This is a genomic window from Sphingobacterium sp. 18053 (assembly GCF_902706145.1).
GTDB classification, from domain to species: Bacteria; Bacteroidota; Bacteroidia; order Sphingobacteriales; family Sphingobacteriaceae; genus Sphingobacterium; species Sphingobacterium paramultivorum.
This window is the reverse complement of sequence record NZ_CACSJW010000006.1, coordinates 1-57,671: the sequence shown is the minus strand read 5'-3', so window position 1 is coordinate 57,671 and position 57,671 is coordinate 1. Positions and strand designations below refer to the sequence as shown.

The 57,671-nt window shown below is 39.0% G+C and carries 48 protein-coding genes and 1 tRNA gene (1 of these 49 running past the window's edge); 29 read left to right on the top strand and 20 right to left on the bottom strand.

Annotation, left to right across the window (positions count from 1 at the left end):
* The 13 genes from GVK91_RS15355 to GVK91_RS15300 form a co-directional block, all read left to right on the top strand.
* On the top strand, positions 1–1,504 hold the 3' portion of the coding sequence (locus GVK91_RS15355; protein ID WP_159729918.1) for a SusC/RagA family TonB-linked outer membrane protein. Its footprint begins 1,685 nt before the window's first position; the window shows 1,504 of its 3,189 coding nt (coding positions 1,686–3,189); its start codon lies off the left edge, out of view; it ends in the stop codon at positions 1,502–1,504.
* 10 nt (positions 1,505–1,514) lie between these two features.
* Complete coding sequence (locus tag GVK91_RS15350) at positions 1,515–3,020, top strand: RagB/SusD family nutrient uptake outer membrane protein (RefSeq protein WP_159729917.1); 1,506 nt, start codon at positions 1,515–1,517, stop codon at positions 3,018–3,020.
* Positions 3,021–3,272: 252 nt separating this feature from the next.
* Complete coding sequence (locus GVK91_RS15345) at positions 3,273–4,082, top strand: hypothetical protein (RefSeq protein ID WP_159729916.1); 810 nt, start codon at positions 3,273–3,275, stop codon at positions 4,080–4,082.
* A 266-nt stretch (positions 4,083–4,348) separates the two neighbouring features.
* Positions 4,349–5,500 carry a sensor histidine kinase gene (locus GVK91_RS15340; protein WP_200845642.1) on the top strand — a complete coding sequence of 384 codons (1,152 nt, stop codon included), beginning with the start codon at positions 4,349–4,351 and terminating at the stop codon, positions 5,498–5,500.
* Entirely contained in the window at positions 5,497–6,213 is a 717-nt protein-coding gene (locus GVK91_RS15335) for a LytTR family DNA-binding domain-containing protein (protein WP_159729915.1), read from the top strand. Before GVK91_RS15340 ends, GVK91_RS15335 begins: the two co-directional genes overlap by 4 nt.
* Before the next feature lie 124 nt (positions 6,214–6,337).
* Positions 6,338–7,312 (top strand): c-type cytochrome, encoded by a 975-nt coding sequence (locus GVK91_RS15330; protein WP_159729914.1) that lies wholly within the window; start codon positions 6,338–6,340, stop codon positions 7,310–7,312.
* The gene (locus GVK91_RS15325) at positions 7,302–8,075 is read left to right on the top strand and encodes a hypothetical protein (protein ID WP_159729913.1); all 774 of its coding nucleotides are present in this window, start codon (positions 7,302–7,304) and stop codon (positions 8,073–8,075) included. Before GVK91_RS15330 ends, GVK91_RS15325 begins: the two co-directional genes overlap by 11 nt.
* Before the next feature lie 28 nt (positions 8,076–8,103).
* A complete protein-coding gene (locus GVK91_RS15320) occupies positions 8,104–8,274 on the top strand; it encodes a hypothetical protein (protein WP_159729912.1) in 171 nt (56 codons plus the stop codon).
* A gap of 465 nt (positions 8,275–8,739) precedes the next feature.
* Entirely contained in the window at positions 8,740–9,720 is a 981-nt protein-coding gene (locus GVK91_RS15315; protein WP_159729911.1) for a hypothetical protein, read from the top strand.
* A gap of 208 nt (positions 9,721–9,928) precedes the next feature.
* Positions 9,929–10,102: a hypothetical protein gene (locus GVK91_RS27515; protein ID WP_235032937.1), complete on the top strand. Its 174-nt coding sequence runs from the start codon at positions 9,929–9,931 to the stop codon at positions 10,100–10,102.
* 228 nt (positions 10,103–10,330) lie between these two features.
* Positions 10,331–11,599: an OmpA family protein gene (locus GVK91_RS15310; protein WP_159729910.1), complete on the top strand. Its 1,269-nt coding sequence runs from the start codon at positions 10,331–10,333 to the stop codon at positions 11,597–11,599.
* A 62-nt stretch (positions 11,600–11,661) separates the two neighbouring features.
* Positions 11,662–13,815 carry a M48 family metallopeptidase gene (locus tag GVK91_RS15305; protein WP_159729909.1) on the top strand — a complete coding sequence of 718 codons (2,154 nt, stop codon included), beginning with the start codon at positions 11,662–11,664 and terminating at the stop codon, positions 13,813–13,815.
* Between the two features lie 168 nt (positions 13,816–13,983).
* Positions 13,984–15,288: a S41 family peptidase gene (locus GVK91_RS15300; protein WP_159729908.1), complete on the top strand. Its 1,305-nt coding sequence runs from the start codon at positions 13,984–13,986 to the stop codon at positions 15,286–15,288.
* A 444-nt stretch (positions 15,289–15,732) separates the two neighbouring features.
* Here GVK91_RS15300 and GVK91_RS15295 read toward each other — a convergent pair whose 3' ends face one another.
* Entirely contained in the window at positions 15,733–16,152 is a 420-nt protein-coding gene (locus GVK91_RS15295; RefSeq protein WP_159729907.1) for an ester cyclase, read from the bottom strand.
* Positions 16,153–16,390: 238 nt separating this feature from the next.
* Complete coding sequence (locus GVK91_RS15290) at positions 16,391–17,509, bottom strand: S9 family peptidase (protein ID WP_159729905.1); 1,119 nt, start codon at positions 17,507–17,509, stop codon at positions 16,391–16,393.
* Between the two features lie 701 nt (positions 17,510–18,210).
* On the opposite strand from GVK91_RS15290, the gene GVK91_RS15285 reads away from it, so the two are divergent.
* From GVK91_RS15285 to GVK91_RS15265, 5 genes are all read left to right on the top strand, one after another.
* Entirely contained in the window at positions 18,211–19,071 is an 861-nt protein-coding gene (locus GVK91_RS15285; RefSeq protein ID WP_159729903.1) for an ATP-binding protein, read from the top strand.
* Positions 19,072–19,075: 4 nt separating this feature from the next.
* On the top strand, positions 19,076–19,423 hold the full coding sequence (locus GVK91_RS15280; RefSeq protein WP_159729901.1) for an STAS-like domain-containing protein: 348 nt from the start codon (positions 19,076–19,078) through the stop codon (positions 19,421–19,423).
* A 1-nt stretch (position 19,424) separates the two neighbouring features.
* The gene (locus GVK91_RS15275) at positions 19,425–19,949 is read left to right on the top strand and encodes a twitching motility protein PilT (protein ID WP_159729899.1); all 525 of its coding nucleotides are present in this window, start codon (positions 19,425–19,427) and stop codon (positions 19,947–19,949) included.
* Positions 19,950–20,065: 116 nt separating this feature from the next.
* Positions 20,066–20,136: transfer RNA gene (locus GVK91_RS15270), tRNA-Lys, on the top strand.
* Positions 20,137–20,384: 248 nt separating this feature from the next.
* Entirely contained in the window at positions 20,385–20,849 is a 465-nt protein-coding gene (locus GVK91_RS15265; RefSeq protein ID WP_046673283.1) for a response regulator, read from the top strand.
* 100 nt (positions 20,850–20,949) lie between these two features.
* Here GVK91_RS15265 and GVK91_RS15260 read toward each other — a convergent pair whose 3' ends face one another.
* The 5 genes from GVK91_RS15260 to GVK91_RS15240 all read right to left on the bottom strand — a co-directional run bounded on the left by GVK91_RS15260 (position 20,950) and on the right by GVK91_RS15240 (position 27,425).
* Positions 20,950–22,035, bottom strand: a complete 1,086-nt coding sequence (locus tag GVK91_RS15260) for a hybrid sensor histidine kinase/response regulator (protein WP_153847956.1) — start codon at positions 22,033–22,035, stop codon at positions 20,950–20,952.
* 82 nt (positions 22,036–22,117) lie between these two features.
* Complete coding sequence (locus GVK91_RS15255) at positions 22,118–24,268, bottom strand: 7TM diverse intracellular signaling domain-containing protein (RefSeq protein ID WP_153847957.1); 2,151 nt, start codon at positions 24,266–24,268, stop codon at positions 22,118–22,120.
* Positions 24,269–24,277: 9 nt separating this feature from the next.
* The gene (locus tag GVK91_RS15250; protein WP_153847958.1) at positions 24,278–25,042 is read right to left on the bottom strand and encodes a methyltransferase domain-containing protein; all 765 of its coding nucleotides are present in this window, start codon (positions 25,040–25,042) and stop codon (positions 24,278–24,280) included.
* Complete coding sequence (locus GVK91_RS15245) at positions 25,042–25,851, bottom strand: hypothetical protein (RefSeq protein ID WP_070562848.1); 810 nt, start codon at positions 25,849–25,851, stop codon at positions 25,042–25,044. The genes GVK91_RS15250 and GVK91_RS15245 overlap by 1 nt, the downstream gene beginning before the upstream one ends.
* A 239-nt stretch (positions 25,852–26,090) precedes the next feature.
* On the bottom strand, positions 26,091–27,425 hold the full coding sequence (locus tag GVK91_RS15240) for an amidohydrolase family protein (protein WP_159729897.1): 1,335 nt from the start codon (positions 27,423–27,425) through the stop codon (positions 26,091–26,093).
* 212 nt (positions 27,426–27,637) lie between these two features.
* On the opposite strand from GVK91_RS15240, the gene GVK91_RS15235 reads away from it, so the two are divergent.
* The 5 genes from GVK91_RS15235 (at position 27,638) to GVK91_RS15215 (ending at position 31,775) form a co-directional block, all read left to right on the top strand.
* Positions 27,638–28,501, top strand: coding sequence for a LytTR family DNA-binding domain-containing protein (locus tag GVK91_RS15235; RefSeq protein ID WP_159729895.1), 864 nt, complete (start codon positions 27,638–27,640; stop codon positions 28,499–28,501).
* Positions 28,502–28,587: 86 nt separating this feature from the next.
* Positions 28,588–29,370: a CPBP family intramembrane glutamic endopeptidase gene (locus GVK91_RS15230; protein ID WP_159729893.1), complete on the top strand. Its 783-nt coding sequence runs from the start codon at positions 28,588–28,590 to the stop codon at positions 29,368–29,370.
* A 190-nt stretch (positions 29,371–29,560) separates the two neighbouring features.
* The gene (locus GVK91_RS15225; protein ID WP_159729891.1) at positions 29,561–30,691 is read left to right on the top strand and encodes a hypothetical protein; all 1,131 of its coding nucleotides are present in this window, start codon (positions 29,561–29,563) and stop codon (positions 30,689–30,691) included.
* Between the two features lie 132 nt (positions 30,692–30,823).
* Complete coding sequence (locus tag GVK91_RS15220) at positions 30,824–31,300, top strand: hypothetical protein (RefSeq protein WP_088163365.1); 477 nt, start codon at positions 30,824–30,826, stop codon at positions 31,298–31,300.
* A 7-nt stretch (positions 31,301–31,307) separates the two neighbouring features.
* Positions 31,308–31,775 (top strand): hypothetical protein, encoded by a 468-nt coding sequence (locus GVK91_RS15215; protein ID WP_120335592.1) that lies wholly within the window; start codon positions 31,308–31,310, stop codon positions 31,773–31,775.
* Positions 31,776–31,902: 127 nt separating this feature from the next.
* Here the strand turns inward: GVK91_RS15215 and GVK91_RS15210 are convergent, their stop codons facing one another.
* From GVK91_RS15210 to GVK91_RS15195, 4 genes are all read right to left on the bottom strand, one after another.
* The gene (locus GVK91_RS15210) at positions 31,903–32,652 is read right to left on the bottom strand and encodes a LytTR family DNA-binding domain-containing protein (RefSeq protein ID WP_159729889.1); all 750 of its coding nucleotides are present in this window, start codon (positions 32,650–32,652) and stop codon (positions 31,903–31,905) included.
* A 127-nt stretch (positions 32,653–32,779) separates the two neighbouring features.
* Positions 32,780–33,847, bottom strand: a complete 1,068-nt coding sequence (locus GVK91_RS15205) for a sensor histidine kinase (RefSeq protein ID WP_159729887.1) — start codon at positions 33,845–33,847, stop codon at positions 32,780–32,782.
* A gap of 6 nt (positions 33,848–33,853) precedes the next feature.
* Positions 33,854–34,468 (bottom strand): M48 family metallopeptidase, encoded by a 615-nt coding sequence (locus tag GVK91_RS15200; RefSeq protein ID WP_159729885.1) that lies wholly within the window; start codon positions 34,466–34,468, stop codon positions 33,854–33,856.
* A gap of 116 nt (positions 34,469–34,584) precedes the next feature.
* Positions 34,585–36,732 (bottom strand): carboxypeptidase-like regulatory domain-containing protein, encoded by a 2,148-nt coding sequence (locus tag GVK91_RS15195; RefSeq protein WP_159729883.1) that lies wholly within the window; start codon positions 36,730–36,732, stop codon positions 34,585–34,587.
* A 272-nt stretch (positions 36,733–37,004) separates the two neighbouring features.
* On the opposite strand from GVK91_RS15195, the gene GVK91_RS15190 reads away from it, so the two are divergent.
* From GVK91_RS15190 to GVK91_RS15170, 5 genes are all read left to right on the top strand, one after another.
* Positions 37,005–37,973 (top strand): D-2-hydroxyacid dehydrogenase family protein, encoded by a 969-nt coding sequence (locus GVK91_RS15190; protein ID WP_159729881.1) that lies wholly within the window; start codon positions 37,005–37,007, stop codon positions 37,971–37,973.
* 23 nt (positions 37,974–37,996) lie between these two features.
* Positions 37,997–39,043 carry an 8-amino-7-oxononanoate synthase gene (locus GVK91_RS15185; RefSeq protein WP_159729879.1) on the top strand — a complete coding sequence of 349 codons (1,047 nt, stop codon included), beginning with the start codon at positions 37,997–37,999 and terminating at the stop codon, positions 39,041–39,043.
* A gap of 247 nt (positions 39,044–39,290) precedes the next feature.
* Positions 39,291–39,575 carry an HU family DNA-binding protein gene (locus GVK91_RS15180; protein ID WP_046673299.1) on the top strand — a complete coding sequence of 95 codons (285 nt, stop codon included), beginning with the start codon at positions 39,291–39,293 and terminating at the stop codon, positions 39,573–39,575.
* Between the two features lie 18 nt (positions 39,576–39,593).
* Complete coding sequence (locus GVK91_RS15175) at positions 39,594–40,430, top strand: tetratricopeptide repeat protein (protein WP_159729877.1); 837 nt, start codon at positions 39,594–39,596, stop codon at positions 40,428–40,430.
* A gap of 304 nt (positions 40,431–40,734) precedes the next feature.
* Positions 40,735–42,288, top strand: coding sequence for an Rne/Rng family ribonuclease (locus GVK91_RS15170; protein ID WP_046673301.1), 1,554 nt, complete (start codon positions 40,735–40,737; stop codon positions 42,286–42,288).
* Between the two features lie 69 nt (positions 42,289–42,357).
* On the opposite strand, the gene miaA is transcribed toward GVK91_RS15170, so the two are convergent.
* From miaA to GVK91_RS15155, 3 genes are all read right to left on the bottom strand, one after another.
* A complete protein-coding gene (miaA, locus tag GVK91_RS15165) occupies positions 42,358–43,257 on the bottom strand; it encodes a tRNA (adenosine(37)-N6)-dimethylallyltransferase MiaA (protein WP_159729875.1) in 900 nt (299 codons plus the stop codon).
* Positions 43,254–44,426: a Gfo/Idh/MocA family protein gene (locus GVK91_RS15160; protein WP_153847973.1), complete on the bottom strand. Its 1,173-nt coding sequence runs from the start codon at positions 44,424–44,426 to the stop codon at positions 43,254–43,256. Before GVK91_RS15160 ends, miaA begins: the two co-directional genes overlap by 4 nt.
* A 64-nt stretch (positions 44,427–44,490) precedes the next feature.
* Positions 44,491–45,270, bottom strand: coding sequence for a hypothetical protein (locus tag GVK91_RS15155; protein ID WP_153847974.1), 780 nt, complete (start codon positions 45,268–45,270; stop codon positions 44,491–44,493).
* Positions 45,271–45,537: 267 nt separating this feature from the next.
* Here GVK91_RS15155 and def point away from each other — a divergent pair, with 267 nt between their 5' ends.
* On the top strand, positions 45,538–46,119 hold the full coding sequence (def, locus tag GVK91_RS15150) for a peptide deformylase (protein WP_088163356.1): 582 nt from the start codon (positions 45,538–45,540) through the stop codon (positions 46,117–46,119).
* A 167-nt stretch (positions 46,120–46,286) separates the two neighbouring features.
* On the opposite strand, the gene GVK91_RS15145 is transcribed toward def, so the two are convergent.
* The 6 genes from GVK91_RS15145 to GVK91_RS15120 form a co-directional block, all read right to left on the bottom strand.
* A complete protein-coding gene (locus tag GVK91_RS15145) occupies positions 46,287–46,898 on the bottom strand; it encodes a trimeric intracellular cation channel family protein (protein WP_153847975.1) in 612 nt (203 codons plus the stop codon).
* 96 nt (positions 46,899–46,994) lie between these two features.
* Positions 46,995–49,358 carry a GAF domain-containing protein gene (locus GVK91_RS15140; protein WP_153847976.1) on the bottom strand — a complete coding sequence of 788 codons (2,364 nt, stop codon included), beginning with the start codon at positions 49,356–49,358 and terminating at the stop codon, positions 46,995–46,997.
* 12 nt (positions 49,359–49,370) lie between these two features.
* Positions 49,371–51,971 (bottom strand): hypothetical protein, encoded by a 2,601-nt coding sequence (locus GVK91_RS15135; protein WP_159729873.1) that lies wholly within the window; start codon positions 51,969–51,971, stop codon positions 49,371–49,373.
* A gap of 2 nt (positions 51,972–51,973) precedes the next feature.
* Complete coding sequence (locus GVK91_RS15130; protein WP_227550322.1) at positions 51,974–52,870, bottom strand: AvrE-family type 3 secretion system effector; 897 nt, start codon at positions 52,868–52,870, stop codon at positions 51,974–51,976.
* Positions 52,871–52,990: 120 nt separating this feature from the next.
* Positions 52,991–55,012, bottom strand: coding sequence for a polyphosphate kinase 1 (gene ppk1, locus GVK91_RS15125; RefSeq protein WP_159729871.1), 2,022 nt, complete (start codon positions 55,010–55,012; stop codon positions 52,991–52,993).
* Positions 55,013–55,174: 162 nt separating this feature from the next.
* On the bottom strand, positions 55,175–56,359 hold the full coding sequence (locus GVK91_RS15120; protein WP_220801567.1) for a Pycsar system effector family protein: 1,185 nt from the start codon (positions 56,357–56,359) through the stop codon (positions 55,175–55,177).
* Positions 56,360–57,671 lie beyond the last annotated feature (1,312 nt).

Sequence of the window (57,671 nt, the reverse complement as noted above, 5' to 3'; positions counted from 1 at the left end):
ACGTTCATTGGGCGAGCATAATCTAACTATTTTGGCCGGCCATGAAAATTATGATTTTTTATATAGAGACAGAAATGCCATAAAGACCGGCCAGATTGCGGAGGATATCCCGGAATTGATAAACTATGTATCCAATTATTTTATAGATGGCCGGAAAAATGTTAACCGTTTGGAATCCTATTTTGCTAAAGCTTCTTATAACTTGGATGAAAAATATTTTTTGGATGGATCTGTGCGTAAGGATGGATCCTCCATTTTTAATCCCGATCAGCGCTGGGGAACATTTTTTTCCATCGGAGGATCTTGGAAGCTATCTAAAGAAAACTTTATAGCAAAACATGGCTGGATAGATGATCTTAGATTTAGAACTTCCTATGGTCAGGTCGGAAATAGCCAATTGTTGGATAAAGCAGGCAATCAGATTTTTTTTGGTTTCCAAGGACTTTATGACTTAGGTTTTAGCAACGGTGCATTTCCGGGAACACTGCTCTATAGTTTGCCAAATCCCGACTTAACATGGGAAACATCTAAGTCTTTTAATCTGGGGCTTGATTTTTCGTTGTTTTCAAATAGGTTAAGAGGGACATTCGAATATTATCGACGCGGATCCGACCGTCTCCTAATGTCAGTACCTCGCCCATTGTCGTCAGCAGTGAGTTTTGAATACAAGAATGTCGGGTCGATGTATAACCGTGGTGTGGAAATTTCTCTTGCAGCTGATATTCTAAGGAATGAAACTTTTAGATGGACATTGACCAATAACTTATCGACATTTAAAAATGAGATAACTAAAATGCCCAAAGAAACACCAGTGATCACAACGGGAAGCAAACGGAGGGAAGTAGGAAAGGATTATTATGCTTTTTGGTTACGCCAATATGCAGGCGTTGATGCTTCTGATGGTGCTGCGCTCTATATCCCCGCCGAAGGTACAGCCGAAGATGCTATGCGAATCATTGATGGGAAAAAATATGTGACCAATTCGAACTTAGCAATGTTTGGATATTCGGGAACAGCGATTCCTAAGTGGACAGGCTCGCTCCAGAATGAATTTGAATATAAGGGACTAGGTCTTTCTTTTCTGATGACTTACCAAATCGGCGGTAACGTGTATGATAGTCAGTATGCCGGGCTGATGAATACAAGTTCATTTGGGAAATCTTATCACATCGATGCAGTAAATGCTTGGACCACTTCTAATAAAGGAAGTAACATGCCCAGGATAGATCAGGCTAATAGCGCGAATATCAATGCAGCATCAAGCCGGTGGCTTATCGATGCATCCTATATAAGTTTCCGAAATGTCAATTTATTCTATCGATTACCGGATTCGTGGACGACGAAGATAGGTATCTCGTCTGCGCGAATAACGGCAAGCGGAGAGAATCTGATGCTATTTTCAAAGCGCCAAGGACTGAATCCGACCGAACAGTTCGATGGAACGAACTCAACTACTTACCTTCCTACTCGCATATGGGGACTGGGACTACATGCATCATTTTAAGAAGTACATTATGAAAAAGTTTGTAAGATTTATTTTTATTGCAGCTCTGCCTGTGTTTGTTGGGGGCTGTGGAAAAGACTATTTGGATACGTTGCCAACAGATCGTGTTTCATCGGACAAAATATTTAGTTCATTGGAAAATGCAACTACCGCTGTGAACGGAATCTATCGATTTATGTTTGCGAGAACCACCTTAGTTACAGATAATACGCAAAATAAGCCCGGTGTGGGTGGAGTCATGCTTGCCTTGGACTTTATGGGAGAGGATTTAGGAATCAGTTCATCCAATTGGTATACCTCTACTGGCGAGGGAAATTGGGTAGGACATCGTAATGAGAGCCATGCGCTGATGGAATTTGACTATAGGACATTCTATAAGATTATTGGCGATGCCAATTTTATATTAGACAACGTGGGCCAGGTGAATGCGAGTGAAGACCAACGTAATGTGCTTCGTTCACAGGCACTTATTTTACGCGCCTATGCCTATTCTTTTCTTGTGCAGCTCTACGGCAAAAGGTATAGTGCCGTTAATGGTACCAATAGCCAATTGGGGGTACCATTAGTTTTAAAGTCGGGTGATGTTGCTCTCCCAAGGGCTACTGTGGAAGAAGTCTATGCAGCTATCATAAAAGATCTGGATAGTGCAATTTCCATGAAGGTTTCGAGCAGAGCAAATAAGTCCCAGGCCAATATCGATGTAGCGATAGGCCTTAGGGCACGGGTAGCATTGATTATGCAGGATTATGATAATGCAATCTTATATGCGAAACAATTGATTGCCCTACCTACATATAAGCTCATGACGCACTCCGAATATCTCAAGGGCTTTAATGACGCCAATGCGCTGAGTGAATTTATCTGGGCTTCAATGCCAACTGCGGATCAGGATGCTGTATTTGCTTCCTATTTTTCCCAGATTGGATATAATGCAAATACTTCTTTTATGCGGGCAAATCCAAAACGTATCAATTCGGCGCTGTATGATAGAATTTCTGCGACCGATGTTCGGAAGAATATTTGGGAACCCAATCCTACTGCTGCGAATTTTCCATTGCCTTTAACAACTTTTTCAAGACAACCTTATATGTCTCGAAAATTTTCTATAAAAGCTGCGGGTGGTACGCTTGGGGATGTTCCACTGATGCGTCTTGCAGAGATATACCTGATTGCCGCAGAAGCTTATGTTGAAAGAGATCAGGATCAGCTGGCCCGGGATATTCTGTACGAATTTATGAAGGCAAGAGATCCGGAGGCAGTTCGCTCCACAAAATCCGGACAGGCTTTGACAGAGGAGATCTGGATACAGCGTCGGATAGAGCTTTGGGGCGAGGGCTTCCGTTTTCTCGATCTCAAGCGCCTAAACCAGCCACTTAAGCGTACGATCGTACCAAATTATGTCAGTGGCTCAGTAAATGGATTAATGGAGGTACCTGCAGGTGATAAACGCTGGGAGTTTTTGTTTCCCCGAACCGAACTGGATGCTAATCCAAATATTGTGCAAAATGAAATATAGGTTATTACTACTCAAACCAGCGTGCTGGAAGGTTCTTTTTATTTGATGTTTTTATGATTTGGGGTGCCGAAATTGATTTACTATATCTTTCTGGTACCCTTTTTTTATTCATCAATCCATTTTGGATCGCTGACACTTGTCGACGATATAAATTATCTATCGACAGAATCAAGCTATCAATCGGACTTAATCCGTTCTGGCAAATCTATTATATATTTTTGATTATAGAGTTTACAAGAAAAGATAATTATTATGAAAAGCCTATTTTATTCATCTCTTATAGTGGGTACAGTGTTTTTTTCGTACCAGGTAATTGCGCAGACAGAAGGGACGGTAATGGCCAGTGAGCTGGCATTTGCCGAGACGGCGAAAAGGGAGGGTATAAAGAATGCTTTTGAAAAATATATGGCACCAACGGGGCAGATCCTGGTAGGAAACAAGTTCGTCAATGCATTGAGCTATTATCGGAACGTTTCTAATGATACCACCGATCTCTTGTGGTGGATTCCATTTTACGTATTTTCCAACCGTATAGGGGACTTTGGCTTTGCGACAGGACCATTTCGCTATTTCCGGGAGCGTAATGGCTCGTCTGTAAGTGCCGGTTTAACCTTCTCTATTTGGGAAAAAGATAGTGCCGGAGTTTTTAAGATACTGTTTGATGGAGGGGTAAATCTAAGGGATATTCCAAAGGAACCTATCCATTACTTGAAGCAACAGGAGAGAAAAGAATATATTTTGGCATCGGATGGAATGGTAGGTCAGGTAGTAATTCCCGCTCTTGCTATTTCAGGTGGGCAATACGTACATCCTGAGGCGATCTTTTTAAGGCCTAATAGCAATGCATTCTTCCGGCATGCAGAAACCCAAAGAGACCCTAATATGGTAATGCAACTTCGAGGCGAGGGGAGTGATTGTACGGGAACAGTTTATTATCGCTTTGGAAACTTAAGTAGGGATGAAGCGGATCGGTCCAACGGAAAATTCTGTGGTTATTTTGTTCAGGTCTGGTTTTTGAGTAAAGGCCAATGGGCGTTAATCGCCGATGTATTGCAGTACTGATGGTCAATCTCAGTTTTTAGGATAGTATCGTTATACTCTTTTCTTATTTTGTAATTGATTAAAACGTCTCTGTATTAAATCGTATGAGGCTAAGAAGATAACCTTACTTGGTCATATGTTTGGTCTGCAAACACAATATACCCTTGTTGAACAATCTGGCTAAGAGGTATATATATTGGAATGGAAAGGTTCTGCCGTTGGTCGACAAAGTACTGTCTTTCGTCTACGATCTGGCTGGCAGAAAAGAATATTAAGTATCTTTGTATATGGGAATAAGGATTGTCAATAGCCGATTGTATGCGCACCTGATTTTTTGGATATGTGTTATCGCTTTTCTGTCCGTGCTTTTTCAAGTTGGAGGGCCCGGTTATTGGGCGGTATTCAAAGTGCTAATGATGTTGATCCCGGTACATATATGCTATTTCTATACCCTGAGCTATATAGTCATCCCAAGATATCTCTATACTAGGAAATATTTGCAGCTCGCTTTGATGCTTTTGTTTTTGGCTTTCGTCGCTGCGCTGGCCTATCGGCTAATAGAAATCCTTTTTGCTGACCCGTACTTCCTCAAAGAAATGCGTAAGTTCAATCCCATGGCGAAATGGAAAAAACTAGATGGAACATTTTGGCACCAACTGTCCAACCCAGAGTATTTTATTCACGCCCTTGAACAGAGTAATTCTGTCGTTTGGATAGGACTTGTCATTAAATTTGTGCAGATGTGGCATGAAAGAAAGCAGGTGGCATTGCAGTCGGAACTGAACTTTTTAAAATCGCAGATCCATCCACATTTCCTGTTCAATACCCTCAATAATCTCTATGCGCTGACACTGAAGCAATCTACCAAATCACCTGAGGTCGTGTTGGGCCTGTCGGATATCCTGCGCTATATGCTCTATGAATGTGACTCAGATTATGTTGCCCTTCGAAGAGATGTGGCCATCATTCAGAATTACCTGACACTTGAGCGACTACGGTATGGAGACAGATTGGATCTCAACTTTAATCTAAAGGGTGAAATTGGAGAGCAGCTCGTGGCGCCGTTATTGATGATTCCTCTGATTGAAAATGCATTTAAGCATGGGGCAAGTGAAATGATGGAGGAGGCTTGGATCAATATTGATTTAGATGTGGACGACAGGAGACTTAAATTAAAAGTCTCAAATGGACGCCCTGATCCCGATCATATTGCTGGTTCCTCGTGTGGTAATATTGGATTGTTGAATTTAAGAAAAAGGCTCGAGCTGTTGTATCCACAAAGGCATGCTTTAACGATATTCGAAGAGGATGATATGTATCTTGTGATCTTGGAGATTCAATTCGGAGGGGATGTTTCTGCTGCAATTTTGCGGAAAGAGCATCCCAAAATATATCCGGTGCCGGAAGTGGAATTTGGAACCAGAACCAGTAGCTTATGAATATACGTACCCTTATCGTGGATGATGAGCCTCATGCCATTGAAGTCATTGAAAAGTATGTGAGCAATTTCAGTGAGATTGAACTCGTTGCAAAATGTAGTAATGCCATCCAGGCTTTTCAGATCCTGCAAAAAGATCATATTGATCTCCTATTTCTGGATATCAAAATGCCGGGGCTACTAGGTACGGAACTAGTCAGAACACTAAAAGCCCCGCCGAAGGTGATTTTTACAACTGCTTTTCAGGACTATGCCTTGGAGGGTTTTGACTTGAATGCAGTGGACTATTTACTTAAACCTATTTCCTTCGATCGTTTCCTACGGGCAATGGACAAGATTTTCAATGGTTATAAACCATTGATACAGCAATTTCATGCCGCAGTCCCCCAAATTGAAACTAAAACGGATAGTTTTATCTACCTCCGTGTTGAGCGGAAAACAGTCAAGATCAATATAAAGGACATCTATTGGATAGAAAGCCTAAAGGATTATATTAAAGTTGTGCTGGTTGACAAGACGTTAGTCAGTAAGCAGAAGATCAGTGTTGTGGCTGAACTTCTTCCAGAGGATATGTTTTTACGTATACACCGATCGTTTCTTGTTGCCATAGATAAAATAGAAAGCTATCATTCATATGCAATAGAAGTTCTCGGCAAGGAACTTCCAATAGGAAGAAACTATAAAGATGAATGTCGTAGGAGACTGCGACAGTGAATCTAATATAACCGTTGGTCAGTTCTGATCGTCTTTTGGTCGCTGCATATACTCCCTTTGTCGACAAAGCTATATGCTGGATTATTTTTTGGTGAATTTTGATTCTATCAAAAAATAGTATGGTATGAAAATAGTAAAGTATCTTGTCATTATCCTTGGGGTTGTATTATTGTTTGTTGTCCTTGCAGGCACCTATGTTCGTTTCACCAAACCGGACATAGGTCCTGCTCCGGTATTGCGTATAGAACAGACAGCAACCCGTATTGAACGGGGAAAATATCTGTCCAATCATGTTGCTGTTTGTATGGATTGCCATAGTAAACGGGACTGGTCTTCCTTTAGTGGCCCTATAGTTCCGGGAACACTCGGAGGTGGAGGTGAAAAATTCGGCAAAGAAGCCGGTTTTCCCGGTACTATCTATTCAACGAATCTGACTCCCTATCAATTATCTTCCTGGACTGACGGTGAGATTTATCGCGCTGTCACCAGTGGGGTAGGAAAAGATGGACGGGCTTTGTTTCCAGTGATGGGCTATCACCGCTTCGGCCAGATGGACAAAGAAGACATTTATAGTATAATAGCATATATCCGTACATTACCTGTTGTCAAAACTGAGGTTCCTCCAGGTGAGCTGGATTTTCCCATTAATTTATTGAATAGGTTATCACCTGTATTGGCAGCTCATCAACCGCTGCCATCCCCTAGGGATACGGTTAAATATGGCGCATATCTTATCAATGCGGCAGGTTGTGTGGACTGTCATAGCAAGCAGGATAAAGGTAAGATCGTGCCGGGAACTGAGTTTGCCGGGGGAATGGAATTTAAACAACCCAATGGCGTTGTCCGTGCACCTAATATCACGATGGATCCCAATACTGGGATCGGTAACTGGACAGAAGAACTGTTTGTCAGTAGGTTTAAGATCTACGCCGACAGTAACTACAGACTGCATCAACTGCTCCAGGATGAACTCAATTCGCCAATGCCTTGGAAAATGTATGCTGGCATGAGTCCCGAAGATGTCAAAGCGATCTACCGGTATTTGAAGAGTTTGCCACCAAAGGTTTCGCCGATACAAGTAAGGAGTTATGGTCATTAAACCGTTTTACAGCATGTATCAGCCTAATGGCTACATCACCATCTTCCTATTGTTATTATGTCTATTGACAATAAAGTCCTACGGTCAATCCCACAAGATGATTTCTTTGGAATCAATACAGCAAAGATATATAGGGAAATGGCCGAAGACAATAAGTTATGTAAAGAAGGTCGACACCAGGCAATATGGACGTGAGGATTCTTCCATTCAATATCACGCCTATTTATATCCTGGCATAGCGCGTATTGATCAAGGAAGTTTAGATGAAGGTAGGGCTACAATTATTCATGGGGAGATGAGCTATTGGTTCAAACGATTTAAGCATGTAAGTAATGGAGAGACAGTGAAGTATTTTACGGATTACATGCTGGGTGATATCTACTACGATGATCTTGCTGGATTTAAAAAAGTACTTGCCTATAGTCAAGTGGATAGTAGCCTAAAAGGGCACGGTATCTGGGAAGGAAGGCCAGTTATCGTTATTGGAGCTACTTCGCTGGAGGATCGATACAATGCCCAAGTTTGGTATGATACGGAGGGCTTATACCCAGTGCGGTTTATTGAAGGACGGAGTGGAAGAGTAAGGGATATTCAATACCAGATAAAAAAATATGGATCATTCTGGTTTCCTGAATCAGCAAAAGAATTTGTCGGTAAAAAGCAGGTTGGTACAGTACGATATCAGAATTTTTCATCGGATAGGAAACTCACCGAGGAAATTTTTGATCTGGAGCGTTTTGGTTCTTGTCACTGGGCAGAATAAGCATCGTAAATTAAATCAATGGATTGAAATGAATAACATAACTTTTCAGAAACTGAGGGCGGCTGATTTTGAATATTTCAGCCATATAGCAGGCGTTGTATCTGAAATTAGGAATGCGTTTGAAAAGACACCTGAAATGGAAGGAACATTAGCGTTGACTTGTGCATTATTGTACGACACATTAGAAGATACCCCGTAATACACTGTTTGAATTGATAGTACGTTTTGGACCGGAGGTTGCGAACGGTGTATCGGCATTATCTAAATATTCATTTCTGTCAAATGAGAGAGACAGGATGAGCGATAGTCTCACAAGGATCAAACGACAACCGAAGGAAATATGGGCAATCGGGCTCGCTGATCGAATATATAATCTATAGGTGGCCCCCTATTATTGGAGTTTGGAAAGGAGGGAATCTTATTGTGGTGAATCCCAGTGGATACCTAATGAACTAAAAGGCTGCAATGAATATCTGGAGGAATGGTTGAAAGTTAAGGTAGCCGCCTACCGACGTTTTTGCATATTATCGAATGTAGTACAGCTACGAATTTGTGTCGTTAGTCTACCAAAATTATTCTTATAACGCTATTAAAGGATTGTTTGGAGGTTCTTTTTTCATTAGTGACGTTCTGAAAAGATCTTTGTAAATAAAAATATTGTATTATGAAAATGAATTTATTGTTAGCAGCTTTGCTGTTATTTAGCTGTTCGAAAGCAACCGATGGCGGAGAACAGAACGCAAATTGGGTACCGCAGCCTGAACTGCCTGTTGTAGAGGGGCGCGCAACTTTCAGCTTGTCCGGTACACAATATTATGTCAATGTGATGGGCGCTACTATTCCACGTATGCCTATTTTTCCCGCGTTGTCTACCAAACCCGGAGTCGCTCGGGGCTATGTGGCTGATCTTAGCGGCAAACCATTAAAGGGAGCACATATTGCGGTGTCTTCATCTTTGACAGGAGGTTGGTATTCCAGTGGGTCTGCCTTGACTGACGAAAAAGGATATTATGAATTTAATATACCAATGGGAGCCGCATATTTTTTTGGGACGGCAACAACTATCACCTATCAAGAGACACCCGCTGTTTTAGCTCTGTATCCTGTCGGTGGCACAACATCTTTTCCTTCCGGACAAGGTATTGTAAGAAATTTTACTTTATTGTCTTACGGGCCGGCTGATCCGGATAACGTAGCACAACAGCCAAGCAATGAAAGTAACTACTATGGGGGCGCATTGTCGTTTAATTTTAATGTGAATTACAAAAATGATCCCTATCAACATGATGCGTATTTACCCGAAGACGGCACTATTGATATTGAACTGATCCCTATTGGAAAATGTCTCTACGGAGAGACTAAATCTTTTAGAATTACCAAGAAAATTGGTAATACCAGCATTTTCAGTATCCACAATATTCCGGTCGGTAAATATACCATCAATGCAAAGTTATCGGATGGTCGAAAATTAAAGATGAAGGCAACAGGCACCATGGCCAATGTCTATGAAAACCTTGGCCTAAAGCCTGATAATGCAACAGGTACATCGACCGTTGCCTTTACACCCAATTTTAAAAATACTCCAACGATGGTATCATCATTTAAAAGTAACTGGGATGCTTTGGAAATCGGTTTATCGTTATAGTTTGAGCATACGTTGTAAACGCTTTTCAGCCAGCTCATATCTATAAAAGGTATAGCTGATGAAGAATTTGGTAAAATATCCTCTACAGATGAGCGTAAAGCAATGACTAAAGATTCTATAGGCGAGTAAAGATTTTAAGCAGTCCACAGTTTTATCATGTGGCCCAAATAAATATCCTGACTTTCTATTAATAGTAAAATGCCCTGTTTTGATAATTAACCGTGACAAAGATATTACTGTAGCTGTAGACGTTAGTTATCGTAGCTCCCGTATGGCTGAATCGTTAAAGAAAAACTATAATCCGAAATCATCTATTCATGTGCTTAAGGGCATCAAGCATATGTTGAAAGGGTTTTGTTGTCTATTGGAGATTGGCTCATAAAAATTGATGATTGATTCGATAATCAAATTTACCTTTTTTCCATTCGGTGATATAATTAGATATACAGTAATGATTTGTAGACCAATAACATGTATTTATAAAAATGTCCTTAAATAAGTTTAATATGATAAACAATCAGCTTTCTATCTACAAAAGTTCATTGTTTATATGCAGTATTGCCGTTCATGTAATATTAGATATAACTTGTGACCTGTTAAAAATAAAAAAATGGTAAAAAAAATTCTATATATGATGCTTGCTGTTCAAGCAACATGCCTTGCCGCACATGGTCAAGGTTTTCTCAAAGGGTTAGGTGAAAAGGCTTCTCGTGCAGGCCAAGAACTCATTATTAGGAAGGGGGCCAAAAAAATAGAAAATGCAATTGATGGTCCAGTTCCGACAAAGAACAAATCTTCTGCAGGTGAAATGAGGGAAGTAAAGCTCGGAGAAGAAAAAAAAGTTACCGAAATTACCGCTTATTCCAAATTTGATTTTATCCCTGGCGAGAATACATTGTTGTTTGATAATTTTGAACAGGATGCAATGGGTGAATTCCCCCTGAAATGGTTTACTAACGGCTCTGGTGAGATTGTTTCGCTTGAAGGACAGCAAGGAAAATGGTTACAGATCAATTCCGGCAGTATGTTATCTCCTACCCTTAAGCTCCCTGAAAATTTCACAGTTGAATTTGACCTCTTTGTAAATTTGGATCTTAAATCTTCCGCTGTTTTTCCAGGCTTTCATTTTGAGCTTTTCGATAGGGGAGATAGGGCAAAACGCTTAGATGTCTATAACTACACGCTCAAAAATGCCCTATTTTTTAGTAACAGTTTTGACAGAGATAAAGTCGTGGCCGCTCTTGATTCCCGAGAAAATAACAATCAGAAATTGAAATCAGATAAAGTTTTTTTAGCTGGATTTCAAAGTAATTATCGTTCAGCGGTACATGTTGCGCTTTCAATACAAAAGGAACGTCTCAGGTTGTGGTATGGACAAATTAAAGTACTTGATCTACCTACAGCAGTGGCAAATCCCGCTAATTTTAACCAGATGTTGTTCAATGGCCCTAAAACTAGAGAGGGGTATCCAGCCTTTTACATCAGCAATCTCCGGATCGCATCAGGATCACCTGATATGCGCAGCAAATTGCTGGATAGTGGTCGCTTCGTCACAAATGGTATTCAGTTTGATGTCAATTCTGATAAGATTAAACCAGCATCATACGGTCTGATCAAAGAAATCGCAAATGCCATAAATGAATCTCCAACTATGAAGATAAAGATTGTCGGGCACACGGATAACGATGGTAATGTAGAATCGAATCTTTCCTTGTCATTCAAACGTGCCGAATCAGTAAAACGAATATTGGTAGACAGCTATAACGTAAAAGAAGCAATGTTATCGACAGATGGTAAAGGATCAAATGAACCTTTATCAAGTAATGCCACCGCAATAGGTAAAGCTGAAAATCGTCGGGTTGAATTTATCAAAATTTAGGATATCCTCTCAAGGGACCTGACCTTTTTCAAATCTGAACGCATAAGGATTATTTATTTACTATGAAAAATATCTTTAAAGCACTCACTATCAGTGTATTTATATTAATTATGGTTTTTCAATCATACGCTCAACGTAAAAGGGTGGCGACGGGCAAGCCAGGCGCAGAGACACTTAAACTTGAGATCGAAAAGATCATGCGTAATGGAAGTCTTCCAGACAAGGCCATGCTCGAAAGATTGAAGAAAGAATATCCAGTTCAGCATATTTCTACCAATACTGAGAAGGTGGGGCGGGGAACAGCAAAGACGAATGTGACACAAGTGTCCAAGGCAAGTTTTACAGGAAAGAAGTTAACCGAATACGTGGATAAGTTACTTGATCGTTTGGAAAAAAAAATGGATCCGGAAGTTGTTGACATTGTAAATAATATCGAAAAAAGAACGGATACCAATTCCAACATAATGAGCCAACTCTCCTATTATTTATATCTTATGGAATCTGAAGATGCCGCTCTCTTATTGGGGGGGCGAACAGTTTTAAAGGATCCGTTAAATGATCTCTCGACAAATAATTTTGGTGCGATGCTCACTAGCTGTGGTGCAGCACCACAAGCTATTCCCATTTTACGCGGACTGGTACCTCATTATAAAAAAAATGCTATGGTGCTCAACAATATGGGACAGGCATTTGCGTCCGTAGGGATGGGTGATAGTGCAATGTATTATTTTGCTCAATGCCTCATGCTTGAACCAAAGCATGCTATGGCCAACAAAACCGCTGCAAACCTGACCGCTGAAAAAGGTAATAAAACGGAAGCGGTGGAATATGCAAAAAACTCCATCGAAGGTGGAATGACTATTGAGGCGCTGGAACTTTTAGACCAGCTGGATCCTTCTTCTGAAAAATTCGACTTTCTAGCCCATAAAAAAAATATTCCGGACTATTTTAACATCTATAAATTTAAAAAACCAACTCTACAGCGTAAACATGGTCAAACCGAAATTGTCCGAGCAGAACAGCTGGCCTTCATGACAGAAATAGATCGTATGATCGAAAATTTAAGTGTATCCATCCAGGAAGAAGAACAGCGTTCTTTGGCCCAAACGAGGGAAACTGTGAAACGAGCTCAAGAAGAAGCGATGCGGTATGGTAAGATAAATAAGATGCTATTTTCCCCAATAAACCAGATCGCTACAAAAGTATACACGAACAGGTACATAAATACTGCTATTCCGCAAGAGATGCAAAAAATCGAAGAACAATACCGTTCAGAAATAGCATATCGAAAACAAACTTACGAAAATGATATCTTAAATATAACTACCCAATATGTCGAAAAGAAAAGCCCTTACGATTGCGGTGAAGGGAAGGGAAATGATTGTAAGATATTGGAACAGTTAACTCTGGAAGAATGTAAAGTCAAAAACGCACGGTTGGATGTATTTCTTGAAGCCTGTGCAACTGCAGCTGAACGTTATGATCAGCGGCAGCTCCAGTTGGCTAGGGAACGCTTTTTCTTCAACTCAAAATGGGGCTATCTGTTGGGCACAGACCCACACATGGCCAACGCACAATACTATCACGCGGCGAAGGATTATCTAATTAACATACGAAAAGTTGTCGGTTTTAAGCCAGAAGATCCTTTTTGCTTACAATTGGAAAAAATGCTCGAAACTTATCGTTTCGAGGATCTTGTAAAACCCTATTGTCCCATAAATAGTCAGCTCGACTTTGGAGCAATATCTCTCAAAATAAATTGTAAAGAAAGTATTATATCACTGAAACTCGATCACTTTATAAAGGCAGCAGAATTTGGGAAACTAAGCAAAAAAGTAGCTTTTTGGCTCGATGGAGTTAAGCTACAGCTGAAGAGCGACCATATCAAAAAAAGCAATACGATCAGTGTAATTAAAAGCTGGCTTGATGAGTCAATCGAAGTACCCTCGATGCTTACCCCGATTCGTTGGAAGGCGGGGGCAAAGGTAGAGGTATCTACGACGGCCTATATTACTTTCGATGGTAAGGGGCAAATCGGAGACGCGGGGCTCAAAGGAGCTGCAATGACCAGTGCTTGGTCTGGAGTAGACAGCGAAGTTGCCGGTTCATTAAGTCAGGTCGAAGCAGGTGTAGAACTGGGATGGGGCTTTAATTCGGGGTCTTATGTTACACCAAAAGGCATGTTAGCGGAGCTTTGGAGCGGGTTGGGTATGTAAAAAGCTCGGTTATCTGATTTCACGTATCAAAGGACAGGTAAAAAGCTATTGGAAAAGTATTATGAAAAACATGACGAATAATGAAAACGGAGTTAATTAAACTCGTTCATTATATTTGTTCCAGCATTTGCGCTAAGTTATTTATAATCATATTTTAAAACAAAAGTTATGTATTTGCGATATAGGTTAAAAACATACTTACTCATAGGCAGCCTCATGGCTTCCTTAAACGGATATGCTCAGCTCGACAGCGATAAAAAAAAACAGACCATCATTTCGACATTCAATCTTCTAAAAGCCAAATATGTGTCATCAGATATTTTACCGGAACTTGAAAGAACGATTTGGGAGAGTTATACAAAGGGCAAGTACGATACGATATCGACAGGCAATGAATTTGCATTCCAGTTAACTCAAGATCTTCAAAAGATTACAAAAGATCAGCATTTAAAGGTTTTGTATAGTGAAACAAACAAAATGGATGGTCAAAGAACCACAAAGCGGGAACTATCAGGAGATCAATGGTTGAAAAATCTGATGATTGAAAATAACTATGGCATAAAGGAGAAGGCTATCCTTAAGGGAAATATCGGCTATCTTAGTATCCCATTATTTGGCCCCTTGAGAGATTGTGCAGATACCTTAATAGCTGCAATGAATTACGTAAAAGATACAAAAGCATTGATTATAGATCTTCGGGATTGTAGGGGAAGTCTTGATGAAAACACAATACCTTTTGTTTTTAGCTATTTCTTTAAAAATCCAGTTCACATTGATAACTTTTATACTCGTGAGACTAATACCACAAAGCAATTTTGGACTTATGGTTATGTGCCTGGGAGTTTGTACTTGGATAAGCCGATCTATGTGTTAACCAGTGGAAAAACTTTTTCAGGGGGAGAGGCTTTCGCCTATAATCTTCAGCAACTGAAACGAGGAGTCATTATAGGGGAGGTGACCAGAGGGGGAGCAAATCCATCTGAAATGCAAAAGATAAGTTCTAATTTTTCTGTCACCGTTCCTTATGCAGCAAGCATAAGTCCTATTAGTAATACAAACTGGGAAAATGTTGGTGTTAAACCTGATAAAGAAGTAAAATCTATTCTTGCACTATATGAGGCTAACCTGTTAGCATTGAAGGAATTGCTTTTCTGTGCAGAAAATCAGTCGAGTAGAGGTGGATTAGAAGAAGCATTGCTTGAACTAAAGAAACCTATTTTAATGAAAGTTACTTTTCAATTGGAGGGCTTTGATGGAGCGAAAGAAGTAGCTGTAGCAGGGACTTTTAACTCATTCAGCCGAAAAAGTTTTTTATTGACCAAAGTTAACGAAAAATGGGTGGGTGAAACAGAAGTTGAGCCAGGTGATTTAAGTTATGTTTTTATAGTCGACAACAGAATAATAAAAGACCCAAAAAACCCTAAAACGGTTTTGACGAATGGAAATGAAAATTCATATATTTTCGTCAAATAGTTAGATAAAGTTTATTTAAAAAAATCAGCTAGATAGTGAAGCAGTTTAAGCTTCTGGAAGAAGTTTAAAAGGGTATTACATTCAGTGGCAATTTTACCTCAATTTTTTTAAACGCGACTTGATCACCAATTTTTTCAACATACGGCTAAAATGTGCTCCGGTATTTTTTAGGAGACTGACTTGCAATTCTAGAAGGGTAATTGAAAAGCATAGTGGTTCAATACTAGTTCTTTAAGTTATTAACTTCCTGTTTAAATTCTAATGTTCAAAAAAACGCAATGAGTATAGTGAATATAGTTGACATTTCTTTTTTGATATTTAGAGACAAAATGCATTTAATTTCCGACTCCTAAAAGAAGTTATACTCTTCAAAACTAAGTGAGGCATCCTAGAAACTTAGGATGCCTCACTTAGTTTTGAAGATGTAGGGAATAAAACTGGCCGCTAAACCTTACATCGATGTTCTGATCCTAAAATAGCAGTTTCAATCTTGCTACCGTCAATTGTTGCCCAATGTTCAGTGATCTGTCCATTGGAGATTCTAAATAGTCTATAGCCCTCTGTGGTTACTTCTGTGCCAGTGGGCTGATAGTTTCTCCATAGTCCAGTATGTCTAAGTTTCATTGAAATTCGCATGAACACTTTATCCCCTTCACTGATTATATCTTCAATAACTGTTAAGTGCTGAAATGATACACTTGTTGCCATTATCCATTTCTGTGTCCCTTCCCAGTTTTTGGGCATACCCGTAGGCAGTGAGTGGTCGACAAATTCATCCGTTAAATATCTTTGGATATTTGTTATCTTTTTCTCGTTCCAGATTTCATTTACGAAGTCTGTGACTATGTTTTTATTGCTTTTCATATTTTAGTATTGTTTTTATCTACATTATTTATCGATACTCATTGACAGTTTAGCTAAGCAGGTTTCTATTTCAGCTGCTTTCAAATATTATAATATTGGTCATATGAAGACTTAAATTCTTTTATTTTAATAATTAGAAACTAGTTTTAGCATGGAAGGAGCTAGCATTGAAGGAACTAAGGAAAATTCTATTATAAATAGGCCGATTTTACTTTGGGTGGATTTCTGTCAGAATTTATTAATTCTCAAGTAGACCTAGCCAAGCAGAGATAGAATCCAGGACCTTGACGCTAATAGTCTCAGAAATATCCTTGGCTTCATCGAAAAGGCCAGTTTTAGAACGTTGCATTAGATGACTGATCTCTGGAAGAATCACTAATCTTGATTTAGGATTAAAGTTTCGTTCTAATGATTCGAGCATATTAGGCCCATAGAAATTCGCGTCTACATTTAAGTCATTTCCACCTAGGATAATTAGCACCGGGCATTTCACTTTTAATAGTTGATCCTCTTGTTCTTGCTGTGCTGCAGTATAAAATTGCTCACTTGATAATATTTTCACCCTGGTTTCAAAAGATTTACGTAATTTATCTTGTTCAGAGGGTGTAAGTTTTTGAAGTTCCTCCTCTGCAACTCTATTGATTTCTTGCCGTCTCTTCTCATAGTTGGCCTCAGTTGTTGTATATTGAATACTTCTTGCGATGAATGAGCTATCTGCCAGTTGCATGGTTAAAGAATGACCACTGGCTTTTGCCATTAATTTGCTCTGTTGTGCAACGATCATATGGGGATAATTATTGACAGCCCCTGCGAGCATGATGGAAAACCATATATTGCTAGTTTTCTCCGTAGCTAAAATAAGACCTTGAGTTGCACCGGCACTATGTCCAATGACACCAATTCTATCCTTATCTATTTGGTCTTGATGTTTTAAAAATTCTATGCCCGCTCTGGCATCATCTAAGTAATCGCTTTCGGTCATTTGACTGAATTTCTTTGGCCCAGCTGTCGATTTTCCCGCCCCTCTATCATCGAATCGCAGCGTAGCAAATCCCATCTTAGTCAAAAAATCTGACAGCACAAACATCATTTGATGATTGTAAATTGGTTGATTCCGTGATGTTTGTCCCGATCCTCCGATAATTAAGATGGCCTTAAAAGGTCCTTTACCATTAGGTAAAGTGAGTGTCGCCGCAAGGTGGACAGAAGTATCCTCTCGGACCTGATAATTTACGTTAATAGATTGATATGGCAATGGCTCCTGAGGGGTTTGTGGCCGTTCTTGACTTCTTAACTTGTTGCTAGCTAATATGCTTATAATTAGTGTGGCAATTTTGAGGATTCGTAAATGGTTCATAATATTCTTTTACACAAATCTACTTACTACCAGCCTTTAAAAATCCGAACAAAACCTGAAAACATTTATCCGTCGACGAACTACTTGTTTTCGCAGTCGAAATACAGAGTAAAATGCGTTATTTTTTTAAAATCTTATTGATTTCAATATTTTTTGTGTTTAATCCGTAGAATATTGAAAAATTGTAATCTTGTTAAGATTAAGGGAAAATTGTCTATTCTGGTTATCTAATATTCTAAAAATATGTAATATTATTTGAAGATTGAAACACTATTTGATCAAAAGGGGACATCGTTTCTTTCCTTCCACAATTTTAGGTTAAATAAGACTATCTTTATCATTTATATGCTTTGACTAATGAAGTATTTCAAGGATATTTTGACAATTCTCGATGTACTTTACAAGTTAGAGAGATCTACAAGGTTGGTTATTGTTTGTAAATTCGTAGTTTATTTACGTATAAGCAATATATATTAAAAGTGATCTAATAGCTATCAATTCATTAATTCCGTATCTTTAATTTCGAAATGTTGAAAACATATTATTATCAATCAGATGAGAGGATAATATATTTTTTTATTTAAAACAAAGCATTAATTTTGCGGGATTTTATATATTGCTGGTATAGATTTTGAATATCGTAAATTACCAAAGCATTTATAAGAAATTAATTATGGACTATATATAAAATCCAATTTCCAATGACAACGGTATTACGTGGTATAAATGATAAATATGATAGCTATCACCAAATAATTGATTTTTATGAAAATAATAAAAGTCGTTATTTTGATGAAATATCGTTAACATTGACAGGTTTTTTTTCTGCAAATATGTCTGCTGCTCTTGGTGCAGTATTGGATTTGCTAGCCGCTAATATCAATGATATCGGTTTTGAGTGGGTTGATCCTGCGATTGAATCAATCCTTCAAAGAAATGATTTTTTATCTTATTACGGATGGAACAAATTGTCCGATACAAATCATACGACAATTAAATTTCAAAAGTTAAAACCTACAGATGGAAAATATTTTAAAACTTATGTCATTGAAGAATTAATTGGCCGAGATGAGCTACCGAATATGTCAGTGCAGGCCAAAGAAAAAATTGTAGAAGCCATTTACGAAATGTTTGTAAATGCACAAATACATAGTGAAACAAATTTTATATATACATGTGGACAATTTTTCCCCAATGTTCATAAAATATTATTCACGATTGTCGATACGGGAGTTGGGTTCAGGCATAAAGTTAATCAAAGATTTAATTCTAATCTTTCCTCAACCCAAGCTATCCAGTGGGCAATTCAAAATGAAAAGACAACAAAAGTTGATATTTCTGGAGGGTTGGGTTTAGCTGTTTTAAAAGAATTTGTAGGAATGAATAAGGGCATGATGCAAATCGTAAGTCGTGACGGTTTTTATCAATATGATACAAATGGGGAAACAATCCGTGAGTTTAAAAACGAATTTCCTGGCACGGTTGTAAATTTACAATTTAACACTAATGATAAGAGCAATTATGTGTTAAAATCAGAAATTGATATGGATGATATTTTATAAAAATATGGAAAGTACTAAGATAAATATAGTAAATGTAATAGGTGATACCTATGGTGTTGAGGCAGGTGACGGGCAAAAAGTCTATGAGTTAATTAAAAAGGCTTTTGATCAAAAGCATAAAGTCGTATTATCTTTCCAAAATATGAGTATGTTGACAACTGCTTTTTTAAATACTGCAGTTGGTCAGCTTTATAAAGATTATGAACAAACAACAATTAGAGGATTGCTACAGCTTGATGGGCTTTCTGACTCTGGAAAAGTTTCATTGAAAAGAGTCGTTGAGGCAGCTAAGAGATTTTATAATGATCCGGAGGCTTTACAAAAGAGTATTGATGATATTTTAGGTGAATAGAATGGCGGAAAGTTATAGAATTCAAGATATAGGGAAGCTTGTTGGAAGGGATATATTTTTTGATGCTAATATATTAATATATTTGTTTTGGCCCACTGGCAGCTATTCCCCGGAAGCTAAGTATGCCGAAGCTTTTCGAAAACTTTTAAAACAAGGAAATTCATTGAACGTTGATTTTAATATTATCTCAGAGATTGTTAATAGAATTATTAGGATTGAATATCAAAAAAAAGCTTCTACAATTTCATTTAAAGACTTTAGAGAGAGTGAAGAAGGAAAGGAAGCGCTAAGTGATTTATATACTATTATTGATCAGACTATTTTACCCAATTTTAATATAACTGAAAAGTTATATTCTAAAGATGAAGTTAGGACATTTCTTAAAGTTGATAGTTTAGATTTTGTAGATAAAGGAACTGTTTCAATTTGTTCTCAAAATTCATATGTGCTTTTGACTAATGATAAAGATTTTAAAGATTCTGGTGTTGATATTTTAACGGCTAACAGTAGAATTTTAAATTCTTAAAAGTGTGCACCGGACTGTACATCAAAAAAAACGTCACAAATACGTCACAGCCCTAAATTTTGAATATTGAAAAATTGTTCATAAATTGCCTTAGCAAGCAGGAAATAAAGATTTTTGACCTTGTTGACGAGCTGAAACCTATAGTCTCTTAATCTGTGGGTCCTGAGTTCGAGCCTCAGCGGGGTCACTTTCAAAAAGGCCGTTTTACAAATGTAGGATGGCTTTTTTGTGTCTAATGCAAGTTGGATTATTACCGTTGTTGAGATATTAACTTTAAATCGTTTTTCCGGCGTCGGCTGCTATAATTTTCGGATAACTAATCCATTATTTTATCAGAGGTCACGTATTATTTCTGCTAGGAAAACATAAAACTCTTTAATCTGTTATTAATTCAGCGAATTTATTACGTAAATTTGTATTTCAGACGATAAGCTTATGGAAGACAAGAAGATTTCGATATTGTACGTTGACGACGAAGAAAACAATCTGTTTTCTTTTAAAGCGACATTTCGACTAAAGTATAAAGTGTTTACGGCAATTAGTGGTGCCGATGCAATCGATATTGTCAAAAACAACCAAATACATATTATCATTACTGATCAACGGATGCCGGAAATGACCGGTGTAGAGTTTTTGGAAGAGATTATTAAGATCAATGCAGCCCCAATGCGTATCCTTTTGACAGGGTATACAGATATGGCAGCTGTCGTTGATGCTGTCAATAAAGGAAAGATCTTTCATTACCTCAATAAGCCGTGGAGTGAAGAGGAGCTCGATCAAACGATTCAACGCGCTTATGATGTCTATGCTGAGCGTCAAAAGATTGTGGAGACGAATTCTCAACTTGAGACTTCAAATGACCAGTTGGAGTTTCTGCTACGACAAAAGCTACTTTCCTAAAAGATTATAATTTTAGGAAAGTCAACTTTTATTTAAAATGTCTGTTTGCTTTGTGATACCCTTCGCTACAATCGCATAGGATTGCCGAAAGTGAGAAGCCTTATTTGCTCGGTATGATGACTGTAAAGGTTGTGCCCTGATTTGGCTGTGATTGCACTTCAATTTTTCCCTGTAGTTTTAAGAGTGCGTTCTGAACATTATACAGCCCAAATCCCATGCCCTTAGCTTGATCACTTGCTCTAAAGAATAATTTAAAGATATCTTCAACATACTCTGGAGATATGCCTATTCCGTTGTCACTCACAATAATTTTAGCTTTACGTTCTGATACGAATACGGAGAGTTTGACGAACTGGTTTTCCTGCCCTTTACGTTGGTATTTAAACGCATTAGAAAGAAGATTATGCAAAATTAGTTCTAGAAGTGCTTTATCGCCGCTAAAGATCTCTTTTTGATCCACTGAAATTTCAAAAGCAACATCTTTATTTTGCGTGTACATACTGTAAAACTGACGTATATTGTCAAAGAGCTCTTCGAAATTTATGGCTGACAACATAAGCTCGCCTCTTCGTAAGAGATAATAGTCTCGCAGACTGTCAATATAAGCATCTAAGCTGACCAATGAACTATCCATTAGTGATAACAACTCATGAATACGATCTATGCTGTCAAATTCTAACCCAAGTTTCACCGCAGAAAGAACCCCTGTCAATGGATCACGAAGATCATGACTAACACTATATGCGAATTTATCTAATTCATCATAAGCTTTTTGCAGCTCTTGATTCTTAACTTCTAGCATAGAGTTTGCAACATAAAATTTATTTGCTTCTTCTATAGCGGAAACGATTTCTTCATTCATCCAGGGTTTTCGGACAAACCTAAAAATATGGCCCTTGTTAACTGCATCAATTACAGTTTCCATATTGGCATAAGCCGTTAAAAGAATACGGATTGGTTTTGGAAAATCTTTTTTAATGCGGTGCAAAAAATCGATGCCCATCTCATCCGGCATACGTTGGTCACAGAAGATAATACGGATATCAGGATGAGCATGAAGGATCGTTTCGGCCTCACTCGTATTGGATGCTGTATGGATAGCGTAATCGTATCTAAAGTTCGCTTTAAAGCTAACCAAATTGTTTACTTCGTCATCGATATATAATATTTCAAGCTCCCTCTGCATAATTTTATTATATGGTTTTATTCCCTTACAAAAGATATGAAAAAATAATAGTTAATTGAACTATTTTCAGTTTATAGCGGTATTAATTGTTTTGTTGAATTGGAATGAGGAGTGTAAAACTTGTGCCCTGTCCCACTTCTGAATCTACAATAATCTTCCCATGATGTTTCGCAATGGTATTATAGGCAATGGACATTCCCAAACCAGTACCTTCGCCAACGTCTTTCGTTGTAAAAAATGGTTCAAATATCCGTTCATGGATTTCTTTTGGAATACCGATACCATTGTCTGCGATTTTGATAAACACAGCTGTATTATCCTCCTTAACTCCGGTCTCAATACATATTTTACCACCAACATCGTGATTAAACTTTTTATTTACGGCGTAAATAGCATTTGTCACGATATTCAAAAAGACTTGATTAAGTTTTCCTGCATGACATTCGACCTTTGGCATATCGCCATAGATCTTATCAACTTCAATCGTGTTATTTAATAAACTATTGAGGATAACCATTGTTGACTCCAGCCCCTCATTTAAATCGGCAAATTTTAATGTATCCTCGTCTACTCGCGAGAAGATCCGCAAACTCTTTACTATTTCGGCAGTCCGATGGGCCCCATCATGCATTCCCTTTAATAGAAAATCTACCTCTGTTTTCAGATAATCGATATCCTGATCATCTTTGAATTTTTTGATCTGAGATTGCTTTTCAGTATCGGATATCCCTTCTTTAAAAGCGATACGCTCTACTTCCTCCAGCGTTTCCCAGATCATCTTAATATCACGTTTTAACGGAGCGACATTAGACGTAACAAAGTTGATTGGGTTGTTGATCTCATGAGCAACCCCAGCAGTCAATTGACCAAGGGAGGCCATCTTCTCGGCTTCGACAAGTTGAGATTGCGTTTCCTTTAAGTGAGTAAGAGTGGTTTGTAGAGACTCATTAGATTCTGTTAATTCACGTGTCCGCTCATCTACTTTTTGTTCCAATACAATATTTTGTTCACGTATTAACTTCTCGTTTTCTAACGAGATTGCTAATTCCCTGATTTGTGATGCTTCTTTTTCTTCTTTTAAAATATTGATACTATAGGCTAGACCGAAGGACAATAAGGCCATCTCCACAACAGATGCAATTTGTACAGCATTGCTCGTAAAATCGTTATATTTTAAGATGCCATAGTCTTTCAGTAAAAACACGACAGAACCTAATAATAAAATTGTCCAACCGTAAACAAAATATTTAGCCGGTTTATAACCATTTATCATCACACGATAGGATAAGTAAAGGACAAATAAAGACCCAGCCCCTGTTGTTAGCTGCATAACCATGAACGCTGGTTGTGTCAGGTTGAGCAGTGTAAGAAGGCTGCCAATGACAAAAAGGATGATAAAAACAGTAATCACACGTCTTGACCGAGGAGCATTTTTCGGTAATTGAAGAAATGAATCTGCAAAAAGCAGGGCGCATAGGCCTGATAAACATCCAAAGATAATAGGACCCTTTGTTGCAAAATAAATCCAATTTGGCCACAAATATTGAAAACTGTAACCTTTAATACCCATTTGTGTTATTCCTGCACAAAGGACATAAAGGACATAGTACAGATAGCCCCTTTCACGAACAGAAAAAAACAGGAATAAATTGTATATCGCCATAATACCGACAATACCAATATAGATGCCGCTTAACAAACTGTCGTCATTCATCTCTTTTAAGAAACTGCGCTCGTTACTTAAATAGATCGGGAGAATAATCTGTTCCGTACTTTTTATGCGAAGAAAAAAGATGGTCTTCTCATTTCCAGGTAATTGGATATCGAATGCATAATTAGGGACCTTATATTTTCTAGCCGAAAAAGATTGATGCTCGCCCAACTTGATCGAGTTATAATGCCCGTTTGATGACGGTACAAAAAGTTCGACCTCATCCAAGAGAGGGTAGGCAATTTCGAGCAAGAGTTCAAGCTTTTCTTTGCCCTTGTTTGTCACGGGTAATCGAAACCAGATGTCAGCGGGTGATATGCCCAAATTGGGGACCTTGCTTTCTAACGATTGAAAGGAGGAAGCTGAAGTATCTGCAAAGTTAGGCTCTCCTTTCCCGGTATAACGCTCCAGGCCATATCCGATCAATACACGCTGTGTCGGTTTATCGATAATAACCTCTCCAAAACAAGTTGAACTGCACGTAAAAATAAATAAGAAGATCAAGTTAAGCCAGCATTTCATCACTATATGCTATTTTTTTGCTTCGGCAATAACTAAATTCATAGAAACAAGGAAACAACCCGCTTCATCAGCTTGATCCAATGTGTTTTGAAATTCCTCCATTTCAGCTGTACTTAACTTCTCTTTTTCGACCATTTCCAAAAGAATTTTATCTAAGAAAAGATAGCGGTTGGCCTCTTCTTTCGAACGGGCTACCATACAGAATGTTTGCAATTGTACTTGTTTAAAGCCTTGAGACAATAAGTCCGAAGTTAATTTATTCCCAGCCCAGCCATTGTTGACTTTTTCTTCGGTCAAATAATGGCATATCTTAGCCTCAATGTCAACATGCTTACTGTAAAACGTCAGGCTATTCCAAATCGTCTCAACGATCACTAAGGGTTGACCTTCACGCAAAACACGGTGAACCTCAGCAAACATTTTTGGTGCTTCCAGCAGATGTTGTACAACGCGTTCCATTCTAATGCCAGAAATGGAATTATCTGTAAAGCTAAGTTGATAAACTTCACCCTGAACAAAGTCGACGTTCTTTACCTCTGCACTGCTTGTTTTGGCATGCTCGATTAAGGCCTTATCATGATCCAATCCAACAACAAGTACATTATGGCCCAGCATATTAGCCAAATTGATGGCATCCATTCCAGTTCCACAGCCAAGATCGACGACAACCCCCTCTTTAATCGTATTAAAAGGAGTATATGAATGTATTTTTAATTGTTTAAGAAAATCACCGGTATCCATTAAATAGCCGGCACCATAATGTTTAGTGTCCATTATAAGATATTTAAATTACGATCATCTGGTTTATGATCTAATGATGTATGTTTCAGATTTTTAATAATTTCATTTAAATCCCATTGATTGAGATTTGGAATATCGATTTGATAATGAATTTCAATCTCCTTATTCCGTAAAGTTTCTATGCGGACAATATTGGAATTATTACGAAGCGACAAAATTGCATCTTTGTTTTCTTGGTCGGCTTCGGTCAAGGTGTCTAGATTGCGCATAATCATTACGGTAGCCAATAGATCCAGCTTCGGATAATAGAATGTGCCATTATTTCCAACACTTGTATCAATGCGGTAGCCAACACTTTCTGCTAATTTCACCGTGTAAGGAGCACATAAAGCAAAGAGTGATTTAATGCCAACCTGTGTACTGATGGCGGCACCAGCTCTCGTCAAAAATATGCTGCCAATGCCATATCCAGCAATCTCCCTGGAGTTCCAAAGGCCACAACCTTCACCTGTCCCCTGTTGCGCATAATCATAAACAAGGTCTAAGATTTTAGCATCCATCGCTCCCGTGGCCTGTTCAATGGGAAGTGGTTCGCTCCCTCCCGATACGTGTATACGTACTCCACCATAGACTTTATCGCCATCAAGGGATTCTACGATCAGTACGAATGATGCGGGATTGTACATCCAGTCATTTTTGGAAGAAGTTACTTTCTTTACGCCTATAGCAGTTAACACGTGCGCGTGTCCTTCTATGAAACGTTCACAGGTTTGGGGATCGTCGATAGCCCGAAATGCTCTTAGTCTTACTACAGGACGCCCGTCGTTGAATAATAATGCCACCGAATGCTTTGATTTATCGTTTAAACGCAAAACTAATCAATTAAATGCAAAGGTGTTTACTCTTCAAATAAATTATACCGTAATGCAACCGCCTGCACCTAGTGATGGTAAAAATTGTTTGATTCCTTTATCACCTTTAAGGGCCCAAATAGCCCCTTTTAACTGATGTCATCGAAAATACATTTTATCATCTTAATATGCTGTATTTTCGATATACAATAAATTTGACCTTGGAAATATTAACGTTTCTGGAGGCTATTTTTATGAATCTGACCGTCTTTCATGATCAACAGAAAGTTTTTTTCTGGATCTGCCAAGAGTTTTAAATTCTTAAGAGGATCTCCGTCTACAAGGATTAGATCTGCCAAAGCTCCTTCTTCTACTATTCCCAGCTTGCCAGGATAAGGACTTCTTAATCCCGAAAGCTGCAGAAGCTCGCCATTGTCTTGGGTAATCATTTTAATGATTTCGACATTTGTAAACCACTTTTGAAGTCGCAAAATAAAAGTATTCTGCAATTTATTCAGGTCCGGTTCAAAAAGGAAATCTGTACCCCAAGCTAGTTTTACCCCATATTTCTTAGCCATAGGCCATACTTTTTCCTGACCTTCAATGACAGGCTTACGCTTGATTCTTCGTTGCGGATCCATATCGGGTGTATCTTCCACAAGATTCTGTAAACTAAGCCAGATATTTTTTTTTGCAATTAGCTGTAAAGTTTCTTCATCGAGCAATTGTCCATGCTCTATACATTTTACGCCAGCTTCGATTGCTCTTCGAATTGCTCTTGGCGTATACGCATGTACAGTGACATAAGTTCCCCAATCTTCGGCTGCTTCTACTGCTGCTTTCATTTCGTCTAGCGTATATTGGGTGACGTCCACAGGATCATATGCTGAGGAAGTTCCTCCACCCGCCATGAGTTTAATTTGACTTGCCCCGAATCTTAGATTCTCTCTTACTGCAGTCAGGACCTCATCACGACCATCGGCGATGAAGGTTGCTCCATATCGCTCCGCACGAGAGACAACGCCGAAAAAACGACGCGATTTTTCCTCCGGTGTCCGAAAATCTCCATGCCCTGCAGTTTGGCTTACAACGGCACCAGAAGGCCAGATTCTAGGCCCTAAAATCTGGCCCTTGTCGATCGCTGCTTTTAATGGGAATATAGGACCACCAACATCTCGTACGCTTGTAAAACCCCGCATTAACATCTGTTGAGCCGATAGCCCCACCGTCTTGATCAAGAATTCCTCGGATAGGTCATTTGTCATCATTTGAGGCATTGTCAAAGCGCCAAATACCAAATGGACATGCACATCGATCAATCCAGGTATCAGTGTTTTGCCTTTAGCGTCAATTCTGACGATATTCTTTCCTTGTGCGTCAATAGGGGATGTACTGATGGTCTGAATTGTGTTTCCGTTTATTAAAACATGTTTTGGTGGAGTTAAGGTTTGAGTTGTATAGTCGAGCAGTTTGACATTTTCTATTAAAACTTGGCTTTCCTGTGCTTGGATAACATGTACAAAAGCCGAACAAAGAAATAAAGTAAGTAGTTGACCTAAACGCATAGCTTGGAGAATTACGTTAAAATATAATATGACAAATCAATTTTAATTCAAGCTAACTAATGTGCTTGAAAAAAATATCTTCTAAGTTAAATCATAAATTCAATATATTTCAATTTTTTCATTATAAATTTTGGCTCTGCCAGCCTTTTTTGAAGAAGTCTTTGTGTAATGTACGCTGTTAATCACAAGAAAAATGCTAAATTTATCCAATCATGATATATAAAAAATCTATTATAAATTATTTAAATATCGTAATTCCCAAGATTGTCTCCATAAGAGAGCTGCTCACCTATGCCCTCTTACTCGGCTTATCAGCTTATGTATTCCTACTGGTTTTTCAGCCATTTGGAACGTATAATTTTGAGAATGTCTATAAATTTAGCTTGTTATCCGGATACGGGGCGATTTTATCCATTGCATATGCCTTAATTTCTATCGTCTTGCGTAAAAAAAGGGGAACAGTTGCGATAGAACTATTTCGTATTTTTCTTGTGTTCCTATTATCAAGTTTTTTAAATTTCGTCTATCATGGTTGGTTCATCAATCAGGCGCCTTTGCAGTGGAATAACCTACCCTATATTGTATGTTATACGTTTTCACTTTACAGCCCTATTGCAGCGATTTATTTTTTGCTTCGAGTTGATAAGCGTCATTCGAATCATGAAAAGAATAACTCGTCGATGGAAAGTCTTTCAATAAAGCCAGCTATGATATTGAGCCAAGCGAATGACTGCCATTTGGCTCCGGTCGATATTCCTAATGGTAATCAACTGTTAAAGTTGCTGCCAAGCGATTTTATTTTTGCAAAATCAATGGATAATTATTGCATGATCTACTTTAGGAAGGATGGTATGGTAAAGAAGCAGATGGTACGAATTACGTTGAGCCGCTTATCTGAACTGTTGAATACAATGTCTATTCACCGATGTCATCGGTCCTTTCTTGTCAATTTTGAAAAAATCCTTGTAAGGGAAGGGAATGCCCAAGGTTTTTTGTTACGTTTTGCAGATACTGAAGATTGTGCTGTTATTTCGAGGTCTGCTATAGAATCAGTTAGACCCTATTTGTCGGACTGACCACCACGTTATCGTCCCTAAATCTTGCCATACGCCACATAACTTTGTATACTCGTCTTGGGTAGCATAATTTTGTTCAAAAAAAGATGAACACAAAAAGTTTAAACCTGCTGGTATTATTTCTCTTCTTCGGAATATATTTTATCCTCGATTATTTGTTTTTTGCGATCCTTCAATCCATGATAATCAAGTATGTCCAAAGTAGATTTTTGGGGCATGTGCTGACGTATTCAATTAGCCTTGTACCGTTGCTTTTTGGGGCAATGCTGCTTAAACCGAAAGGGCAGAATGAATTCTTGGAAAAATTTGGGTTGAAAGGTAATTTTTTACAGGGGCTTTCTTTTGGAATAATAGCTACCTTACCGATGTTCTTGGGTTATGCCTTTGTTTTTACCTTAAATCGGAAAATAGATCCAAACGCGCTATTAATAAATAGTGTGTCATCAGGATTCTTTGAAGAAATGATCTTTCGTGCCTATTTTTTTGGTTTAGTTTTTCGCTATACCCGACTAGGTTTTATTCCATCCATTTTAGCTACATCACTCCTGTTTGCTTTACTACATCTTTATCAGAGTCAGGATTTGGGAGAATTGGTCCTGATTTTCGGTATGACTTTCTTCGGCTCTATCCTATTTTCGTGGTTGTATGCTGAGTGGAAGTTTAACCTTTGGATACCAGTAACACTTCATGTTTTGATGAATTCGGCTTGGATGATTTTTGATGTTTCGGACAATGCTGCGGGAAATGGATGGAGCAATTTTTTCCGCTTCTTGACCATCATTGTAGCAATCATAATGACCATTGTCCATTCAAGGAAGTCAAATGGCGGTCTACAAATTGAAAGGAAAAATTTGTGGCTAAAAGATTAAAAATCCGGAGTTTTTTTAATGAACCTTCATAGCTGTAGATATGTTCTTCAAATGATCTCGTCCATATTTGGAATGAGCGTTAGATTTTAGGTTGCCAAAACTATGAACCTTTTGATAATAGCATTGGCTCTCGAAGAACCCCTGAAAACCAGTATTTTTTTTTGGCATGGGAATCGCTACCTTGACCTTTATGAATAGACAGCTATTTTCACTCCTATCTTTATTTCTAGGAACGACGTTATCCATGGGAATTTTGAGCTGTGGACACAATACAAAAGTCAAAGGTGCGGATTTAAAGGATTCTGCTGAACTTAAAACAGTCGCTGTGAAGGATACGATGGCTGCTGCTAAATTTCCTCCTTTACCAATTGACTTTGACAATACGAAGGTTTTAAAAAATACCTATGTTGTTGATCGAGCTGGAGCCGAGCTTAGACAAGGCGCGGATAAGGCTGCCCCGCTATTAGGAAGATATCCCTATGGTACCAAGCTCGATGTGATCGGTGAAGAAGGAGAATGGATTGCCGTAATGGATCGTATCCAGCGCGATTATAGCGGGAACAATGGCGAAAAAGGTGATGTAACGCGATGGGAAAAGGTCTATGTAGCGAAGTCCAAGCTGGGGAAACAAGATAAAATTACAATCTCTCCCAAAGATTTAAATTCAATCGTTTCACTGACGATAAATGGTAAAGAAATGCATTACGAAAATGGACATTCTTTAGATAAGTATCTCCAGCTAGAGTTGATTGATGAGCAAACGTTCTTAGCCGCTCGGAATACGGCTAAAAACTACTTGATTAAGGATACCCTGTCTTATCCGAAAAATGGAAAGATTTTGGAATTGCCGTTGACAAATGGGAAAAAGCTAACATTTAAGGATAAGGATATCGATAATGAATTAGAAGCCAGCTATTCTTATAAAGGGCATTACGATTTTTTAAATGCTTTTGCTGTTGATGGGAATTATTGGGAAAGTGCTGATGTGCGGCTTTTTGATAAACAGGATGGTCATCTTATTGTGGAATGTGGGGATTATCCATTCTTCTCTGCCGATAAAAATTACCTGATGACCTTGCACGCCGACCCCTATGAATCGACGGGCGACCTGCAGCTCTTCCACGTGAAACAAGGAAAGGTGACACCGATGCTTTTTATTAGTTTTAAAGAGTGGATGCCAACCTGGAAAGAAGAGTTAATGTTCTGGGGCAAGGACGGTTGTATCTATACTGCTGCCAACCATGTAGACGGTTACTGGGGTGAAGAAGGATCGCTGAACGAAAGATCACAATTTATCAGAATCAAGATATTACCCCATTAAACAGGCACAAACCATACTTTTATTGGTTTACTGCAGGCGTATATATTTATTGTTTTTCTGTTTTAAGTAAAACTATTCTGGCATGCACCTGTTGTATTCCATAAAATAGATTATAGTTTGTAATTTAGCTGGATGAAACTAAGAATATTATCGTTATTTACTATCCTTCTTCTCTTTTCCACGTTGTCTATGGCACAAGATAAGCCATGGAAACAGCATAATAAATGGATTTGGGGCCCTTCAGTAGGGTATCAGTATCAAAGTGGTAATTTTCTGAAAGTTTCGGGCTGGGGATTATTTGCACCTAATGATTTTCAATATATGAAAATTGATGCAGGAGCCAATTTCAGCTGGATGGAAGGTAAAACGACTGTTATTCCAGAGCTGGGGTTTACCTATTATCTGAATGATTTTGTTGTTTTTCCTTTTGTAAAAGCAGAGTTAACACCTTATACCATAACGCCAAAAGTTGGTGCCAGTCTATTCTCTATTGTGGATCTGGGAATAGGTTATGGATTTGATTACAATACTAAGAAAAATTTTAAGCCGATTGACGGAATTACCGTTTCAGTAGGGGTAAATATTCCGCTCAATTTTCATATTTATTAATTGAAAAATGCGCAGTAAGACAATTTATAAACTCCTGGGGTCACTTGTTGTGTTGTTAGCTATAGTTAGCAACCTAAAAGCGCAAGACCACTTAATCGGTCCGACGTTAAGCTACCAGTTTCAAAAAGGGAGTATAATAAAAACTGGTGCTTATTTCGCTTTTCCTTTTATAGGAGATCATATTCTCCGAGCAGATGCCACAGCCAACTTCACTTGGACACAAAGGAAGTTTGCCGTGATACCTGAGGCTGCAGTAACGTATTATCCTCAAACATATGTCTTAACTCCCTTTGTTCGTGCAGAGCTTACTCCGTATACCTTTACGCCCAAAGTTGGAGTGAGTTTGGCCACATTGGTGGATATCGACTTTGGTTATGGATTTTCCATCAATGAAAAAAAAGATTACAATCCGATAAAGGGGTTCGCGGTGTCTCTGCGATTTAGTATTCCGCTAAATTATCGAATCAATATGTAGCTTAGATTCATGCCCCCCTTCGCTTGGTTTACCTTCCAAAAAGCTAAACTTGACAGGATCATTTTTTATGATAGTCTATTTCGCTTGCAAAGTAATTGTGCTAAAGCACTTTTAAGGAACGACTAGACTAATTGTCAAGCCAGTTTTTGAAAGCCGTGACTTTCTCCCGTGAAACAATGAGCTCATCCGATTCATAATGCTTAAGGTATATTTTCAACCGGGCATTAGAATGTACAGCAATATTTTTGATGGCATCAAATTGAACTATAGTGCTTCGGTTGATCCTAAAAAAATCCTTAGGGGACAATTGCGGTATCAGGGCGTCCAATGTTTGGTCCAAAAGATAGTTGCCATTTTCATTGGTATAAACATAAGTGCCTTTGTTTTCACTGTAAATACATTCGATTTGCTGGGTGGTCACTACTTTTAGGTTTTGGCCTATTTTGATGGTAAAGCGTTCCTTATATGTTTGGACGGTGTTTCTAAATAGAGCCTCAAAAGATGCCAGATCGAACTGTGGTTTTGGGTGCCTAAATTGGCGGAATTTTTCAATTGCGTTTTCCAATTCTTCATCTTCAATTGGCTTCAGGAGGTAATCGATGCTATTTTGTTTAAATGCCCGCAACATATATTCATCGTATGCGGTGGTAAAAATAATGGCCGAATTAGGCTTCACCTGCTCAAGGATGTCAAATGAAATCCCATCGGCGAGTTGAATATCCAAGAACAGTAGGTCAGGTTCGATATTTGACATAAACCATTCGATAGATTCTTCCACAGTCTGAAGTACAGCAGCTACTGTATAACCAAGATCCTCAAGTTTTCTTCGGAGCAATCTCGCCGATGGGAGTTCGTCTTCTATAATTACTATTTTCATTGTTTTTTTTGCATGCTTATTGATCATCAGACCGTTGTATTGTTTAATTTATTGAGCATCGTTGTGCCTTAGCTATTGTTTTTTGCTGCTATTAGGCCTCGCATGTTTATTTAAGAACAGGTTGCTTTTAAGAGACTATTTCATTGATAATGGGCAGTCCGACAGAAAATAAAATATCAGTTTCCTGAAGATGTACAGATAGATTGGACAGTATAGCATAACGTTCCTGAATATTTTTCAAACCGATTCCCGAATGATCATGGAGCACTTTCTTCTTTTGAAGAGTGTTTTCAACATAGAGGTAATTATTTTTTCTATAAATCTTCAATAAAAGAGGCTTCTTGACCGAAATAATATTGTGTTTGATTGCATTTTCGATCAGTAATTGAAGGGAAAGGGGTAATATAAAACCAGTATGTTGTTCCGTATTGATCTGTAAATCGATCTGTATACCGGCTTCGAAGCGTAGACTCAAGAGGTTTAAATAGGCCTTTGAAAAAGTGAGCTCATCCTGTAAAGAAACGAGGCTTTTGTCTTTTTGTTCCAATACATAGCGATATATCTTAGAAAGATCCGTGGTAAACATGCTGGCCTTTTTGGGGCTTTCTTCAATTAATCCATTCAATACATTCAGGCTGTTGAACAAAAAATGTGGATCGAGTTGATTTTTGAGCGACTCAAATTGTGCTGTTATTTGCTGTTTTTCCTGATGAGATTCTTTGATTTGATAGTCTTTGAACCTTTTATAGAAATAGAAACCAAAAAAAATCATCGAAATACACCAGGATATCATCGCAGTTTGAAAATAATATGCAACACGTTGTTGGTGAATAAATTGGTGGAAACGCTGCAGGAAATTTTGGGTAACACCGGAGTTAAACAGTCCGGAGAAAAAAGCATTGACAATAAAAACGACCAGTATGGTCAAGAAGAAACTGACACTGTAAAAAACAATCATCTTTTTTCCAAAATCTTTACTGCTTGGGTATTTGTTCCCGACCCATTTCGATAGATAGCTATGACCTAGAAAGAGAAAAAATCCGTATAGTAAACCTCTGACCATATTAGGATGAAAGATGATGGATATCCAAGGGACATCATTGTGGTCAAGTTTGGCCACAACCACAAAATAGATGGTTACGACCAAACTTGCGAGTAGTGCTTGTATAATAGCTTTAAATGGTGCTTTCTTCACAAAGTGTTATTTGCATTCTTTTATCAACTGTTCTGCCCGATCTTTGCCCCATGAAGGTGCAAATGGCGTAGTAATTTTCTCTTCACCGAATAAAGATAGCGCTTTCTTGACATCCTCACATTCTTTGCTGGTATCCTGGTTGAAATATTTTTTTGAGTTTATTTGGAATTCCGCTAGTCCCAATACCGCACGTGGATTGTTTGGAGCAAGGGTGATGGCTTTTTTATATAGCCCTATAATCTTAGGTGAAAGCTCTTTGGCTTTTGTCATTGGATCTGTAATCATCAAGGCCGTTTGGTTCATCGCTCTCAGCACAAGCCATTCTGAATTATTGTCCTGGGCGCTATTGTTTAGTATTTCTTCTGCAGACTGTATATATTTTGCCTGTGTCTCTTTATTTTTCTCCCTGAAGGATGCTGTTGTCAGTACCATGGCCTGATAATAGGCAGGAATCCAATTGTCCTTTTCTGCCTGTGAGATGCGTTCTAAAAGAGCGGCCGCTTTCTGCGTCTCACCCGATTGCCATAGACTCATGGCTTGTCCCATACTTTTTTCAAAATTGCTTTGTGCAAATGTGCTGCCACTTATAAGGCAGATGAGGGCGATAATAAATGATTTCATGATCTTTCGTTTTTAGTAGTAAATATTTTTCTAAGTTATTGAAGTTGGTAATCCTTCTCTGCAAACAGAAATAATTTTGGATGGACCGACGTATTTCGATGATGAGTTGATGTTTATTATAGATTGTCCAATTGATTGTCTTTTTCATTTTTACTGATTGTCCAAAAATAGCCTAGAAATACAAAGCGTTTGGCCGTAGGGACAATCGGTCTACGGTCGTAGATTCCTTGTGAATTTGGTCGGTCTGCATATTGATACCCATAGATTGGGCTAGCGCCAAGAACATTACTGACGGAGAAATGGATAATTTTTTGCTGGCTGTAAAGAAACGACCAACTCATAGACAGACTATTGTAGCCTTTTGTATGGCCATTCATGAATACTGTTTGGTTGGGATCATTGTAATTTCTGCCGGATACAAACGAATTTGTCAAACTGAGCTGTGAACGTAGGCTTGATAGCCAGTATTTTCCAACGATATAGAAACTGTGTTTGTAAACATAAGGGGGAGTGACTGTCGTCGGATAATTCGCTTCATTTCTCTTACTGTCCGTATAGGAATATGAAATCCAGTATTGGAGGTTTTTGATGCTGCTGCTGTTTTTATAAAATAAATCAAAGCCTTTGACCTTACCGCTTCCGTTATTGTCATATTGGCTGTCATATTTTGGAGTTATACTATTGTATTTTGCCAAATTGTTATATTCTTTGTGATAGGCTTCTAAGCGAAGTAAGTGCCCTCCACGCGCATAGAAATAATTTGCGATATAATGATTTGCCTCCATCCAGTCAAGTTGCGGAGCATACTTTAACAGCGGTGTTGGCGCCTGCTGATGGAAGTTCCCATAAGCAAGTGAGAGCTGCGTATATTTATTTAACGCATAGCCCAGCGAAGCCCTCGGCTCTAACGTGCTCTTCGCCTGCAAATTGGAGGAAGTTTCTCGTAGGCCAATCTTCCCGATTAAGTTCGGGAGGATGCCGAAGGTAGTTTCCGTAAATACAGCGGTCATCTTGCTATGATAACCATAGCTATAGCCAAGGGTTTGTCGGTGATATTCTTCTTGATAATTCGTGTCGAAATATTCTATTCCTCCAATACTTTTAATCTTATTGTTCCAGATCTTGCTTAGCGTTGCTTTTAAGTGAAGACTCTTTTCTTCATTAGGGAGGTAAACGTCATCGTAATGCAGCTTATCGGTCAGGTAGCCTAGGCCAACACCAGACTGGAATGTCCATCGGTTTCCTAAATTCTGACTGTAGCTGATGTTGGCGTAGGCATTGTTGGATTTCTTTTTCAATGGGACAGGTTGCTCATAATTGATGTCCGCTTGGTAAAGTCCTATATCTTCGAAATTGTAAGCCCCATAAATATTTAGAAAACCTTCTTTAAACTGATGGCGATAAATCATTTCTCCAGAAGCGTTTTCATAGGGTTTCGTCCATTTTATATCTGGTGTAATAATTTTGGAATAGGGTTTTAAGTTTGTATAACTGCTGTTGAAGGTGAGGGAGTTTTTGCCCCATTGTAAGGTATGTCCTAACCCTAATCCAACGGAAGATAGCGAAAGCTCTGTTTTGGACTGTTCTATGGCATTTTCGGTGTTTAGGGCTAGAATGCTGGACAGCGCATTACCAAATTCTGCAGAATAGCCGCCTGTAGAGAAATTCACGCCTTTAAAGAGCATGGGTGAAAACCTGCCCCTTACAGGGACTTCGTTTGGTGTTGCGGTGTAGGGTTGGGCTACTCTGATTCCATTGATGTAGGTCTGTGTTTCGGAAGCATCTCCACCGTGGACCATAAGACGTCCATTCTCTCCCCCAACCTGTGCTCCGGGCAATGTTGCCAGTGCGCTGATAATGTTTCCCATGCTGCCTGCCGTAGTGACAATATCCAATGGACTCATTACCGTGTTTTTTCCGGAGCTATTGGCTTGTAGAACCCCTGCCTGAATCGTGACTTCCTGTAGGCGATTTTCACTTTCTTGCATTTGAATAATCAGCAATTCTTTTTGGGGTAGCTGGATAGACCTGTTATATGTTGGGAGGCCCACAACAGACGCTTTAATGATTTTAGTACCTTGTTCACTGGTCTCAAACACAAAGTTTCCAAGCGAATCGGTGGTGCCGCCATCATAGGTGCCTTCAATATAAACATTGGCCAAATGAATAGGTTTGCCGTTTTTGCCCAGCACTTTCCCTTTCAAGATGGACTGCGCCGATACGATGGTAATACTTAAAAATAGTAAGGTTAATAACAGCTTCATTTTTCTTTAATTTTATTCAAATATCAGCGGCTGTAAGTGTTCCTGCGAAAAAGAGTGGATGGAATGTCAAAATATCATGACGAATTGCAGGATTCCAACTTTATGCTGTAAATTGATATCGAAAAACAAAATTTCCTCCATAAATAAGTTCCGCAATGGAAAGTGGAGAATGCGAAAAATTGCTTTTATATGCGACGTACTTATAGCGGATATAAAAGTCATTTTACTTTCGTTTGATATTGAAAATACGAGTTTAAAATTAAGTCAGAAAAATGCGAATAACCATTTTAGATGACTATCAAGACGCTGTCCGAAAGTTGGACTGTTTCAAAATTCTTGATGGTCACGATGTCCAAATATTGAAACAGTCCTATTCAGATCCGGCTTTACTGGCCGAAAAATTGAGCGATACGGAAGCGCTAGTGCTCATCAGAGAACGGACGCGAATTACAGAAGACCTGTTGTCTCAGCTTCCCAAGCTAAAGTTAATTAGCCAGACGGGCAAAATTTCAAACCATTTGGATTTGGCTGTTTGTAGCCGTTTCCATGTGGCTGTTGCTGAAAGTATGGGCTCTCCTGTTGCTCCAGCTGAATTGACCTGGCTTTTGATCATGAATGCCCTCCGTGGTTTACCTAAGGCTCTTTCAGATATGGACAAAGGCCTATGGCAAACGAACATAGGAGATTGTGTCGCCGGGAAAACAATAGGGATATGGAGCTATGGAAAAATAGGGAAGCGAATAGCGCAATACGCAAAGGCTTTTGGTGCCCAAGTAATTGTTTGGGGAAGCGAAAATTCTCGAGAAGAAGCTGTAAAAGACGGCTTTTTAGCTGCTACCAGTAAATCCGATTTTTTTCATTTTTCAGATGTTGTTACTCTACATCTTAGGTTAGTGCCTGAGACGCGAGGTATCGTAAAGCTCGAAGATCTCCGGTCTATGAAGCCGACAGCGCTTTTTGTCAACACCTCTCGTGCTGAGTTGGTTGAAGAGGGGGCACTATTGACCGCGCTCGAGACAGGTGTTCCAGGGATGGCTGCGGTAGATGTCTATGAGTCTGAACCAATCTTTGATCCTAACTATCCGTTATTGCAGCTGCCAAATGTGCTTTGTACGCCACATATTGGCTATGTGGAGAGAAATGGTTACGAACAATTATTTAGACTTGCTTTTGAGAATATTGTAGCCTTTTCCGGGGGCGATCCACAGCATATCGCTAACCCCGAAGTATTGACCCGCTAATTAAATGAATCGGCTATACATAGATGAATAATTTTACGCATTTAGAACAACCAACAGGTCGCGTTATTGTGGTCGGCGGTAAGGAATATCTTTTTTTTGGTGGAACTTCCTATCTAGGGCTGGCAACAGATCAAGCATATGCTTCTATTTTTATAGAAGGTATACAGCGGTATGGTATCAACAACGGCACTTCACGAAATAATAATGTGCAACAGGCCATATTTGATCAAGCCGAAGAATATGCAGCAAAGCGTTTTGGTTTTGAAGCAAGCCTGTTGCTCTCAAGTGGGTATTTGGCAACGCAATTTCTTGTAAGAACCTTGGCGACCGAAGGAGAAGTATTGTATGCTCCCGCTTGTCACCCTTCTTTATGGCTAGATAAGAAGCCCGTCGCAACTGGGCATTTTGTTGCGTGGGCCAATGCAACGATCGAGTATATCAATCATTCAGCCCAAACATCATTTATCATCGTTAGCAACAGCTTGGACAATATGCGGCCAGAATTGTACGATTTCACTGTTTTCAATCGTATTGATCCGGACAAAAAGATTATACTGCTCTTGGACGATTCTCACGGAATAGGAGTTTTGCGCAAGAATAGCATTTCATTGGATAAAAGTAGTGTTCAACAAACTAATATTGAACTGATCGTCGTCGCATCCTTGGCAAAAGGCCTGGCAACAGATGCAGGATTGATTTTGGCCGATGGGGAACGGATCAAGTATCTCAAGCGATCAAACTTTTATACAGGGGCTTCCCCAAGTTCACCAGCGAGCTTATATGCATTTGTTCATGGAGAGCAGATCTATCTACAGCAATTCGAAAAGCTGCGGTATAATATTGATTCCTTCAAAACACATATGGGATCTGGATTAAACGCTGTTGCTAATTTTCCGGTCTTTTCTTCAAAGGATACGGGCCTTTATGCGAGGCTGATGAATGCTGGAATACTGGTTTCAAGTTTTCCTTATCCCCTCGCTACAGATCCCCTATTAAATCGAATTGTGGTAAACGCACACCATACCAAGGCAGATTTGGATCAGCTAAGTCATGCAATTGGCATATATTGATTTTTATATGACAACTAATAAGTCAACATCTTGTAAATTAGATAATTGTTTTTATTTTTGAGGTCTATTTAATGGTTGGTCGGACGCAATGTCTCGTTAATTGATTGTAAATGTTTGGCTTTTGGAAGCTTATTTATCAAAAAAGTATTTAAATAATTTCCATTACTCATTTTAAAACAATACTTTTGCATCCCCAAACATTAGTTGGCTTAAGGGTTGAAAAATAAATAATTACAGTAAAATAGATATGACTAAAGCAGAAATTATTGCAGAAATCTCTACCAAAACTGGCTTAGAGAAGGTAGATGTTCAAGAAACCGTAGAGGCGTTCTTTAAAGTTGTCAAAAACGCAATGATCGGAGGAGAAAATGTATATGTAAGAGGTTTTGGTAGCTTCGTAGTCAAAAAAAGAGCTGAGAAGACTGCAAGAAACATTTCAAAAAATACAGCAATCATTATCCCTGAACACTTTGTTCCTAGTTTCAAGCCAGCTAAAATTTTCGTAGAGAAAGTAAAGAATGGCAATAAATAATCTTTAAAATAGATTAAAATGGCAAAAACCAAACAGATAATAGTAATAGGATCAGTAGTAGCCTTGGTTGCTGTGCTTTTAGCGCAGCCTATTAAAGGTTTGGTGAACAAAGAAAAACAAACTGCTGCAGCATCTGAGTCGAAGCCTTCCAATGAAGTTAATTTGGAAAATATATCTTCGATGACAAAACAAGGTTTAGATGCTAGTTTAGTCAAAGAAATTTCCGATATTGAGGGCCAAGTTGCAAAAGCTTCTGGAGAGGATAAGATAAAGCTGTTGCAACAGTTGGCAAATAAGTGGGATGATGTCGCAAAACCAGCCCCTCAGGCTTTCATCTATGAGGAAATGGCAAAGGTTTCACCGAAGTTTGAATATTGGTTGAAAGCAGGTAATGCTTATCGTGCCGCTTATACAAATTTGCAGGATTCTACTTTATCCCAAGCGTTGAATCAAAATGCTATTCATGCATATGAAGCTGCGTTAAAAGCGAATACAAGTAGTTTGGATGCAAAAACAGGATTGGGTGCCGCAATGGTATCAGGAACGAATAACCCTATGGCAGGTATTGCCTTATTGCGCGAAGTCGTTGCTGCCGATCCTAAAAACTTAGAAGCAAACAAAACTTTGGGGTTGTTTTCATTACAATCCCGTCAGTTTGACAAAGCCATCGAGCGTTTTAAGACCGTTATCGATCAAAAACCCGATGCTGAGTCATACTTTTACTTAGCCACAGGCTATGAAAATATTGGGATGAAAAAGGAAGCCGTTACAGCTTTTCAAAAAAGTAAGGAACTGGCAGCCGATCCTTCCCTATCACAATTCATCGATCGAAAGATCGCGGAATTGAGCAAGTAATTAATTTATTATTTTATAATCATTAAAAAATTTAGCTATGCCAAGCGGAAAAAAAAGAAAAAGACACAAGATGGCTACTCACAAACGTAAAAAACGTTTAAGAAAAAATAGACACAAGAAAAAATAGTCTTGTGATAAGCTTTTAAACATCTTGGCCCATTTTGCTGAGATAGCTTTACGAAACGATCTACATGTCTGTGAAGGGGATGTAGATTGTTTTTTTCGTTACAACGTTCTTTAAATGTTTAATCGGATACCCAAGATTGCGATAGGATATTGCATAGGTATCAAAAATGAGTAGCTTTTGGTAAAGGAATTAATTATCGATTCAACTCCTGATAAAGGGGTAACTATTGCTTTACTACAAGATAAGCAGCTTGTTGAACTTAACCGCGAGCCCGCAAATAATAACTTCGCCGTTGGAGATATCTATCTCGGACGTATTAAGCGAATTATGCCTGGGCTTAATGCAGCTTTCGTAGATGTAGGCTACGAAAAGGATGCTTTTCTACATTATTTAGATCTGGGTCCTCAAGTTCAATCTTTGCTAAAGCTTACGCGTATAGTGAAGAATGGCAGTTATCAAGAGAAACTGCTCAATAGTTTAAAACTTGAAAAGGATATCGATAAAGCTGGTAAGATCTCTGATGTCTTAAGCAAAAATATGCTCGTGCCAGTACAAATCGCCAAAGAACCCATTTCAACAAAAGGACCGCGTCTGAGCTCAGACCTTTCAATAGCGGGTCGTTTTGTCGTTTTGGTACCTTTCTCAAGTACTGTTTCCATTTCCAAGCGTATCAAAGGTAGTAATGAACGCAATCGCCTAAAAAAGATTGTCGAAGGAATTAAGCCAGCTAATTTTGGTGTTATCATTCGTACAGTTTCCGAGGGTAAGGGTGTTGAAGAACTACAACGTGACTTATTGGACCTGATCTCAAAATGGGAGCTATTTACCAAACGTCTTCGTAATGCTGAACCGCCTCAAAAGGTTCTTGGCGAAATGGATCGTGCATCCACTATTCTACGAGATATTTTGACAGACGAGTTTTCGCATATTTATGTTAATGATCCTTCGATCTTCGAAGAAACAAAATCATATATACACGATATATCTCCAGACTTGGAGAAAATTGTCAAACTTTATAAACATAAAGAGCCAATTTTTGATCATTTCGGAGTTGAAAAGCAAATCAAGGCAGCTTTTGGCAAAACTGTAACATTGCCGGGCGGTGCGTACCTCGTTATAGAGCATACCGAAGCCTTGCATGTCATTGATGTCAACAGTGGTAACCGTTCTGCTAATAAGGAGAATCAGGAAGACAATGCATTGCTGGTCAATATGGAAGCAGCAAAAGAAATTGCGCGTCAGCTGCGTTTGCGTGATATGGGCGGAATTGTAGTCATCGATTTTATCGATATGCATAAACCCAATCATCGAAAAGAGTTGTATACGTTCTTAAAAGAATGTATGGTAGCGGATAGAGCGAGACATACAATTTTGCCTCCAAGTAAATTTGGATTGGTTCAAATTACACGTCAGCGCGTTAGACCTGAAATGAATATCGTCACAAACGAAAAATGTCCGGCTTGTGATGGTACAGGTGAAATCCGATCAAGTATTGTCCTCATGGATGATATTGAAAATAATTTGAGCTTTATCCTTCAAGAACAGAACGAAAAGAAGGTGACCTTATGTGTTCACCCTTATATAGACGCCTACATTAAGTCTGGTTTGATTTCTAAGAGAATGAAATGGTTCATGAAGTACGGAAAATGGATTAAAGTAAATCCAATGACGTCATATTATCTAACTGAATTCCATTTCTTCAATGCGAAGGATGAGGAAATCAAGTTATAATAGAAAGAGATTAACGAAAAGGGTTAGTAGTGATACTAACCCTTTTTTGTTTTTATATTATTGTGTTGTTTAAACCCAATGGATAATTATGCCGTCTTTTTCCATTTTGCGGAAGTAAGTCATTTGCCTTTTGGCATAGCGATGTATTTCTGTCTCCAGTTTTGTGGTAAAAGCAGGATAATCGAGCTGCCCAAGGAGATGGAGTGACGCATATTTATACTCCAAACCATAGTATTGAAGCTGCTCGTGTGTAATACCTTCTGTCAAGAGCCCGCACACTTCCTCTAAGAAGCCTTCATTCAATCGTTGTTTTAATCTTTGGCTAATGTGTTCGCGTCTGATTTCCAACGGGGGATTTAATCCGATAACAATGCTATCTACCGCTTGTTGCTGGGTGATGTGATCGGGGTGATTCTCTAAAAACGCTAATATTTCTATTGCTCGGATTATACGTTTTTTTGTCGAAAGATCGATTTGAAAGTTCACAGGTAGCGTATATTCCTGAAGACGCGTTAACAGCTCCGTCTCTGGATATGCAAGTAATGACTCCTTGAAGCCTTCGATTGATGGGATCAGCGCATAGGGATTTTGTTGGATTACACTTTGAATATATAAACCTGTACCACCACACAGGATGGTATGTTTTCCCTTTTCTAGAATGGATTGTTGGGCTTGACGGAAGTCAGCAATAAAGTTTCCGAGATTGTAGCGTTCTCCCGGTTCATGAATGTCGATAAGATGATAGGGAATATCTTGGTATTCCGATAGGTCTTTTCCCGTACCGATGTCCATCCTTCGATAGATTTGGCGGGAATCAGCACTGATGATTTCAGCATCAATGTGTTGGGCCAGTTGGACGGCCAGTTTCGTTTTTCCAGAAGCTGTAGGCCCTAAGATAACAACAACTTTCTCTTTTGGAACGGTTTGCTGTTCCAAAAGAGAAAGTGTATATTTTAATCTGTCTATCACAGAACAAATTTAGTCCATTTTTCTGTTCCTTCGTTATTTTTTACGACAGTATCGATAAAAGCCATGCCTCTTACGCCATCGTAAACTGTTGGGAAATCTTGTTGTTCAGCTGTAGGGGTTTTTCCTTCACGTTTGGCTGTAACTGTTGCCGCAAAATTACGATAGATATTCGCAAATGATTCTAATAGCCCTTCAGGGTGACCGGCTGGTACACGGGTATTATGTGTTGCAAAAGAACTCAACGTATAAGGCGCTGCGTAAGCATTTCCTGTGCGATAAAGCTGACGAGGTTGATCAAGCATTTTGATAATTAAATTGTTCGGATCCTCATTAGCCCATTCCAATCCACCTTTTTCACCATAGATTCGGATACGAACAGCATTTTCTTCTCCGGCTGAAATTTGCGAAGCCATCAATACGCCTTTAGCACCATTTTCGAAACGTAAAAGCACCGAACCATCGTCATCCAATAGACGGCCTTCAACAAATGTTGTTAGGTCTGCACATAGCTCTTGGATTTTTAAGCCCGATACATATTCCGCTAAATGCGCAGCATGGGTACCGATATCACCCATAACCAACGATTTACCCGAGCGTTTCGGATCTGCACGCCAAGCGGCCCCAGCATTACCCTCGCGTTCCGATAAACGGCTCAACCAACCTTGTGGATACTCAACAACAATCTTTCTGATCTTACCGAAGTGACCTTCTTTGACCATTGCTTTAGCTTGTTTAACCATTGGGTAGCCTGAATACGTATGGGTAAGGCACAGAGTACGACCAGTACGTTCTACCGTTTCTTGTAATTCTTTTGCTTCTTCAACGGATACTGTCATTGGTTTTTCAACGACAACATCAAAACCTTTTTCTAGCGCTAATTTAGCGGGAGCAAAATGTAAAAAATTGGGTGTTACGATCGTTACAAAATCCATGCGTTCGCCTTCGGGAAGCAAAGATTCTTTTTCGATCATCTCTTCATAGTTTAGATAGACACGCTCAGGAGCTACAAATAAGTCTTCTCCAGATTGTTTTGAAATCTGTGGATCAATACTAAATGCACCACAAACCAGTTCAATCTTGCCATCCATAAAAGCGGCAATACGGTGTACAGCTCCAATAAAGGCATCGTTTCCGCCTCCGACCATACCCATGCGAAGTTTTCTCTTCATAACGTTATTATTTTTGATTATTTATTTTTCAAACTTTTACAGTGTACAATATACACAATTTAGCTTATTTTATGTATAAAATCATCTTGATGCTACCCATATTTTCTTTGGGAAAGCCATTGGGGAACTGCTCCCTAAGCCCCTTTAATTCATCTGTATTTCGATAGGTATACCGCTTTGTTCCTGTGATCCAAAAGCTAATCGGTGCCGTAATTTCTTTCGCAACGAACCCAATTTTTTCGAGCGAAGAGTGTTGGCTCCAATCACGGTCGGTGAAAGTCATAATGTCTCCTGGCGAGAAATCGCTACAAAAGGCTTTAATTAATTTGCTTAGGCCTCCTATAACATTAATACCTGTTTTATTACAAAAACGTATTAGTTCAAATGAGCGATAGTCTTCATCTTTATTCAACATTCGACGCCCTCCAGAGAATACCGCGACCGCGACAAGCTCTCCCTGTTCATAAAGGCCATAACGATACTTGCCGGGAAGAGCGGCTTGTAAATGATGTTCCACGAGGAACTGTAAACTCGTTCTTTTGTCAATCCGGGCAAATACAGTATTGCGTGCGTAAATGCGTTTGTCATTTTTTGTTCTAGAAACAATGCGTCTGACGATCAAATCAAACTTTGTTATTAATTGGTCTTCATCGATATGAATGCAAGGGTCGGAAGTATCACTTCTAACGGATTTGTTGTGAGGATATAGTAAAATGTTAATTGCTAATTCCGGAGAGGATATTTGTATAAATCCATCATCCTGGCAAAACCCTAATGGGGCTTCAAGAGCTTGCTCGAGCCTAAGCTTGAACTGTGTTGACAAATTTATAAACGAAGGATCCATAAAACAAAAGTAACTTTTATGGAAGTTTTGACGAAATATTCACTTTTAATAATTATCCGTACCTTTGTACCGAAGAATATAATGGTGATACAAGGTATCCTTGTTAAAAAAGTACAATGACTCAGGGTGAGCAATCAGCCTGACATAATCTGAAATTAAATCGTGCTAAAATTACAACAGGTGCCAAGTGACCTTTAAAAGCAAACAGCGTGTAACGGACTCAGGTATAGCAATGAGTATCGGCACTTATAAATAATTATAATACATATGAAACTTCCGATAGTGGCGTATGGCGATCCTGTATTAAGAAAGGTCGCTGAAGAAATAGATGAAGACTATCCAGATTTAAAGAAATTGATTGATGATATGTTCGATACCATGTATGCAGCTCATGGTGTTGGGTTGGCAGCTCCACAGGTAGGTTTGCCTATACGTATGTTCGTTATCGATGCAACTCCTTTCGCAGAAGATGATGAAGAAAACAAAGAAGTGCTCCAATCGTTCAAAAAAGTTTTCATCAATCCTATCATGGTTGAAGAGTCTGGTGAAAAATGGGCTTTCGGTGAAGGATGTCTGAGTATCCCAGATATTAATGAGGACGTATTGCGTCACAGAAATATTCGCATCAATTATTTAGATGAGAACTTTGAAGAACATGAAGTAGACTTAACAGGTTTGGCTGCACGTGTGGTACAACACGAATATGATCATATTGAAGGTAAACTATTTACCGACAAATTGAGTGCCTTGAAGAAAACGATGCTGAAGGGGCGATTAGATGCTATCGCGAAAGGAAATATTCGCGTTGGTTATAAAATGAAATTCCCACAGCAAAAGAAAAAGCGTTAGTTCATACTAACGCTTTTTCTTTGTTGCTTCCTCCGCGTAAAATTGATTGGAGATCAAAAATATCCGCGTTCGACCCACTGATCCATCCTTTTAATCCATTTTTGAGACCGAATTGGTCATCCAGTAAGGCGTGTTATAAAAACTTCACACGCGAAGAAGGACTTTCCTCAATCCAACCGGGGTAAATATAGACGATATTTAACGGCTGTCATTCGTATTAAAAATACAACTGCTGCCCCAATGAAGGCCGCCCAGGAAAGATCAAGATCAAGATGTACCAGCAAGATGTAAGTGAGGCCACCACCTAAACAGGCGGTAGCGTATACTTCTTTTTTAAAGATTAATGGAGTTTCGTTGAGTAAGACGTCGCGCGTCATCCCCCCACATACCGCGGTGAACATTCCAAAGATAATGGCAGCATAGGTATTGCTTTCGTAGTTGAGTGATTTTTGTACCCCCAGGATAGTGAAAAAACTAATTCCGATGGCATCAAAAAGTGTCAAGGTACGATAATAACCATACAATTGTTTATTGAAGACAATGGCAATTAAAATTCCGAGGAAAATGGCGATGAGATAATTGCTATCATTGACCCATACTGGGCGCAGATTTAAAAATATATCCCGCATGGATCCACCGCCAATGGCTGTCACAAAGCCTAAAAAGGCTGCCCCAAAAATATCAATATCTTTACGTTTTGCCGACAGGGTGCCTGATATTGCAAAAAATAAGGTGCCAAGCAAATCGCTCAGATAAAAATAGTTGGCATCAGTAATCATGGTAATCCTTTTTAAATCATTATATTAAAATCTCCAGTTGACGGTACCCCATATCGCTTACACCAATGGGGATAAATCTCCTTTTATTGGACAAATTTAGGAGAAATCTTGATAGTTTAAATTTACAGAAAGGCGAATAGCTTTCAAACCCGCGATTCCCTGTACATCCTCCAATTTTAAATGTTCGATGGTATGCTCAATGATGCCCATGTCGTAGATTGCCTTTATACTCAACATGAGATCCTCTAGGATTTCATCCGATAAATAGACAATCGCAATTTTATTGACCTGGGTAAGTCGTTCTTTGGTTCGCTTTATCCGAATTTTGTCTATCCTTTTTTTGATTATTTCATAACGGATATTGAGAGATCCCTCTACATCAAACCTCCGTTCATCTTCCCGAAAGCTAATATCAATGCTATGTGGATTGATAAAAATCAATTGTGTTGTTTCTAAAGTCAGAGGAAGAATATCTTTCGCATGGTAAGCTTTCAGCGTAATTCTAGCCATCGAAATAATTTGCTGACGCCTAAATACATTGATAAATTCGTAGCTGAAAGGTTGTTGTGGCGTAATGGATTCGCCGATATAAATGTCATATTCAATACCGTCTGTCCTGAATTTTTGAAAATAAGATGGATAATTCCCCTGGATGAAGCTATTGAAATGATCCAGTTCTCTACTGATCAATTGATTGATCTGGCGTAAAGAAGTTTCAAATTCATTGCGATAAAACTCACCTGTGTCCCGATTGGTGAAAAAATGCTTCGCATAATGTTCGATCACCTCTATTTTTGACGGGAATTGCTTTCTGGCTTCTTCTAAAAATGGCTGTACATCTTTCCTAAAAAACTCAATGATCTTGACCATCGACTCATCAAAAGAAATATGGTCAAGAGATTCTGTAATTTGATCAACACGTGCTGAAAAAGTCATAATCAACTTGTGCTTTCCATCTAAAGAGAGCTCATCAATAAGCATTGCGAGCTGTTTGACCTTGAAGCTAAAGTCTTTCAGAATGGAGGCGTTTCGTATGATCGTTGAGTCTTTGACATCGACAGCACCATAGAGGGGATAGACATCTTCAAATACTACCGCCTTAATATGCGCATCCCGACTGTCGTTTTCCAGTTCCTGAATGTACTGGGCCGCAATATGGTTAAATTTCCACTGAACCGAAGGCTGTATGGTCGTAAACCGGTTGATGATGATATCGTCGATACGTTTTTTAAATTCTAGGGTGATATCCTGAGATAGTTGTGATAAAAGGGGGACCAAAGAACCTAAGGCTTGCATTGTATCATTGTCGAGCTGATCTTGTTCACGGCTGTATATTTCCAATATGCCTGAGAGGGAATGATTATGAATGAGTGGAATACACAGATAGGTCGTTACTCCCGAGCGACTAATCCGTTCGTCGAAAATGGATGTGGTATTTCGGAGGCCATTCGTCGCATTATTTGTATAAAATATAACATGCGGATGTTTTAGGTAGTCCGCAAGTTCAGGATTGATCTTGAATGTTTTATTTGCGGTATACGCTTCCGCAATCAAGATGCTTTTGTTGGTGATTGAATAATCGAAAAATGGGACCCCATTTAATTGGAATAACGGAAATAAACTAAATACGGTTTCAGCCCCTTTTAATAGCGGTGTGATGATTTTTTCTAAATCAGCGAAAAAGAGATGATAATTGTATGTCGGCAGATCCAAGAGAATGGACTGAATGCGACGTAAAGTATGTTCCGTACTGGTCTTTCTGAAAGTTACAATACTAAATCCCGATAACTCAAAATCTTCCAGTTTAACGGTATTGATAACGGTATTCCAATCAAAAAGCGAATCACTGGGATTTTCCGATAAACGACCTATATCAAGCGCAGGAAGTGTTTTTTTTGCCTTGATCTCAACAAATTTGAAATCGATGTCCAAATCGTAATAATCGACGATCTCCCCCCGATCATTGAGTTGATGATAAACAATACTGCTGTTTTCATTGGAAGAAAAGCCATAGAGTCGCTCGAAGATGAGGGTATAAAAGAGCTTTTCTTGATTGGTAAGAAGGCTTCCGGTACGCATCTTCCCTTGAATTTCTTGCTCGACAAGCTGATGGCTAACTAGGTCGAAAAAGGCTTCCGTTCCATAAAAGGCTTCTTCTGCTAGGGCTGTTGTGAGTGCCCAGTACCTTTTTGGAGCAGTGTCAATCAACGATACGGAGAGGCTATAAATCAATTGCAGAATATCTTTATAGGCTTTGAGGTTATGCTTGCAGAGTTTCCCGTTGAGATGTTCTATTTCTTTGATGCGTTCCAATGCATACAAAGGAATCATATCATCGGATGAAGTGCCATTTTCAATAAAAGATTCCAGGTATTTGAAAAATGGTTCAAAGTCTAGCCTGCCATTTGCATACGTATTGGCCGTTTTCTTCGTTGTGAGTTGTACTTTCTTTATCTCCATGGATCGAAAATTTTAAAAGCGGAAACCTGTGCTGAAATAGGGATACCAGCCTTCATTGGATTTCGTCATGACAAAATGTAAAGGAAGTGCATTGGCGACGATATAATAAATGCCTCCGCCCACACCCTGATGAAACTTATCGTTGTTATAGCCCTTTGCCCATACTTTCCCAACATCATACATACCCATTAGTCCGAATTCACCTGGAAGAACATAGCTTTTGACATCAAGTACTTTAACACGAGCCTCTAGGTTATTATAAAGCATCTGTTGCCCTGCAAATCGGTACTGGCGAAATCCTCTGAGATTTTCATGGCCGCCTAGAAATAGATATTGATAAAATGTAGGGTTCCCGACAACGGTGCCCCCTCCTGTTCTATTGGCGAATATAATACCTTCATTGAATGCACTAAAATAGCCGGTCATTGCAGCACTTAACTGCGCTGAATTTTTTGAGTACTGATTGAGTCCAAAATAGGAATTCAAAGCGGCTTCAATATATAGCCCTTTACTTGGGTTAATCTTTCGATTACGGGAGTCTTGTGTTAAAAAGGCATTGATACCTGCAAAAGCTTTGTCTTTGGTAATCGATAAACTATCGTAAGAATGTAAAGCTTGGGGATTTAAAATAAATCGATCTTCATTTTCAATCGGATCTAAGTGGTAAAATTGGATATGCGGACCTACGGCAAAGTTTAATGTAGCTGAAGGTTTCCACCTTAACTGTGGATTGATATTGAAAATATTGAATCTACTTCTGTAATATTTTGCACCATACTGTTCCTTTAAGAAGAGCGAGTTATTGCCTACGCCGAAGAAATTCTGCGTGTTGTCAGGAGCTTTTGCTAGCGCATCGACAACAAGATCCGCATCCCCGACAACAGCTATCCATTCGCCCCTATAGTGAATTTTATAAGCTCCGGTCCGGAAGGCTGTTGCTACAGTAAGTTGTTGCTTATAAGTAAAGGGACTTTTTCTAAATCCACGCTGATGTGTGTAAGCAGCGCTTAGCCCCAGCGAAAAACCGTCATCAGCATTATAACCCGCAGTTACCAGGGGAAGCCAGGTGTTGTACAGGTTTACAGGAACAAATTGCGTGTTGGTACTATCTTGTGCATAATGAAGCTTTATTTTGTTCTTTTCACCCAGTAAAGTGGAATTTTTGGTGTTTTCGTAAAGCTGTATTTTCGATTTGCTTTGGTTGATCACATAAGTCTTTGGCGTGTTATCTCCTATAATTCGGAGTTTTATAGGAGAATTTGCGTTATCGATGACAACAGAGTCTTTTCCCTCAGCCAAATAGAGACGAATTTCTTTTGTCAGGGAATCTTTATAGGTTTTGTCCATCAATGCTTTGGTGACCTTACCATCTTTATTGATCTTCGAAACTTTGACTTTTAAGTTTTTATTCGCTGTGCTGTATATTTCTACTTTTTCGTTTTTGTCGCTGAGATGAATATCGACAATGTTATTAATGAAATTGTAATACTCTTCCATCGCCATGGGCAGTGCATCACGACGGCTTTGAAGTGTTTTAAAAATTTGCTCTCCACGAATAGCAATGGACGATTGCGGCAGGCTATGTACCGACTCCCATAATACCGAATCTGTGAGACGAGCTACAAATTGCTTGACCTCTTTGGTCCATTCCTTGTGAGGAAGCTGGTTGCTCGGATGAGCATTTAAAAAGCGTGATTTAAACAAAGAATAGCGAATATCGGGAATACCGGTCGTGAAACCTTGCATGACTGGGTTGACAAATTGCTGATAGATATCTTTCATCAGAAAACCTTGTGTGACACGTAGTGCCTGATCCCGATCGCGGGGAATAGGAATATAGTCTTTATCGTGATCTGTGCTATCCTGATTTTCATTGTACCAACGCCATTGATCCTCGTGTCGATCCCAATCGCTTACCAGTACATCCAGCATTCTTGCGCGGAGATATGCCTTAGCCTTAAAGTTATCGTCGTTATCTTCCTGTAGTTTTCGTACAGCTTTCGGGCTGTTGTCTGAATCACCAAGAGGCTCGCGTTCTTCTAGTAAAGCCACCGTATGCTCAAAAAGCGGAGCATATTCACCCAATATGCTGTCTTGTGCAACAACGCCGATGATTGGATGGGCATGTGGGACGTTCACGGCATTTGCCAAAGCGGGGATCATAAGCGCAGAATAGGGATGCTGTGCGCTAGTGGCATCGTCCAAGACATCCTGTACAAAGGTGCCATGTAGCTCTTCTGGTATAAGGGATTCAGTCCTTTTATTGACTGATCGCAGTGCCCATTCCTGACCGCTTGAATCTGTAAGTCGTAGAGAAACCGATTGCATCCCGCCCCCTTGTTTAACAGGACGCAGTCCCCCGTATAAGGTTGAAAGTTGGAGCAAAGGTAAGGTGGTTTCTGCAGCCCATTCTTTGCGGTAGTTTTCGCCAAGGAAGAACTTTTTGAATTTACTGGCTTTACCATATTTTGCATTTGCAACGATACTTACACTGTCCTTGATGACGGTTTTAGCAAAGGACTTGCCCTGATGTGCAGGTGACTGTGTATGTTTTTGTTGTGAATAAACATGACTAGCAAGAAAAATAAGAAAGAATGGTACAACCTTTTGCATGCCTATTTTTGTTCAAATTTATAAATGATCCCTTTATCCTGATTACCGGCTTCGCTGCTGATGTAAAGATTGAATTTTGAATCAAAGTTAATGCCTTCAGGTTGAGGGAAGATCTTCGGATCTAATGGAGAGAGCGATTTTACACGAAAATTCTCATCGGTGACCACAAGGGCTTTGTCTACAGAAGATAAGATATACCATTCCTTACTGTCTGCTTTTTTAGCTAACGCGGAGGGTTTGAACGTTTTCTTAATTTTAGCATCAAATGCCTGAAGTTGATCAAGCTGGATGGCAAATTCTCCTTTCGGCTGAAATTGACCATGCTCGTCAATTGAAAAGACATAGCCAGAGGTTTGCGGTTGTTTTCTATCGACCTTGCATTCTTTACATAATACGTATGCCTGGTTACTTTCGCGGTCAACAAAAAGTCCCTCGTACTCTCCTTTTGGGAGTAAATTTTTCTGTTCAACAACGTTTTTTATATCGTCGTTTTCGGCAATCGGAAAGGAATAGATGCTGCCATTGCTCTTTAAGATAAAGAAATGTGTATTGCTTATCGAGATATCCTCATAGTCGCCATCTTTTCCGAAAGGGTTGAACGTGACTTTTTGTGTCGGTTGGTTAAACTTATAAAGAAAGCCCTGCTCGTCTTGGATGGCATAAATATCATCATCCTGTCCCGCGAGAAAGGCTATCCCGGATATTTCTAATAATTCGTCTGGCAAACTCATCTTTATGCCCGAAGATAATGTATAGGGTATTTGTTGCGGTTTTTCAGCTTGAACATGAGCGAGCTTGTTGTTATTTTCCTTGGCTGTATTATTCGGGTTGCAGGCGAGAAAAATAGCAGAGGCTAAGCCTAATGCCATCGTTGTCAATATCGTCGGGTTTTTCATCATTATATGATTAAATTTAAATTGATGAAGTCATCAGGTTTCTGAATGAGCTTACGTGCAATGATTATTTTGTTGGGCTTTCAGGGCTGGTCATGCTTTTATGAGATGCCCTGCTGAATAGTCCTATTTTTTCATTTTACCTTTCAAATAATTAAGGATTTGTTGCTGAGAAACATTCTTCTGTTGTGTTTCTATTGCCTGATTTTGCCCATGTTCATCCAACAAAGTTGCTTCGGTGTCGTCCGCAAACTGAATATCGAACAGTTCCTGTATTTGATGTGCTAATGTCAGATTCAGTAGCGGAAAGCAAGTTTCTATACGTCGGTAAATGTTGCGGTTCATCCAGTCCGAAGAACCCAGATACACGCTGCTTTGGGCTTGATATTGAAAAATAAATATTCTGCCATGTTCTAAATATCGTCCTACAATCCGTTTCACGACAATGTTGTCGCTCAATCCAGGTACTTGTGGTTTTAGTCTACAGATTCCTCTAACCAATAACTGCAGTTTTACCCCTGCCCGGCTTGCTTCATACAATTTATTGATTAACGATTCTTCTTCCAGATTGTTTAATTTAATTTTTATTGTAGCTGTGTCTCCGGCTTTAGCAGCTCGGATGGCCTGGTCGATCAGGGATAAAAATGTATGTTTGAGGTTGAACTGTGCAATCAGTAGATGACTAAAAGACAGCTCATTTGGACTATGGGGTTTTCTCCGGGCTGGTAAAAACTCGAATAGCATATTTAATTCGTTGGTCAATAGCTTATTTGAGGTGATGAGGAAGTAGTCTGTGTAGACCTTCGCCGTTTTTTCATTTAGATTTCCTGTACCTAGCAATGCACTTTCTCGACCTTGTTTGCGTTTGACCAGCGCTATTTTGGCGTGTACTTTTAAATTGGGGATACTATAGGTGATTTTTACACCCTGTTCTTTCATCAATCGAGCCCAATGTATATTATTTGCTTCATCAAAGCGCGCTTTCAATTCGACAAATACATTGACTCTTTTTCCATTTTTTGCTGCGGTAGCGAGTGCTTGTGCGATATGAGAATCACCAGCAATACGGTATAAGGTCGTGTAAATCTCGTCTACGGTTGGATCTATCGCTGCCTCGTTAAAAAAACGCAGTATGGGGTCGAACGATTCATAGGGAGTACAGATCAACAGATCCTCTCGGTCTATTTGGTCAAAGATAGATTCTTTGAAATTCTGATTCGTATTAATTTGCAGCTGTTTTGGATAAGAAAGTTCCGCTATTTTAATCGGAAATGAAAATAGATCCTTAAGATTGTGGTAGTTTCCGCCTTCGACAATGCTACTTTTCCGCAGATCAAATAATGTTGCCAGTGTTTCTATCAACTGTTTTGGCAGATTTGGCTGGAATAGAAAGCGTGTCGCATAGCCAAGGTCACGTTTATTGACTTCCGTCTCGATTTTTTGGGCAATATCACCCTCAAATTCATCTTGGAGATTTAATTCCGCATCCCTTGTGATTTTAAAGGAATAGAAATTTAATGATGTATTTCTTATGGCTTCAGGAAAAAATGCTTTGATAATATCATCTATGAGCACAACATATTTATTCCCATTGATCTCACAGGTGAAAAAGCGGCCAATATGATTTGAAGGCACATTTAGAAAGAATACCGCTCCAGTATTGTCGTCTGTAACGACGAAGTAGAGCTGATTGTTGATCGGGAAAAAAGAGGTGTCATCAATCGGTATAATTTGGAGGTAGGAGGCAATTGTGGTAAAGAAATATTGGGCTGCTAGGTCTTTTATTTCGGCAGGAATAGCTTGATTGTAAATTAAGAGTATATCTTCTTTTGCTAATTCTTGGATAATATCAGCTAGTATTAGGCCAAATTTTTCCTGTTGTCTATTGATGGTTTTTGACGCTTTTTTATAGGTCCCAATATCTATGTTCGGAATGAGCTGTCCGGGATTTTGCTTCATTATTTTTTTCCAAGCCATCAGTACAGGCATTCTAACCCGATAAAATTCATCCAGATTGGATGAGAAAATAGCGATAAACTGTAGTTTTTCCAATAAAGGGACCTCCTGACGACCAGCTTGGTCAAGTACCCTATCATTGAACGACAGCCAGCTGATGTCTCTGTTGATATAAAGATCTTTCTTCTTCATCCGTATAAATTTATGGTTATGGCAACATGCTTACAACAACATCAATAAATGATCCTGTCTATTGGTCGCTAATGATTGATTTAAAGGCGGCATCTTTTTAAATAAAAAAGAAAGTTTGAACAACATGATCCTGACATATTCCGCTGTGTTTATAGGATCGCATTAAAATATGGTTGCGACGACAAAAGAAACAACCGATATAACAAGGCCAAACATAAAAATTCCATATGCGTATCGTAGGAGTTTGTATTTTCGGCCTAATACCACACCTTGCGAATAAACATCCTTGGTAAGCATGCCATATAGAAATTCCGAATCGACCATTACCTTCTGCATGCCCTCATTGTAGTCGTCGAGTTTCATCTTGTAAAAGTTCCCAAAAAAGAGCAGATTGACTGATTTTTGTTCGATTTCCTCCTTTGAGAATTTACCAGAGGGAATTTTGGGTATTGTTGACAGTATTGCCATGACCATGGTTGCTACCACGGCCGTTGTTAAGATAATTGTTGGGATAATAAGGTGCTCGTTGGCATCTAGTTTCCGAAATAAGACAGCAATCACAACGGAAAGAATAATAGAATTGACCGTTAACAAGATGTTGGCCTTATTGTCTGCCATGTCGCTTAATCGCTGATTGTTTGAGGATGTAATCCGGAACATTGTTTCTATCCCACGTTCTGGCTTACTGCCTTTATCCTTTTCCTTCTTGTCTTCTTTTTTGCTTTCTTTATTTTTTGAGATAGATTTCTCCTGTTTTTTCTCCAGTTCTTTTAGATTCATCTCCTTTTTGGCATTGAGCTTTTGCTGCGCATATTCAGTATGGTAATGATGGCTCATTAATAGTTTGATTGTGCCCGCCCTCCATACGTCTTTATCGATCTCCTTCCCTAGTACTGCTTCAGCTTCGGCTTTCATCAGTTTGTTTCTGGTAACGAAATCCTCGTTCCCAAAATGAAATAGGTCCGCGTCGCAGAGAATTTGCTCCAGCAGGTTTGTTGGATCCTGAGGCATTCTCGTTGCTAAAATACAACCTTTGATTTTTTCCTGTATGGCTTCCGGTATTCCTTTATCCTGGAGAAAATTGAAAGCAATTTCGACACTTATCTTCTCATGACCGATAGCATTGTCAGATTTTACGTAGCCGAGGTCATGAAAGTAGGCGGCACTAATAACAATAAAGTGATCCTCCTCTCCTAGTTTATAGTGCGATGAAATCTCCTCCGCAGCACGTACAACAGAACGTGTGTGTATCGTATTGTGAAAACAATGGCAAACTGAAATATTTTCTGTAATATAAGTTTCAGCATATTCTTCTACCTGTTTTAAAAGCTGAGCATAATCTATCATGGACCAATATGGTTTTATGTGCAATAAAAGTATTTAATATCTTTAATTTCTTAAAAATAAGGTCTTCTTTTTTGTTATTTATTAACCTAGATCAAATTTACTGAAAAAAGAGATATTCCAATAGCTGTAAAATTGCCTGTTATATAAGTAGATAGTTGATTGTTAAAACAGATCGTTAATCGGATAAGATCTTTCAATATAAGTCATGACGCTCAGGCGAACTGGGTTTGGATAGTTTTATGATGCGAGCGACCCATGGTTCCTCCCTAAGCGAGGAAGAGTTCTGGATTGCTTATCCTTTAGTTTAGTTTTTGTCTATAGTTAGCTTAGTCTTAAGTTAGGTTTAGTTTAGCTATAACCTAAGCTATACCTAAACTAAACCTAAACAAACCCTAACTAAACCCTAAGTAAAGTGGTAAGAAAGTATAGCTATTAAAAGAGGCAATCAAGAGCGTTGTATGCTGTCCCCTTTTATGTGCTGCGCTGCGGTATCCTTCCGGTGTCATCTTTCCGGCGGCACAATTTTCCGGTCTTTCCGGCACGGATTCTACCCGGGGATGCCGCGCAGGCTTTTAAAAGAGGATCCCGACCGGATTATGCAGCCTGATGTTCTTTGACCTTTGACTGCTATCTTCCTGCCTATGCCCGTTCGCCGACTGCGCTGCCATTCCCGTCCGACTTTAGTACTCTCATGCGCAAACCACTCCTTTCCGGTGTTCTGAGCGGAAGCCCGCACGGGAAGCTGGGACTGAAATCCGCTGCAGATCTTAGGAAAGTAGCCTTTTTGCCGCCTTCTGCGCAATCCTGTGGACAAAATCCAAAAAGAATCTCGCACCGTTACAGGTAGTTAAGGGCGAAATGAAAATAATAAGAACAAAAGGCTTGGAAGTTTGTTAGTAAACTCCCTATCTTTGCACCACTCCGCAAGGGAGGAACGGTTACCTCGAAAGAAGGAATCATGAAAAAAGAAGGGTTTAAGAGAAGCCTGACAGGATTTAAAATCCCGTTCAGTTTATTTTAAACGCGGAAATCGAAAAAAGGGAAAAGAAAAAAAACTTTAAAAAGTTTTTGGAAGTTCAGAAAAGATTTCTACCTTTGCAGTCCCGACGGAAACGAAGGGAAAAACAAAAAAGATAAAGACGGCGCAATGCCATCGGAATATAGCGGATACGGAAGTTGAAGCGAGAAAAGTTCTTTAAGAAAACACAATCATGTAAGCGTGACGAGTAGACAAACGAAAGTCATGAACAAATTCAAGAATTAGTTCAATTCGATCCAAGATCAGAGATATAAAAAAAGAATTCTGATTATG

Bases quoted from the DNA above. Each gene is read 5' to 3' on its own strand.
- GVK91_RS15130 (WP_227550322.1), bottom strand. From the start codon at position 52,870: ATGATGAAAAACCCGACGATATTGACAACGATGGCATTAGGCTTAGCC.
- GVK91_RS15315 (WP_159729911.1), top strand. From the start codon at position 8,740: ATGAAAATGAATTTATTGTTAGCAGCTTTGCTGTTATTTAGCTGTTCG.
- GVK91_RS15280 (WP_159729901.1), top strand. From the start codon at position 19,076: ATGGAAAGTACTAAGATAAATATAGTAAATGTAATAGGTGATACCTAT.
- GVK91_RS15290 (WP_159729905.1), bottom strand. From the start codon at position 17,509: ATGAACCATTTACGAATCCTCAAAATTGCCACACTAATTATAAGCATA.
- GVK91_RS15260 (WP_153847956.1), bottom strand. From the start codon at position 22,035: ATGCAGAGGGAGCTTGAAATATTATATATCGATGACGAAGTAAACAAT.
- GVK91_RS15330 (WP_159729914.1), top strand. From the start codon at position 6,338: ATGAAAATAGTAAAGTATCTTGTCATTATCCTTGGGGTTGTATTATTG.
- GVK91_RS15335 (WP_159729915.1), top strand. From the start codon at position 5,497: ATGAATATACGTACCCTTATCGTGGATGATGAGCCTCATGCCATTGAA.
- GVK91_RS15250 (WP_153847958.1), bottom strand. From the start codon at position 25,042: ATGGACACTAAACATTATGGTGCCGGCTATTTAATGGATACCGGTGAT.
- GVK91_RS15135 (WP_159729873.1), bottom strand. From the start codon at position 51,971: ATGCAAAAGGTTGTACCATTCTTTCTTATTTTTCTTGCTAGTCATGTT.
- GVK91_RS15265 (WP_046673283.1), top strand. From the start codon at position 20,385: ATGGAAGACAAGAAGATTTCGATATTGTACGTTGACGACGAAGAAAAC.
- GVK91_RS15310 (WP_159729910.1), top strand. From the start codon at position 10,331: ATGGTAAAAAAAATTCTATATATGATGCTTGCTGTTCAAGCAACATGC.
- GVK91_RS15305 (WP_159729909.1), top strand. From the start codon at position 11,662: ATGAAAAATATCTTTAAAGCACTCACTATCAGTGTATTTATATTAATT.
- GVK91_RS15275 (WP_159729899.1), top strand. From the start codon at position 19,425: ATGGCGGAAAGTTATAGAATTCAAGATATAGGGAAGCTTGTTGGAAGG.
- GVK91_RS15190 (WP_159729881.1), top strand. From the start codon at position 37,005: ATGCGAATAACCATTTTAGATGACTATCAAGACGCTGTCCGAAAGTTG.
- GVK91_RS15350 (WP_159729917.1), top strand. From the start codon at position 1,515: ATGAAAAAGTTTGTAAGATTTATTTTTATTGCAGCTCTGCCTGTGTTT.
- GVK91_RS15140 (WP_153847976.1), bottom strand. From the start codon at position 49,358: ATGGAGATAAAGAAAGTACAACTCACAACGAAGAAAACGGCCAATACG.
- GVK91_RS15340 (WP_200845642.1), top strand. From the start codon at position 4,349: ATGGGAATAAGGATTGTCAATAGCCGATTGTATGCGCACCTGATTTTT.
- GVK91_RS15240 (WP_159729897.1), bottom strand. From the start codon at position 27,425: ATGCGTTTAGGTCAACTACTTACTTTATTTCTTTGTTCGGCTTTTGTA.
- GVK91_RS15175 (WP_159729877.1), top strand. From the start codon at position 39,594: ATGGCAAAAACCAAACAGATAATAGTAATAGGATCAGTAGTAGCCTTG.
- GVK91_RS15295 (WP_159729907.1), bottom strand. From the start codon at position 16,152: ATGAAAAGCAATAAAAACATAGTCACAGACTTCGTAAATGAAATCTGG.
- GVK91_RS15230 (WP_159729893.1), top strand. From the start codon at position 28,588: ATGAACACAAAAAGTTTAAACCTGCTGGTATTATTTCTCTTCTTCGGA.
- GVK91_RS15195 (WP_159729883.1), bottom strand. From the start codon at position 36,732: ATGAAGCTGTTATTAACCTTACTATTTTTAAGTATTACCATCGTATCG.
- GVK91_RS15225 (WP_159729891.1), top strand. From the start codon at position 29,561: ATGAATAGACAGCTATTTTCACTCCTATCTTTATTTCTAGGAACGACG.
- GVK91_RS15215 (WP_120335592.1), top strand. From the start codon at position 31,308: ATGCGCAGTAAGACAATTTATAAACTCCTGGGGTCACTTGTTGTGTTG.
- GVK91_RS15120 (WP_220801567.1), bottom strand. From the start codon at position 56,359: ATGATAGATTATGCTCAGCTTTTAAAACAGGTAGAAGAATATGCTGAA.
- ppk1 (WP_159729871.1), bottom strand. From the start codon at position 55,012: ATGAAGAAGAAAGATCTTTATATCAACAGAGACATCAGCTGGCTGTCG.
- GVK91_RS15300 (WP_159729908.1), top strand. From the start codon at position 13,984: ATGTATTTGCGATATAGGTTAAAAACATACTTACTCATAGGCAGCCTC.
- GVK91_RS15185 (WP_159729879.1), top strand. From the start codon at position 37,997: ATGAATAATTTTACGCATTTAGAACAACCAACAGGTCGCGTTATTGTG.
- GVK91_RS15160 (WP_153847973.1), bottom strand. From the start codon at position 44,426: ATGAAGAGAAAACTTCGCATGGGTATGGTCGGAGGCGGAAACGATGCC.
- GVK91_RS15320 (WP_159729912.1), top strand. From the start codon at position 8,104: ATGAATAACATAACTTTTCAGAAACTGAGGGCGGCTGATTTTGAATAT.
- GVK91_RS15345 (WP_159729916.1), top strand. From the start codon at position 3,273: ATGAAAAGCCTATTTTATTCATCTCTTATAGTGGGTACAGTGTTTTTT.
- def (WP_088163356.1), top strand. From the start codon at position 45,538: ATGAAACTTCCGATAGTGGCGTATGGCGATCCTGTATTAAGAAAGGTC.
- GVK91_RS15255 (WP_153847957.1), bottom strand. From the start codon at position 24,268: ATGAAATGCTGGCTTAACTTGATCTTCTTATTTATTTTTACGTGCAGT.
- GVK91_RS15325 (WP_159729913.1), top strand. From the start codon at position 7,302: ATGGTCATTAAACCGTTTTACAGCATGTATCAGCCTAATGGCTACATC.
- GVK91_RS15220 (WP_088163365.1), top strand. From the start codon at position 30,824: ATGAAACTAAGAATATTATCGTTATTTACTATCCTTCTTCTCTTTTCC.
- GVK91_RS15285 (WP_159729903.1), top strand. From the start codon at position 18,211: ATGACAACGGTATTACGTGGTATAAATGATAAATATGATAGCTATCAC.
- GVK91_RS15200 (WP_159729885.1), bottom strand. From the start codon at position 34,468: ATGAAATCATTTATTATCGCCCTCATCTGCCTTATAAGTGGCAGCACA.
- GVK91_RS15155 (WP_153847974.1), bottom strand. From the start codon at position 45,270: ATGGATCCTTCGTTTATAAATTTGTCAACACAGTTCAAGCTTAGGCTC.
- GVK91_RS15235 (WP_159729895.1), top strand. From the start codon at position 27,638: ATGATATATAAAAAATCTATTATAAATTATTTAAATATCGTAATTCCC.
- GVK91_RS15145 (WP_153847975.1), bottom strand. From the start codon at position 46,898: ATGATTACTGATGCCAACTATTTTTATCTGAGCGATTTGCTTGGCACC.
- GVK91_RS15210 (WP_159729889.1), bottom strand. From the start codon at position 32,652: ATGAAAATAGTAATTATAGAAGACGAACTCCCATCGGCGAGATTGCTC.
- GVK91_RS15180 (WP_046673299.1), top strand. From the start codon at position 39,291: ATGACTAAAGCAGAAATTATTGCAGAAATCTCTACCAAAACTGGCTTA.